Here is a 57005-nt window from a genome sequence, read left to right as displayed (position 1 = left end):
ATCGTGGTGCCGTTCAAGCAGCAGTAGTTCGGGCAGCCCCGCCGACGGAGCCGGCGCGGACCACCGCGCCGGCTCCGCGCGGTCAGTAGACCCGGGACCCGATGAAGTCGTCGTGCCCGTAGCCGACGGGGTTGGCGAACGACCGGGACTCGAAGGACCACTGCTGCCGGCTGCTGGTGGAGCAGCCGGCCAGCCGCAGCCGCGGGGTGCCCAGCCACGGGTTGTCGAACGCCACGCAGAGGTTGGTCGCGCCGGCCGGCTTGAGCTGGTTGGCGGCGAAGACGAACTTCTGGTTGGCACCGCCGTGGCAGTCATGGATGTTGACCGCGGTGCCGGCGGTCAGCGAGCCGCCCGCCACGTCCAGGCAGCGGTCGTGCGACAGCTCCGAGTGCAGCGACCGGCGGCCCGGGTCGTACCAGAAGCCCTGGTTACGGCCACCGTGGCAGCCGTACGACTGCTGGACGGTGCCATTGCGCGAGTCGTACCCCCGGCCGTCCACACAGGTGCCGGTGGCGGCGTTGCGCAGTTGCTTGAACTCCAGCAGCCCGGGCTGGAGCAGGCCGTTGCCGGTGCTGGCCGGGTCGACGCAGGTCGCCCGCTGGAGGCCTGCGTTCCAGAACTGGGTGATGCACTGGGCGAACATGCCGTGCCCGCGGATGTTGGGGTGGAACGACTGCCGGGCGGCGTTCTCGTCCCAGATCCCCACCTCGATGTAGAGGCCGCGGACCGAGGTGTTGTCGGTGCAGACCTCGTGGCCGTGGAAGAGCCGGCTGGCGTCGAGGTAGCGGGTGCCGGTGTTGGTGGCGGCCGCCCGCAGCGCCGACTCGAACAGCGGCACCGCCTTGTTCCGTGCGAACGCGGCGTCGGCCAGGTAGAGCAGGCAGCCGCCCGCGTACCAGCCGGGGAAGTTCGGGTTGTCCTCCACGTCCGGGCTGCCCGGGCTCGGGTACGACATCAGCACCAGCTCGTAGTCCGACCCCAGGTAGCCGGCGTCGGTCATGGTCCGCCGGATGTCGGTGAGCGCGTCCTCGACGGCCCGCCGGCTGCCGTCGGTGCGGATGGTCCACTGGTCGGTGTAGGTCGGGTAGCAGGGGCCCTGGAAGAAGACCCGGCGGATGGTGCAGTCGGTGGCCACCGGACCGAACTGGATGGTGCCGTCGCCGTTCGCGCCGACCACCACCCAGATCAACCTGATGTGCGTGTTGCGCGCCTTGATGGCCAGGTAGTCACCCTGGTTGAGCTCGTTGTGCTGGGTGGGCCCGCCCCGGATCAGGTTCCACGGGGTGGCGCCGGAGCAGGCGATGTTGTACTTCTCGTCGGCGGCTATGCCGGTGCGGAACACCGCCTGGTCGTACGAGCGGTCGCACCAGTTGCCGTTCTGGTGGGTGCCGGGCACGTAGTTGCCCACACCCTCGCCGGAGATCTCGCTGTCGCCCATGGTGACCAGGGCGGTGCGGCGCTGCTCGAGCGGGCGGATCGCCGGTGCGCCGTAGAGCGCGGTGGCCTCGGCGGCGCGGATCGCTTCGAGGTTCGTCGGGAGTGGCTGGACGGTCGGGCGGTCGGCGGCGGCTGCGGGGGAGGCCGGCCCGAGGAGCAGGGGCAGGACGAGCGCGGCGGCGGAGACGACGGTCAGTGCCCGTCGGATCCCCGGTGCGCGCCTGGTGGGGGTGCCAAGCATCGACGCACTCCTTTCGGCTCGATCGTGGGATGTCGATCGAGTTACCGGACGGTAACGCGGGCGATGCACGGATGTGAATATGTCTCGGAAAGGTTTCCGCCATCTGCGCGGCGCGGGCAGGGCGCGGTGGTGGGGCGGTCAGCGGCCGGGCGGCAGGGCGTAGCCGACGTAGTCGCGGAACTCCAGGGTCCAGCCCGCCGGCACCAGCTTGGCGCACGCAGTACGGCTGCCGGTGCAGACGATCGCGTCCACCGAGGCCGGGTCGGCCGGCGGCCGCTCCGGCAGCACCGACTGCAACGCCACCAGCTCCGGCGAGCGACCCTCCCCGTCGTGCAGCAGCAGCCACCAGGGGTACTCCCAGTTGTCGTTCTGCTGCACCAGGCCGATCCGGCGGGCGTCGCTCACCCGTACCGCCGCCGCGGCCCAGCGGAACTCCTCGGCCCACTGCGGCCGGCGCAGGAAGCGCGTGTCCCACTCGGAGGTGGTGAAGACCGAGCCGGCGCCGACCAACCGGCGCGGGAAGCCGTACGACAGGGCCAGCACGCCGGCGAGCGCGGAGGCGGCCAGCATGCTCACCACCAGCCCGACCGCCACCGACCGCCGCCCGGGCCCGAGCCGGCGCCGCAGCAGCGCGTCCAGCCAGAGCCCGGCCAGCGGCACGGCGGCCACCAGCGCGTAGAGCAGCAGCCGGTTCCCCCAGGGCTGCCACTTGATCGTCGCGGTGTGCAGCCCGACGGCCACCACCACCGCGACCGCGTACGCCCGCAGGGCCGCCGGCCCGGTCAGGCTGATCCGGGCCGGCCGGGCCAGCGCGAACACCGCCCCCAGCAGCGCCAGCGTGCCGGCCAGCGGAAACGCCACCCGGTCCTCGTCCGGGTACCAGGCCGGCACCGGGAACACCTCCCGGCCGAAGGTGATCGCGCGGTCCTGCGGATCGACGCCGATCGCCCGCGAGCCACCCGTGATCGCCCCGGCCATGCCGGCGCGCAGCGGTGCGAGCGGGGTATCGAACGCGGTGTTGCCGATCCGCAGCGCGTTGACCAGGATCGACGCCGGGTCGTGCCGTTCCATCGGGATGGACTCGCGGAGCCGGGGCGGGCCGAGCGGGTGACCGAACTCGACGGTCACCCGGGCCAGGAACGGGCCCACCACCGCCGCGGCCACCAGCAGCACCAGCAGCGATCCGGCGACCGTCCGCGCCACCCCGGCGGCGCCACGACCCTCCCCGGCAGACGCCGCACCGGCCGACGCCGAGCCCGTCGGCGTCACGCCCGCCGGCGTCGAGCCCACCAAGCCCGAGCCCGCCGGCACCGAGCTGGCCGACCCGGAGTCCGCCAACTCCGAGCCCGCCAAGCCCGCCGGCATCGGGCTGGTCGATGTCGAGCCCGCGCCGCCCGATGTCGAGCCCGGGTCCGCCGACTCCCGGCGGAACGCCAGCCGGAGCTGGGCGACTCCCCAGAGCACCAGCAGCGGTCCGACCGCGAGCAGGCCGCTGGTCTTGGTCAGCGCGGTCAGGCCGGTGGCCGTGCCGAGCGCCAGCAGGCTCCCGACGTCCGCGCGCCGGCGCAGCCCGTCCAGCGCCAGCGTCCCGGCGCACCCGGCCCAGGCGGCGGCCACCAGGTCGGTCTGGGTGCTGGTCGCCTGAAGCGCCACCATCGGCGTGGTGGCCAGCAGGAACGCGGTGAGCAGCTGGGCCCGCCGCCCACCGCCGAGCTGCGCGACGACCCGGGTCGCCACCACCAGGCAGCCCAGCGCGGCGGCCCACTGCACCAGGTTGTGCAGCGCGTCACCACCGGTCAGCAGGCGCAGGTGCAGCAGCAGGTACTCCGCGCCCGGCGGGATGGTCACCTGCCGGTGGATCGCGGTGGGCCAGAAGTCCAGGCTGCCCTGGGCGACCCAGTGCTCCACCTTGGGCAGGTGGTAGGTCTGCGAGTCGAAGTTGTTGGGCTCGGCGAGCAGCGCGACGAGCAGCTCCACCAGCACCAGCCCGGCGACCGTGCCGGCCAGCAGCCGCTCGCCCCGGCTCGCCGTACCCCGGAAGTGGGCCAGCCGGGTCCGGACGCCGGCCAGGGCCGACGCGAGGCCGTCCGGCACGGACGCCGGGGGCGCCGCGACGCCGGGCGGGCCGGCGGGGGAGATCGGCGTGGCGGCCGGGCCGGTGCCGGACGCCGGGGCGCCGGTCGCCGCCCCGACGAGCGTCCCGGCCCGGGTGGCGGGCGCCACCGCGGCGGACGCCACGGCCGCTCGGCGCTGCCACGGGCGGGCGGCCGCCACGGTAACAGCGACGAAGAGCAGCCAGGCCGCGGCGACGGCCGGCAGGGTGAGCGCGCGCAGCGCGCCCAGCAGTTCCACGGTGAGTACGGCGAAGACGCCGGTCAGCAGCGCGGCGCGGACCACGGCCAGGCGCAGCGGGGCGACCGCGTCCGGGCGGCGGCTCCACAGCACCGAGGTGAGCACCACGAACGCGGCGACGGGCGCCACCACGACCATCCAGCCGGCTGCCGACATGGGCGGAAGTTAACACCATGTTCCTGAAGGGTGGGTGCCCCCTGGCCGTGGTGGCGGCCTCCCTGGCGCTGAGCAGCCAGGCTAGGCTAGGGCCGACTTACTGTCGCCACCGTGGAGATCCCCGTGAAGCTCTCGATCCTCATGCCGGTCTACAACGAGGAAGAACGCATCGCGGATGCCCTCAAGCAGGCATTGGCGGTCGATTACCCGTGCGAGATCGAGCTGGTCGTGGTCGACGACGGCAGCCGGGACGGCACCGGTGAGATCCTCGGCCGGGCCGACGACGCGCGACTGCGGGTCATCACCCACCAGCGCAACGCGGGCAAGGGCGCGGCCATCAAGACGGCGGTGGACAGCGCCGAGGGTGAGTACATGGTCATCCTCGACGCCGACCTGGAGTACGACCCGCAGGACATCCCGCGCCTGCTCGACCCGGTGCTCGACGGCCGTGCCACGGTGGTCTACGGCAATCGCACCTTCGGCAGCCACAGCGCCTACAGCTTCTGGTACGTGATGGGCAACAAGGGCGTCACGATGGCCGCCAACGTGCTGTTCAACTCCTACATCGGCGACCTGGAGACCTGCTTCAAGCTGATGCCGGTCGAGCTCTACCGCTCCCTCGACGTCCGGTCCCGCGGCTTCGGCATGGAGGCGGAGGTGACCGGCAAGCTGCTGCGCCGCCGCATCCGCCCGTACGAGGTGCCGATCAGCTACCGGGCGCGCGGTCGCGAGGAGGGCAAGAAGATCACCTGGAAGGACGGCGTCGAGGCGCTCTGGATCCTCGGCCGGGAGCGCACCCGCCGCCGTCCCGCCGGCTCAGCCCCGCGCTGACACCGTCCGGAGGAAACTGTCGACCGAGCGGCGCAGGCCGTCGGCGTCCAGCCCGTGCCAGCGGCTGTGGTCCTCCGCCGTGCCGTAGCGCCGCAGCTCCGACCGGGCCACGCCGAGGCTGAGCAGCCGGTGCGGGCGGTCGGCCAGTGCCTCCGACACCACCCGGGCCGAGGTGCCGGCCAGGTAGGGCTCGACCAGGATCACCTCCGTGCCGGCCAGCTCCCGCAGGCCGGCGGTGTCGAATGGCCGCGGCCGGTGGGTGTAGGCCACCGTCACCGGCAGGTCGGCCACCGCCGCGAGCGCCGCGTCCAGCACCGGCCCGACGGCCACCAGCAGAGCCGCGCCGGGTCCGGCGTCGCGGAGCACCCGCAGCGCGCCGTCCCCGCCGTACGGGCGGGTGTTGCGCTGCGTCGACAGCCGCAGGTACGCCGAGTCCTGCCCGCACACCACGTCGCGCAGCAGCCCCGGCACCTCGTCCGGGTGGCCGGGCACGTGCACGGTCCAGCCGTGCAGCGTGTCGAGCAGGCTGACGTCCGCCGGGCTGAGGTGCGTCCGGCCCGCCGCCGCCCGGTCGTACGACGCCCCGACGCTGACCAGCACCGCCCCCACCCCCTGGTGGTCGAGGTCCAGTTTGATCTGCTCGTACGCCCGCTCGACGAGGAACGGGGCGTAGCTGTGCACGATCGGGCGTTGCCCGGTCAGCGCCAGTCCGCCGGCCACCCCCACCATCAACTGCTCCCGGATGCCGACGTTGAGCACCCGGTCGGGGTACCGGCGGGCGGCCGGGGCGAACGCCGCGGCCGAGATGTCCGCCAGCACGACGGTGGTACGCGGATCCGCCAGCAGTTCGGTCGCGCTGGCGACGAAGGTCTCCCGCATGCTCTCACTCCCCGTTCTCGACGACCGCGACGACGACGTGCGGCCGGTGCTTCTGGTGCCCGGTGAGGGCGGCGTGCAGGGCGTCGTGGTCGCGTCCGTCGACGGTGGCGGCGGTCCAGCCGTTGACGGTGAACCGGCTGGCCACCCCGCCCGGCCAGCCGTGGCTGGCGGAGCGGTTGTCCAGCACGATCGCGGTCAGGTTGGCCAGCCCGGTCGCCCCGGCGTAGGCGATCGCCTCGTGGTTGGAGCCCTCGTCCAGTTCGGCGTCGCCGAGCAGGACGTACACCCGGGAATCGGTGCGACCCTGGGCGCGCAGTCCCAGCGCGGTGCCCACGCCCAGCCCGAGGCCGTGGCCGAGCGAGCCGGAGCCGATCTCCACGCCGGGCACCAACAGCCGGTCCGGGTGGTCGCCGAGGCGGCTGTCCGGGCCGCCCTGGTCGTCGAGCCAGGCGGCCGGGACGAAGCCCTTCGCGGCGAGCACCGCGTAGTAGCCGGCGACGGCGTGCCCCTTGGAGAGCAGGAAGCGGTCCCGTTCCGGGTCGTCCACGATCTGCGGGGCGATCCGGAGGATCCGGTCGTACAGCACCCAGAGCACGTCGACGGTCGAGTACACGTTGGGGCCGAACTCGCGGCCGGCGCGCAGCCGCTCCAGCGGTGCGGTGACCGGACCCGGTACGGGTCGGGCGGTGGCGGTCGTGGTGGTCATGCGGCTAGCCTGCAAGTTGAAGTCAACTTCAACTCAAGGCGACTGATGCACGAATCACTCACCATCGGGCAACTCTCCACCCGCAGCGGCGTGGCCCCGTCCGCGCTGCGCTACTACGAACGGCTCGGCCTGATCCGCGCCGAACGCACCGGCGGCAACCAGCGCCGGTACCCGCGCACCGAGCTGCGCCGGGTGGCGTTCGTCCGGATCGCCCAGCAGGTCGGCATCTCGCTGGAGGAGATCCGCGAGGCGCTCGACTCGCTGCCCGCCTCCCGTAACCCCACCCCCGACGACTGGGCCGCCCTGTCCCGGGTCTGGCGGGAGCGGCTCGACGAGAAGATCCGGCTGCTCGGCAAGCTCCGCGACGACCTGGACGGCTGCATCGGCTGCGGCTGCCTGTCGTTGCAGCGCTGCAGCCTCTACAACCCGGGCGACTCGCTCGCCGGCGAGGGGCCCGGCGCCCGGCTGGTGCTGCCCCGACCGGGAAACGGTGCCGTCACGGCGTCGTGAGCAGCACCTTGCCCACGTGCTCGTTCGACTCGACCAGCCGGTGCGCCTGCGCCGCCTCGGTCATCGGCAGCCGCCGGTCCACGATCGGCCGGATCGTGCCGGCCTCCACCAGCGGCCAGACCTGCTCCCGGACGCCCCGTACGATCTCCGCCTTGTCGTCCAGTGGGCGGGAGCGCAGCGCGGTCGCGGCCACCGAGGCCCGCTTGGCCAGCAGCGCACCCAGGTCCAGCTCGGCCTTGCGGCCGCCCTGCATGCCGATCACCACCAGCCGACCGCCGTCGGCCAGCGCCGCCACGTTCCGGCCCAGGTAGGAGGCGCCCATGATGTCGAGGATGACGTCCGCGCCGCGACCGTCGGTGACCCGGCGGACCTCCGCCACGAAGTCCTGCTCCCGATAGTCGATCGTGTGCGCGGCGCCCAGCTCCCGCAGCCGGTCGTGCTTGGCCGCACGGGCGGTCACCGCCACGGTCGCGCCGAGCGCCACCCCGAGCTGGACGGCGAAGGTGCCGATCCCGCTGCCACCGCCGTGCACCAGCAGCGTCTCGCCCCTGCCGAGTCGGGCCAGCCGCACCACGTTCGACCAGACCGTGCAGGCCACCTCCGGCAGCGCCGCCGCGTCGACCAGGTCCACACCGGCCGGCACCGGCAGCAGCTGCCCGGCCGGCACGGCCACCCGCTCCGCGTACCCGCCGCCGGCCAGCAGCGCGCAGACCTCCTGGCCGACCTCCCACCCGGTCACGCCCGGGCCGACCGCGGCGACCACCCCCGAGCACTCCAAACCGGGGTACGCGGGCGCGCCCGGCGGCGGCGGGTAGTGCCCCTGCCGTTGCAGCAGGTCGGCCCGGTTCACCGCGCTGGCCCGCACGTCGACCACCACCTCACCCGGGCCGGGCTCCGGGTCGGGCACCTCCGCCCAGACGAGTGCCTCGGGTCCGCCGGGTTCCGGAATCGTGATCGCGTGCATGGCCCAGTCTTACCCGATCCGCCCCTCGCCGGACGCCCGGGCCCGGATCTCGTCCACCGTCCGCGCCGAGCGGGACGGTTGTCGGGCCAGCTCCAGCCACTGTGGACGCCGCCGGCTGCCGCGATCGCGCTGATCAGGACGATCGTCGGTGTCTCTCACATCGGGGCATCCTCGCAATAGGGGTGGGAGGCCCGTTCCTGCTTGCGGCGTCCGTGGCAGACTAGGCACCGGCCGTACACCCGAGGGTGACGGTCCGGGAGGGTTCGCCTAGTGGCCGATGGCGCTGGTCTTGAAAACCGGTAGGGCGGCAACGTCCTCGTGGGTTCGAATCCCACACCCTCCGCCCCTCGGAACAGCAGAAGCGCCCCCTGAACAGCGCAAAGGCCGGTCAGGGGGCTGCGGGCGTGGCTGCTCGGCCCGATCCAGCATGATGGTCGCCGTGCGCTATTTGATCTCTCACCCCGACGCGTTGGCCGAGCTCGGCGACCTGGACGTCGCGCTCTACGACGGCACTCAACCCGTGCCCGAAAATCTGGACGATGTCGAGTTCTATGCGGTTCCGTACGGGATCATTGATCCGCGCTTCTGCGAGCCGATCGCCCGGATGCCCCGGCTCACAGTGGTGCAGACCGTGACCGCCGGCTACGACCATGTCCTGCCGTACCTGCGGCCCGGCCTGACGCTGGCCAACGGCCGGGGCGTGCACGACGCGGCCACCGCCGAGCTGGCCGTGGCGCTCACCCTTGCCGCCCGGCGCCGGCTGCCGGACTTCGTCCGGGCGGGGGGCGAGGGCCGCTGGGCCTCGGGTTGGTCGACCGGGCTGGCTGACGCCCGGGTGCTGATCGTCGGCTACGGCTCGATCGGGGCCGCGATCGAGCGCCGGCTGGCCGGGTTCGAGGTGGAGATCAGCCGGGTGGCCCGGAGCGCCCGCCCCGGCGTCCGGCCGGTTTCCGAACTTCCGGAGCTGTTGCCACGAGCGGATGTCGTCATCGTGGCCACGCCGTTGACCCCGGAGACCGAGGGCCTGGTGAACAAGGACTTCCTCGCCAGAATGGTCGACGGCGCCCTGCTGGTGAACGTGTCACGGGGGCGGGTGGTGGACACCGAGGCGCTGCTCGCCGAGCTCGGCGCGGGCCGGCTGCACGCGGCCCTGGACGTCACCGAACCCGAGCCGCTGCCCGCCGACCACCCGCTGTGGTCCGCACCGAACGTCCTGATCAGCCCGCACGTCGGCGGCCTGACCGCCGCGTTGGCGCCCCGGGCCCGCCGGCTGCTGGTCGACCAGGTCCGGCGGTACGCGGCGGGCGAGCCGCTCGCGAACGTGGTTGTCGGGCCGTAACACTTTGCCTCGGGTCTCGTCGCCGCTCACCCCGGGCTGCCGAGCCAGGCGACCGCGTCATGCGCTACGGCGCTTCAGCAGGCTCTGCTCGGCCTGCCGCAGGCGTTCCTCCCGCTCGGCGGCCTCGTGGGTGGCGCGGATGAGCTGGTCGATCTCGCCCGAGTAGGTCGCGTAGTAGCGCAGTGCCGTCGCGATCTGCTCCCGGCCGAGCCCGGTGACCTCCGTCAGCTCCGCCGCCAACTCCTCGCCCTCGAGCTCGGGTGACTCCGCCCGCACCGCGTGCAGGGCGCCGATCACCTCCCAGACGTCCGGGCCTCCGTTCAGCGCCGCCCGCCGGCCCGCCGGGCCGGACCGGAAGATCACTCCGGGATGTTCGTACGTGCGGAGCGACTCGTCGACGAACATGTTGGCCACCGAGGAGGACGAGGAGCCGGGGTGTTCCCGGACGTACCGGTCCAGGCGGGCCAGCACCGCCTCGTCGAAGCGCACCGAGCGGGGACTACTCATGACTACAGTGTAGTCGCAGGTCGAGGTGCTCGGAGGGATCCGGACGTGGCGTCGCTTTCGGTTCGTTCGGGCGCGGCGGCGGGGTAAGAAGGGCGGAGGACATCACGCGCACCGGAAGGACCCCCGATGACCCTGGAACGACCGATCGCCCCGGACCCGTACGAGCTGCTGCCGACCGTTTCGTCGTTCAACCTGACCAGTGCCGACGTGCACAACGGCGAGCCGATGGATGCGCGGTACGCGCACGGCAGCACCGGCGGCGAGAACGTCTCCCCGCACCTGGCCTGGTCGGACTTCCCGGCCGAGACGAAGAGCTTCGTGGTGACCTGCTTCGACCCGGACGCCCCGACCGGCAGCGGCTTCTGGCACTGGGTGCTGGTGAACCTGCCGGCGTCGGTGACCGAGCTGCCCACCGGGGCGAAGGAGGCCGACCTCGGCGGCGCGTTCAGCGTCCGCAACGACTACGGCGACACCGGCTACGGCGGCGCCGCCCCGCCGCCCGGGGACCGCCCGCACCGGTACGTCTTCGCGGTGCACGCGCTGGACGTCGAGCGCCTCGACGTCGGCCCCACCGCCAGCCCCGCCTACGTCGGCTTCAACCTGGCCTTCCACACCCTGGCCCGGGCGGTCATCCGCCCGACGTACCAGATCAAGGAGTGACCCGGGCCCGCACGATGCCGTGGGTGGCCTCCCCCGATCGGCGGGAGGCCACCACGGATTGCAGGATTGCCGGCCCCCGACCAGGTCGGGCCGGCGGCCGGGGTCAGTCCGGGACGCGGGCGACGGCGAAGACGGACTGGCCGAACGGGGGGCGGATCCGCTGCTCGGCGGCCTTGGTCGCCGGCAGCACCAGGGTGTCGTAGACCTTGACCATCGGGCCCTCCTTCGGCATCAGCCGGAAGACCTTGGTCGCCATGAAGTACCCGATCAGGCCGAGCGCGTTGGCGTAGTGCATGGTCTCGACCGTCAGCCCCGCCTCGGTCATGGCCGCCGTCAGGGTCTTCTTCGTGTAGCGGCGCACGTGCCCGGTGGCGATGTCGGCCGGGCTCATCGCGAACTGGAAGGCCGGCACGATGATGATCACCGCGCCGCCGGGCCGGACCAGGTCGCGCATGCTGCGCAGCGCGCCGACGTGGTCCTCGATGTGCTCCAGCACGTTGTACGAGACGGCCGCGCTGTAGTCGCCGCGCTCGGGGTGCGGCAGCAGCATCTGCCGTACCTCGATGGCGGGCTCGTCGGCCAGCCGCTCCTTGAGCTGGACCAGCCGGTCCGGGTCGGCCTCGGTGGCGGTGAAGCGGGGGACGTGCCGCGACCACTCGAGCGCGTAGTCGCCGAGCCCGCTGCCGATCTCGATGGGGTTGTCACCGAGGTGGGGCACGGCCAGCTCGACGAACCAGCTCCGGTGGTTGACCGCCGTCGCGAGGCCCTCCAGGACCTCGGACTGGACGCGCTGATCCCCAGTGATTTCTGCCATGCGTCGATTCCTCACGATATGACTCGACCCGCGCCTGGACCGACAGAGTGAATCATCCGCGTCAGCGGCGGAGGAAACGGGGGACCGTGGTGGCCGAAATGCGGTCGGGTTTGGGCACGTGATCGGGGGTCGGCGAACCCGGCACATAGTACGCAGTCCTCCGAAACATGTCACGTCACCGCCATAAGCCAACTACGCTCCGAATTGTCATGACTACTCCCGAATCGGGCCCCGAGGTCGAGCGACCCGGCGTCGGGGACGCCGAGGTCGGCGACGACCACGGCGTACGGTGGCGGGAGGGTTGGCGGCGGGACGTCGCCGCGATGCTCGGCTTCGTGCTGCTGGCACTCTGGGTGACTCTGCGACTCTGGTCGCGCCCCGGCGGCGGGCTGCGGGACAACCGGTCCGACCAGTCGCAGTTCGAGTGGATGATGGCCCACGGCGCCCGGGTCGTGACCGAATTCGCCTACCCGTTCGCGTCCGACCGGATGAACGTGCCCGACGGTGTGAACCTGATGGCCAATACCTCCGTATTGTCCATTTCGATACCAATGACGCCGGTCACCGTTCTCTTCGGGCCGCAGTGGTCTTTTCTGCTCTTTCTCACCCTGGGAATGGCCGCCACCGGGACCGCCTGGTACTTCTTCCTCTCCCGGGTGGTGACCCGGTCCCGGGGCCCGGCGTGGCTGGGCGCCGCGTTCTGCGCGTTCGCCCCGGCGATGGTGTCGCACGCCAACGCCCACCCGAACATCGTGTCGCAGTTCGTCGTCCCGCTGATCGCCTGGCGGGCCCTGCGGCTCGCCGAGCCCGGCCGGTGGCTGCGCAACGGCCTCCTGCTCGGCCTGCTGATCGTCTGGCAGGCCTTCATCAACCTCGAGATCCTGCTGATGACCGCGATCGCGCTGGGCGTGGTGGTGGCCGCGCTCGCCATCGGCCGGCCCGAGCTGCGCCGCGGCACGCGCACTTTTCTGGCCGGGCTCGGGGTCGCCGCCGTCCTCTCCGCCGTGCTGCTGGCGTACCCGCTCTACGTGCAGCTCTTCGGGCCCGGCTCGTACCACGGGCTGTCCCGGCTGATCCGGGGCTACCGCACCGACCTGGCCGCCTTCGTGGCGTACTCGCGCGAGTCGCTGGCCGGTGACGTCCGCTCCGCCAGGCCGCTGGCCAAGAACGCGACCGAGGAGAACGCCTTCTTCGGCTGGCCGCTGGTGGTCCTCACCGTCGCCCTGGTCTGGTGGTTGCGGCGCAGCGCGCTGGTGCTCGGCCTGGCGGTCCTCGCCGTGCTCTTCGCGGTGCTCTCGCTCGGCCGGGAGATCCAGCTCAACGGCCGGGACACCGGCGTGCCCGCCCCGTGGGCGCTGCTGGAGGACCTGCCGCTGCTGCACTCCGTGGTGCCCACCCGCTGGTCGCTGGCGGTCACGCCGGTCGTCGGGGTGCTGCTCGCGCTCGGTGCGGAACACGCCCGCCAACTGGTCCGCCGGTACCCGGGCACCCGGACGCAGATCCGGTTCGCCACCGTCACCGTCCTGGTCATGGCCCTGCTGCCGAACGTGCCCACCCCGCTGCCCGTCACCCGGCTCGACCCGACCCCGGCGTTCGTCACCTCCGGCGCGTGGCGCCAGTACGTCGCCGGCGGACGCAGCATCGTCACCCTGCCGTTGCCCGACAACACCTACGCGGACCCGCTGCGCTGGTCGTCCCGGACCCGGCTGGAGATGCCGATCGCCCGCGGCTACTTCCTCGCGCCGGACACCCGGCCGTCGGCGCCCGAGCCGGACGTCGCCCTCTTCACCGCGCCGTTCCGCCGGACTAGCAACTTCTTCGGTCACCTCGCCCGGACCGGGGTGATCCCGCCGATCACCCGCCAGGACCGGGCCGCGGCGGTGGACGACCTGCGCTACTGGCGGGCCGGGGCGGTGGTCCTCGGCCCGCACCGCAACGCCGACGCGCTGCGCTGGGCGATGACCGAGCTGACCGGGCTCACCCCCACCTTCACCGGTGGGGTGTGGCTCTGGGACGTCCGGCCGCTGACGGGGTAGGCGCGGTCAGGACGGGCGGACGCAGCAGCCCTGGCAGATCTTGGGCTTCGGCAGGGTGAAGGCCAGGCAGCAGGTCCGGCGCTGCACCGTCGGCTCGCCGGTCGGACCGGGCACCAGCTCCACCAGGTCGGCCAGGTCGAGCGCCTCGAGCAGGGTGGAGATGCTGCGGACCGAGGAGCCGGGGAGGGTGTCCGCCGCGCGCAGGATGCCGTGGGCGATGCCGGAGGCGACCGAGCCGAGCAGCGTGCGGGCGCCGACCCGGACCTCCGTCTGGATCGCGGCGATCATCGGGGCGAGGTGGGCGTCGAGCAGCGAGGCGCGGAGCACGCGGAGCAGCTCCGCCTCGTCGGCGACCACCCGCACCTCGGGGTGGCCGGCGAGCGCCAGCGGGTCGTTCGGCAGCACGGCGACCGCGGTCGAGCCGCGCAGCCCCATGGTGAGCAGCTGGTGGTGGTCCTCGAAGTGGATCAGCACGTCGGCCGGGTCGAGCAGCGGCACCCGGCGGGCCGAGGCCCAGCCGAGCACCACCGGCAGGGCCGTCCAGTAGCTGTAGGACTTCCAGGCCAGCGCGGCGCAGGCGTGCGGGGTGCCACCCCAGCGGCGGGACGCCGCGGCGAGGAACTCGGGGAGGCGGGTGCCGTCGATCAGACCGGTCGCCGGGCTCCAGCCGGCCTCGTCGACGACCAGCAGGCCCGGCGCGAGGCCGGGCAGGTTGTCGGTGCCGAACATGGCTCGGAGGGTGGTGGTCACCGGGGCGAGCGGCGGGGCGAGCTCGCACCCTGGCATCACCGCTGTCACCTGGTCCGTCCCCTTGTCCGTAGTGCCGTCCGTCCAGCTAAGGCTAGCCTAACCACAGCCTTCTGTATAAGGAAGCCTCACCAAAGGCGGACTGAGAGGCCCGGGTCACTCCGTCGACGGCGCTGGCGACGGACCGCCCGGGCTCCGCGTACTACCCGGTGCGTGGAGGTGGAAACGCGCGTGGTGTCAAGCCAAATGTCGGCAAAGTGCCAGTTACGGTGCGGCCGGGGTGGTCGAACGTGAAGACTTGTCGTCCCGGCCGTGAGGAAGCTGATGACGACCTCCCCCCTGGAGCGGGCCGCCGAGTCCTTCGCCGCGGAACTCGCCCGGCACCGGACGGGGCGAGGACTCTCCAAGAAGCAACTCGCCACGCTCATGGGCTTCGACCCGTCCTACGTCAGCCACGTCGAGGGGCGCCGGCACCGGCCCACCGAGGACTTCGCCCGCCGCGCCGAGGCCGTCCTCGACGCCAGCGGCGCGATCTGGCAACGCTTCCGGGAGTACGACCAGCTCCGCCAGGCGCGCCCCGTTCCGGCGCACCGCGAGCTGCCACCGCCCGGGCAGTGGCTGCCCCCCGGCACCGGCCTGGTCGTCGAGCGCGAGACCGCCACCCTCACCCACACCGACGAGAGCTACCACTGCGTGGTGCGCCGCCAGCTGCACAACGTCGGCACCGAGCCGGTGACCCGCCACCTCGTCCGGGTCGCCGTCGACCGCTACCCCGACGACCCGGGCCGCTCCAACCGGCACCACCGGGAGCACCCGCTCACCTTCGCCGAGCTGCGGCTGCGGGCGTACCGGGACGACGGTGGCAGCCGTGAGCCGATGCACTGGCGGGCCAAGCACGACCGGGACGCGTACAAGGAGATCTGGCTGCTCCTCGAGAACGGCGACGGGCCGTTCCCGCTGCACCCGGGCGAACGGGTCGAGATCGAGTACGCGTACCACGTCGGCCGGGAGAAGTGGGGCCCCTGGTTCCAGCGCGCCGTCCGCCTGCCCACCCGGCACCTGGCCGTCCGGCTGGACCTGCCGGTGGCGCTCGACCCCCGGGTCTGGGGGGTGGAGACCTCCCTCTCCGCCGACGAGGGCCCGCTGCGTACCCCGATCCGCCGGCACGACCGCGGTGACCGCGCGATCTTCGACTGGGCGACCGACGACCCGCCGCTCAACTCCCGCTACCGCCTCCAGTGGCGGTTCCGGGGCGAACCGGCCGACGCGGAACGGGCCACGGCGGCCGGTCGGGCCGGCGACCGGCTGCGCGCCCTCGGTGTGCTGCCCCACGACGCCGACCTGCTGCGCCGGCCCGCCCGACCGTTCGACCTGCCCGGCGACGAGACCGCCGCCCGGGAAGTGGTCGACCGGCTCACCGCGCTGCTGACCCGGGTCGACGAGCTGCACCCGTTCAGCGCCGGCATGGGTCTGGCCGCCCCGCAGGTCGGGGTGGGCGCGGCGGCGGCCGTGGTCCGCCCCGCCGACCGGTCCGCCGCGCCGGTGGTGCTGCTCAACCCCCGGGTGGTCGACGCCAGCCCCGACACCGACGAGCAGTACGAGGCCTGCCTCTCCTTCGCCGACCACCGCGGTCTGGTGCCCCGGCCGCTGCGCATCGACGTGGAGCACGCCCGCTGGGACGGCAGCCGGGTCATCACCTCGTTCGCGTACGGGATGGCCCGGCTGGTGGCGCACGAGGTCGACCACCTCCAGGGGCGGCTCTACACCGATCGGATGGCGCCGGGCGTGCCGCTGGTGCCGGTCGAGGAATACCGGGAGACCGGCCCCTGACACAGCGTCCTGGGCCACGCGCCAAACGCCGTCAGGCGGCCGGTTACCGGGTCGCGTGCCCCAGGGGGCGGGGGCACGCGACCCGGCTTTTCGGGGGGAGGAAAGTCGTTACAGGTTGCCGAAGGTGTCGTACCGGATGTTCGGCGGCGGCACCTCGTCCTCGGCGAGCGCCCGCAGGGTGGCCCGGACCATCGGGGCCGAGCCGGAGACGTAGCAGTCGTGCGTCGTCCACGGGCCGTACCGGGTGACCACCTCGGAGATCTCCCCGTGCTCGCCGTCGAAGTCCGGGTCGTCACTGCACGCCGGCGTCACCGACAGCCACGGGTGCGCGGCCACCATCTCCTCCAGGCCCGCCAGGCCGTACAGGTCGTCGGGGTGCCGGGCGCCGTAGAACACGTGCACCCAGCGGGTCCGGTTCCAGCGCGTCAGCTCCTCCACCAGCGCCTTCACCGGGGCCAGGCCGACCCCACCGGCCACGCAGAGGATGTCCCGGGTCGACTCGCGGTCCAGCGTCATCGAGCCCATCGGCGCGGCCAGCCGGAGCAGCTCGCCCGGTCTGGTCCGGCGGACCAGCGCGCCGGAGAGCCAGCCCGCCCCGGCCGGCGTACGGATGTGGAACTCCAGCACGTTGTCGTCGTTCGGGGCGTTCGCCACCGAGTACGTCCGCCACACCCGCGGGAGGTGCCGGGGCGCCTCGATGCTGACGTACTGCCCGGCCTTCCAGCGCAGCGGATGCTGGAGGGCGCGGACGGTCAGCACCGCCGTGTCCGGCCCGTGCCGCTCGTGGGTCAGCACTTCGCCGTGCCAGAACGGCGGATCGTCGTCCGCCGCCGCGCCGGCCTGCATCTTCTCGCTGATCGCCGCGTACGCGTCCCGCCAGGCCTGGTCGTACTCCAGGTTCCAGCCGTCGCCGGCGGTGCTGCGCAGCGCGTCCAGCAGCGCGACGCCCATCGTCTCGTAGTGCGTGGCGGCCGCGTGGTACTTGCGATGGTCGCGGCCGAGTGAACGCAGGTACTCGTCGAAGCTCTCCGGGTCGTCCACCACCTGGGCTGCGGCGACGATGGCTTCCACCAGCCGGTCGCGCTGGGCGGCCATCTGCACCGGGAAGAGCTTGCGCAGGTCCGGGTCGAGGAGGAACAGCCGGGCGTAGAAGTGACCTGTCAGCCGGTCCCGGTCCTCCTCGACCAGGGTCCAGCTCTCCTTCAGCAGCCGTGCGAAGTTGTCCACGGGACGCGCTCCTCCTCCTGACGGCGGATCGGGCCCGCATAGAATGTCCACGGAGTGTGCGCAGCGGTCGCACAGGCTGTGCGACCGCTCCCGCCGACCCCGACCGTGCGGCAGAGTGGTGCGGTGACCGTCGACGAGCTCACCCGCCCGGTGACCCGCCGGGTTCTCGGCACCGAGACCCTGCTGGTGCTCGGTCTCTCCCTCGGCAGCTCGGCCGTGTACGCGCTGGTATTGATCATCGAGAAGCTGACCGCCGACGGACCGCTGTCGAAGCAGACCGCCGCGCTCAACACCTCGCAGTCGCCCCGGCCGTGGCTGGACCTCACGTACCAGCTCCTCGGCATCGTCTTCGCGCTGCTGCCGGTGCTGCTCGCCGTACACCTGCTGGCGCGGGACCCCGGCGACCCGGCGCGGACGCTCGGGATGGACCTGCGCCGACCCGGATCCGACCTGGCCCGGGGCGCCGGCCTCGCGGCGCTGATCGGCCTGCCCGGCCTGGCGCTGTTCTGGGCGGCCGCGCAGCTCGGGATCAACGCCACCCTGGTCCCCGCCGGCCTGCCCGACCTGTGGTGGGCGGTGCCGGTGCTGATCCTCGCCGCCGTCCAGAACGCCGTGCTGGAGGAGGTGATCGTGGTCGGCTACCTGGTGACCAGGCTGCGCCAGCTCCAGTGGCGGCTCGCCGCCATCATCGCGGCGAGCGCGCTGCTGCGCGGCTCCTACCACCTCTACCAGGGCTTCGGCGCGTTCGTCGGCAACGCGGTGATGGGCGTCGTGTTCAGCCTCTTCTACCTGCGCACCCGGCGGGTGATGCCGCTGATAGTGGCGCACACCCTGCTCGACGTGGTCGCCTTCGTCGGCTACGCGTCGCTGCCCAAGGAGTGGTTCAGCTGGCTCTGACCGGCCGGTAGGCGGCCACCGCACGCGCCGCCAGTCGCTCGGCGGCGGCCGCGTCACCCGCCGCGGCGGCGAGCACCGCCGCCCCAGGCAGCAGCCGGGACGCCAGCCGCAGCACCGCCCAACCGCCCGCCTGCGCGGCCAACGGCGCCGCCAACCGCCAGGCGGCCTCCGCCGCGCGCGGCCACGGCCGGTCCCCCGGCCCGTCCGCCGCCCGCGCCGCCGCCAGCGCGGTACGCGCGCTCGCCGCGTCCGGGTGCACCTGGGTCAGCACCAGCAGTTCCACCGCCCGCTCCACGTCCAGCGGGTCCCGGCCGTACGCCGCCGCCACGTGCAGCACCAGGCCGGCCTGACTCCACAGCACCGCCGCCAACTCCGCCACCGGCGCGAACAGCCCGGCCACCGCCGCCGCCGCGCCACCGGCCCCGGCCACCCGCACGAACCGCCGGCTGGCCAGCCGGGCCAGCCCGTCCGGTCCGGCGTCCGGGTACGTCGCCCGCAACCGCTGCGCCCAGTCGTGGGCGCGCGGCCCGATCCCCGCCACGGCGGCCAGGGCGAGCAGTTCCGGTGCGAAGCCGGGATGCTCCAGCAGCCGGCTCCGGATCTCCGCCAGGTCCAGTTCCCGGGTACGCACCGGAGCCGCCGGCTGCTGCTCGCTCCTGATCGCGAGGTCAGGTGCCGGCCGGGCCGTGCCCGGTCCGGGTGCGGTGACGCCGGTGTCGGCGTTCGGCGCGGGGGCGTCCGGGGTGGTTTTGATCTGCTCGGCCGTCGTCGGGGCTGGCCCGGGCGTCGCCTTCTTCGGTGTCGCCTTCTTCGGTGGGGTCGCCTTCCTGGGCGTGGCCGTCTTTCTCGGCGCGGCGGTGCGGCTCCCGCCCGAGTCGGTCGTCCGGCTCCGGGGCCGCGCGGCGGCGCGGCTCTGTTCGGGGACGGGCGTCTGGCTGTCGTTCTCCGCCGCCATCGAGCTCTCGCCCGGGGTGCTGGTGTCGCTCTCGCCGGGCGCGCTCGGCTGGCTCGCGTCCGGCACGGTCGGGTGGCTCTCGCCTGAGGTGCTGGTGGCGCTCTCGCCTCCGGTGCCCGTGCGGCTCTCGCCCGGTGTGCCCGTGCGGGAGGTGGTTTCCTTGCGCGGGGTGGCCTTCCTCGGGGTCGTCCGCCTCGTCGGCGAGGCGGGGGTCTCCGGCTGCGCGGCGTGGGGCTCTGCCACCGAGATTGGGGGCGTCGTGCCGGAACTCACCGGACCGGTCGGCTCGGCCGCGCCCCGGGTGACCGGGGCAACAGTCGTCTGTCGCCCCGGGGGTGCCTGTCCGGCAGTCGAGGTGCTCCGCTTCCGGGCGCGCTCCGCCGCTGATGTGTCGGCGGTCACCTGCCCGGTGATCTCCTGCTCACCCGCCCCGTCGCCCGCCGTGCCGCCGCTGGCGCTCGCACCGGCTCCCTCTCGACCGGTAGGTACGTCGGCCGGGCCGGTCCCAGGGGGCTCGGCCGGGGTGCCGGCGCTACCCGATGCCTTCCTCGCGGGCCGGGGCTGGCGGGGCAGCGGCTGATCGGGAGTGGGTGGCTGGAACAGGACCGCGGGCGCGGCCTTCGCCGGGCGGCGCTTCCCCGGCGCGGCGTCCGTACCCTCGTCCTGGCCCGGCCCGGCCGCCTTCGGTGGGGCCGGGGGCGGGGTGAAGGTGGCCTTCGGAGAGCGCCGGCGGGCCCCCTCGGCGGGCTCGCGGCGGGGCGGATCGCTCGGCGTCTGCTCCTGCATGTCGATGGAGCGTAGTCGCGAACGTGACGGCGCACACGGTGAAAACACGTCGCTGCGGTAGTCGCTTTGCCCCCGGTGGGGGCGGACCTGTATCCTCGGGCGCGGTGGTCTGCAGGGGCCACCAGGGAGACTTCGCCTAGTCTGGTCTATGGCGCCGCACTGCTAATGCGGTTGGGGTTTTAAAGCCCCTCCCGGGTTCGAATCCCGGAGTCTCCGCGCGGAAGCCGGGTGTGTAGACTGGCCAAGCACCGAGCGCCCGTAGCTCAACGGATAGAGCATCTGACTACGGATCAGAAGGTTAGGGGTTCGAGTCCCTTCGGGCGCACAGCAGGTCAAGGGCCGATTTCCCGTCACGGGAGACCGGCCCTTGATCCTTTTGATTCCCACGGCTGACCCCTACGCCTACGCGTCGAAGAGGAAGCCGAGCCGGTCGACCGAGTCCTGCTGCACCCGGCGGGTCGCCTCTACATAGATCGACTTGGTGACGGTGGGCGAGCTGTGCCCAAGCACGTCCTGAATCCGTTCGAGCGGCACGCCCTGGTCGTAAAGCAGCGTCGCGCACGAATGGCGCAGGTCATGCACCCGAATACGCCGAACCCCCGCCCGCTCGCACAACTGGTCGAAGTGCCGATTGATGTTGCGGGGCTCGATCGGAGTGCCGATCTTCGTGGTGAACAGCAAGCCGTGCTCTTGCCAGCGATCACCCGCCGCGTCCCGCTCCGTCCGTTGCAACGCCCGTTGACCGCGCAGCACGTCGACCAGACTGAGCGGCAGAGCCACGGCCCGCTCCGATCCGTCCGTCTTCACCGGCCCGAACCGCAGCTCCCCGCCGGTGCGTTGCAACGACTGCCGAACACGGAGCACGTTGTCGACCAGGTCCACGTCGACCCATCGCAGCGCCAACGCCTCACCGCGGCGAAGACCGAGGGTCAAGGCAACCGAGTAGAGCGCATACCAGCGGTCATCCCGCGCCGCCTTCAAGAACCGCTTCGCCTCATCAACCGTCCATGGCGTGAACTTCGGTCGGTACCGGTGCGAGATCCGCAGCGCCTTCGCCGGGTTGCTCGCCAGCAGCTCCTCCGTTACCGCGTCTTGAAGCGCCGCCCGCAGCAGCCGATGGGCATAACGGATCAAGGCGGCCCGCAAGCGGGCCGCGCCGGCCCGGCCCCGGCCTGCTGGCGACCTCCGGCCGGCATCGGCCGGGCCGGCCGGCCACGCTAAGGCACGACGAGACCATGAAGACCTCGGGGCTCCGCCCCGAACCCCGACCCTCCTCAAAGATGCCGCCGCGGATCCCCTCGCCGTGCACCACAAGGGCTACCGGCCTCCCCGAACGGGGACCAGGTCGTTCGTCCGGTAGGGCGCTCCACCTGGTCCCCGTTCGGGGAGGCCGGACGGTCTGGCGACTGCCCGACGAGGAGATCCGCTCTAGGTTCCGGACCCTGCCGTCAACCTGGTCACCAGTCGTCCGTGTCCGCGAGCACCTGATCGATCGTGCGACGGCCGATTTGGCTGACGTCTGAGCCGTGCCTTGTATTTGCGGCGCACATCAGGCCGAAGTCGAGTGCCCGGCCGCGCGCCCGAGCCCACGTCGCCTCGTCAACCCCCAAAGCGTTGCGGAAGTGGTCCCGGGAGGTTGAAGACAGGACTGTCCATGCCGCGAGGACATCAATGGCCGGATCGCCGACGCCAAGCAGGCCGAAGTCGATAACAGCGCTCAGCCGACCGTCGATGACCAGCAGGTTCGCCGGGTGTAGGTCCCCGTGAGTCCATACCGCCGGAGCCACCCATGATGGAACGGCCAATGCCGACTCCCATGCCGCCGTTAGCGCCTCCGGATCCCAGTCGCCGTGAACAACCCCGATCGCCGCGCGGACCCCGGGGTCTCGTTGAACCAGTGGCACACCGCGAAGCTCGCTGGCCGGTCCGTCGGCCGGGTCGACCCTGTGGAGCACAGTGATGAACTGAGCGAGTTCGTCAGCCATCTGGGCCTCATCCAGGCCGGGCTCAAGCGCGGCGACATCGCCAGGCAGCCATCGGGTCACCATCCAACACCACGGATACCCGTCCGATGGCACGCCTCGGCCTAGCGGCACGGGTACCGGCAGCGGCAGGTGCGGCGCCAATACCGGCAGCCACCGATACTCGTTAGCGAGGTGGCGAGCGCCGAGCTCGCGGCGGGGGAGTCGAACGGATAGCTCGGTGCCGAGCCGAAAAATTGCGTTGTCCCGACCTGCTGCCTCGACCGGCTGGATCGGCAGCTCGGCCCACTGAGGAAATTGGGCGGCCAGGAGCCGGCGTGCGAGCGGCACATCGATGTGGACCGCATTGCCAGCCGGGACCTGTTGAGCCACATGCACCTCGCTTCATTGACGTCGCACATGCCCGCCCGGCGGCAGCGTAGCGTGGCCGGCCAACGGCGATCTTCGTCCAACCAACGCCCTCATGGGCCATTCACGGGCCAGTAGCCCTGGTGCGCAGCGGTCGCGAGCGGGCACGAGTTGCAACCGGACCGGCCCGCCGCGAGCAGGCGTTTCGGGCATCATGACCGGTTGAGCGCGCTCTTCCAGACTCGTAAATCGGTGAGCGAGTGGGCAGGCGGCAGCGCCCGGCGTAGCGCAGCGGAGCCGGGCTGTGGGTTTGTTGCGGTCAGGCCGCGTTGGGTAGATCGGGTTGGGGCTGGAGGGCGACCTTTTGACCGGTGAGGTGTTCTAGCTGGCGGATGAGGTCGCGTTGGCGGCGGTGCTTGTCCATCCGCGATTCGTAGAAGCCGGGGCCGAGGTCCTGGTAGCGGGCTTCGGGGTTGGTCAGCAGGTGCCAGACGATGGTCAGCACCGAGTTGCCGACCGCGACGATCGCGCGTTTCTTGCCCCGCCGGCGGGCCAGCCGCCGGTAGCGCTCACCGAGAAAGGTATTGGTTCGGGCGAGTCCGGCGACCACCTCGCCAACGGCGCCGGCCAGCCATGGGTTGCCCTTGCCGGTGGAGTTGCCCTTTTTGCGGCCGGCCGATTGCGCGTCGATCGCCGGAGGGCATTTGTCGCGCGACCATGGACGCGCGCCCGCCCTGACATGCGGACGGCGGCGGGCGGCGGTGCTCTGCTCGGCTTGCCCCGGGTCGGCGGGCGGAATGGCCGCGCAACGACCAACGGACCGCGACTCGCCGACGGATCTTGGCCATCCCGGCGCCGGAGGCCCCGCCGGAGGCAGCGTCGCCCGCAAGCGATCACCCCGCACCACGTCGAGACACCGGCGGTTAGCGTGGCGGGGTGGCAGCACCCCGCATGGCACCGCCGTCGGAGATGAGCCGCCGGCTGACGTTCCTGTTCGCAATGGCGGCGGGAGTGGCCATCGGCAACCTGTACTGGGCGCAGCCGTTACTCGGCTTCATTGCAGGCGACCTGCGCGTCGCGACCGCGACGGCCGGCTGGCTCGTCACCGCTGCGCAGGTCGGGTACGCCGTCGGCGTGCTGCTGCTCGTGCCGCTCGGTGACGTCCTCGACCGCCGCCGGTTCGTCCCGGTGATGCTGCTGGCCTCGGCCGCCGCACTGCTGCTGTGCGCGCTGGCGCCGTCGATCGGCGTACTCCTTCTCGCACTCGGCGTGCTCGGTGTGACGACGATTTCCGGGCAGGTCCTCACACCGCTCGCCGGGGATCTTGCCGGCGTTGCCCAACGCGGTCGGATCGTCGGCGTTGTCGGGTCCGGGACCCTCACCGGTATCCTGGCCTCACGCACGATCAGCGGGTTCGTCGCCGGCGCCGCCGGGTGGCGTACGGTTTTCGTCCTCGCCGCGGTCGTCGCCGTCCTGCTCGCGGTTCTGCTCTATCGCGCGATTCCACCGCTGGCACCGCGGACGCGCATGCCGTACCCGCAGCTCATCGCCTCGGTCGGCGCGGTGGTCATGCGTGAGCGGGCGGCCCGATGGACGCTGGTCCTGGCCGCCACCGGGTTCGCCGCGTTCTCGCTGTTCTGGACGGCGCTGACGTTCCTGCTCAGCGGCCCACCGTTCCGGTACCCGGCACCGGTGATCGGGTTGTTCGGGTTGGCTGGCCTCGCTGGTGTCCTTTCCGGCCTGCACGGCGGTCGTCTGCACGACCGCGGTTGGTCGCTGCCGGCCACCGGCGCGGCCTGGGTACTGGCCCTCGGCGCCTTCGTCGTCGCGGCGTTCGCCGGCCGGTCCGTCGTACTTATCATCATCGTGATCATCGTGGTCGATGTTGCCCTCCAGACGCAGGCCCTCCTCAACCGGGCGCGGCTGTTCGCCCTCTCCCACGAGGCCCGCAGCCGGCTCAACACGGCGCTGGCCACCGGCAACTTCATCGGCGCTGCTTTCGGCTCCGCCGCCGCGACCACGCTCTGGTCCGCGGCCGGCTGGACAGCGGTCACGATCACGGGAACGGCGCTCTGCTGCTTCGCGCTCACCGTGTGGGCGCTGGGACGTCGTGGTCCACTCGTGATCCGCTTCGCCGTGACGGACGGCGCTGTAACGGACCGCAGTGAAACCTCCCTCAACCGCGTGACATTCGCACGTAGTGCTCGTATTGCTCGTAGTGCTCCGGAGTCGAACCCGCCATGACGCCCTCGTGCGCAGTGCGGCCCCGACCTGCTGGCGACCTTCGGCCGGCATCAGCTCCGGGCCACCCCGCCACGCCGACGGGGGCGTGAGGTACAGCGTTCGCCGGGAGCGTGCGTCCTGAGCTCGCTGACCACCAGGCACGTACGCCGCCGAACGAGGAGATCCGCAACAAGTGGGTCGCGCTCGGCCCGTCCCGGAAGGCCATGCGGGATTGCTTGTATGGCTCCGGACACGGGGAAAGACGTCCTACGCTCTGGACAGATGGGGCCGCGTGCCCCTGCTGGCCTGGCAGAAGTTCGGGCGGCCCTTCACCGAAGATCCCCTCGGGAGGCAGGAGCCGGGTCATGCCATTTGTCTGCGGTAGGCGGTCGGAGACCACCGCTCGACCTCAAAGGCGTTCAAAGCAGAAGGGAGGCCTGCGTGGCCGTCAAGACGGAAGCGCGAACGGGCGCCGCAGAAGTGCGGCCATTCAATATCGAGGTTCCCGAGGTGGACCTTGAGGATCTGCGCGCGCGTATCAGGGCTACGCGCTGGCCCGAGAAGGAGACTGTTGAGGATGACTCGCAGGGTGTGCCGCTCGCGCTCATGCAGGACCTCGCTCGCTATTGGGCGAACGACTACGACTGGCGTAAGTGCGAGGCGCGGCTGAAGGCTCTTCCCAACTTCGTCACCGAGATCGACGGCCTGGACATCCACTTCATCCACGTTCGCTCGAAGCACGAGGACGCGCTCCCGCTGGTCGTCTGCCACGGTTGGCCTGGATCGGCCATCGAGCAGCTGAAGATCATCGGCCCGCTGACGGATCCGACGGCGCACGGCGCGAGCGCGTCGGATGCCTTCCACCTCGTGATCCCGTCGATGCCCGGATATGGGTTCTCCGGCCAGCCGAACACGACCGGCTGGGATCCCGTGCACATCGGGAAAGCCTACGTCGAGCTGATGAAGCGTCTCGGGTACACCCGGTTCGTCGCGCAGGGCGGCGACTGGGGCGCGATCGTCGTCGACGCGATGGCCGGCGGCCGCGCCGACCCGGCGGCCGCCGAGCCGGCGCCACCGGAGCTGATCGGCATCCACACCAACATGCCCGGCGCGGTTCCGCCGGAGCTCTTCCTCGCGGCCTTTGCCGGCAGCCCGGCACCGGACGGCCTCTCCGACGAGGAGCGGGGCACCTACGAGCAGCTGCTCGGGTTCTTCGGGACGCACGTGGCGTACGGGCTGATCATGGGAACGCGCCCGCAGACGCTCTACGGACTGGCGGACTCACCCATCGATCTCGCCGCGTTCATCCTTGACCACGGCGACGGGAGCGGTCAGCCCGGCCTGGTCCAGCAGGTCCTCGAGGGACGTCTGCAGAAGCCGAGCGACCTCACGCGCGACGACATCCTGGACAACATCACGCACTACTGGCTGACCAACAGCGGGGTCTCCTCGGCGCGGCTGTACTGGGAGAACAAGCTCCCCTTCTTCGCTACCAAGGGCGTGACGGTCCCGGTCGGCGTGAGCATCTTCCCCGACGAGATCTACCGGGTTCCGCGCAGCTGGGCGGAGCGGGCGTACCCCAACCTCGTTTACTACAACCAGCACGACAGGGGCGGGCACTTCGCAGCCTGGGAGCAACCGCAGCTGCTCTCGGAAGACGTCCGCGTGACGTTCCGATCGCTGCGCTAGCTAATGATCGAAAGAGGACGGATGAGCGACGTACGGCCATACGGCCCTTTCGCAATGTCCGGGCTCAGGCGGTCTGGCTTGGGAGCCACGCGTGGGAGCCACCGGGGCCGAACGGAGCCGGACGAGTCCGGACCGATCCAGTCGCCAGAGCGCGGCGACCAGGGCGACGCGGACGTTGCCGATCGACTGGAGGGGCGTCTCTTCGTGCGCCCACGGGCGCGCGACCGCCGCTGACGCTGGTTGATAGTCACGGAGAGTCGCCAAAGGCTGCCTCTGGTGATGGAAGCCCGCCGACGGCAAAGACCACGCAGCTACGGGTGTTTGCCGAGGTGAAGCGCGTTACGCCAACGGCCCTCATCGGCGGTGTCCGGCAAGCCACAGTTGTCGTATCAGCCGGTCCACAGATGACCGGAGCAGGCGCTCGGGTCCCCGGCAGGGGGGCTCGTCGAGGGTCATGAATCGAACCCGGCATCCGTCACGGGAGGCAGGAGGTCAAGGAGCGGCAACCCGGACGGTGACGAGTCCGCACGACCGGGGAGGTGTCGACCGATGGACGCTGAAGATCTTGCCCAGCTCTCTGACCCAGCCTGACCCCAGCACGACGCCAACAGCCGTCACCGGATGGGCCCAGATCATCGAGGGAAATCGACCCTGAGGGGATTTTCGTGCCATTGGGTGGCATGCCCATCCCCGGGAGTCAGGCTCGCGCCGCCAGCCGGCCGGCCGCCGACAACCGCCGGATCACGGCTCGGTGCGGAACAGCGTGACTGGTATGACCGCCCACGCCGGTGGTGGTGACGGCGGTGAAGAGCGAGTTGAGTAGCGCTTCCTCCACCGCGTCCAGGACGGCGGCGAAGACGGGGTTGATCTCTCCGTCGGGGATCGGTGACTGGTCCGGTTGTGCGGTGCTGAACGCGATCGCGTAGTCGCCGCTGGCGTTGCTGTAGGACGCCCCGACCCGGCCCATCGCGAAGACCGCCCGTCGGGCGAGCCGCCCGAGCTGTCGCGCGTCCAGGGGTACGTCGGTGGCCACCACGATCATGCACGAGTTGCCGGGTGGTTCGATTCGGTCGGCGTCCGGGATCAGCTCGTCGGCCGGCAGCGGGACGCCGAGGGCGGTCAGCACTCCGCCGAAGTTTGACTGGACGAGGGCGCCGATCGTCACCGCACGGTCGGCCACCCGCACCGTCCTGGACGAGGTGCCGATGCCGGCCTTGAAGCCCAGGGCCGTGGTGCCGGTGCCGGCTCCGACGCAGCCCTCCGCCGGCGATTCGTCGGACGCCTGGGCGATGGCGGCCAGCACGTGTTCCCGGGTGATCGGGCGGCGGCGGATGTCCGAAAGGTGGCCGTCGTTGGTTTCGCCTACCAGCGGGTTGAACGACAGGCCGTCCGGCCGGCGGTCCATCAGGTAACCCAGCAGCGCGTCCGCGGCCCGGAAGACGGACAGCGTGGCGGTCAGGACGATCGGTGACTCCAGTACGCCGAGTTCGTCCACCTGGGTTGAGCCGACGAGTTTCCCGTGGCCGTTGCCGGAGTACACGGCGGCCGGCAGAGTCCACCGCCCGGGGCTGAGTTGGCTCGGTACGACGGCGGTGACACCGGTGTGCAGGTCGGCGCCGTCGTCGATGGTGGTGTGCCCGACCAGGATCCCGGGGACGTCGGTGATCGCGTTGTGCCGCCCGGTGGGCAGCGGCCCAACGACGATCCCGAGGTCGCGGGCGCGGCGGCTGACCTGGTTCATGATGCTCCTGTCGTCGTTGTTACGGTGCCCGAGATGCAAGCATCGTTACGGAACCTGGCCGGCCGGGTGTGGTGGTATCCCCACGACGAGGACCACGACAACATCCAGGGTGGGGTCGCGGTCATCGCGGACGAGTCGGGCAGCGTGCTGGTCGACGCCGGCAACAGCCCGGCGGCCGCCCGGCGGATCCGTGCGGCGATCGAGGCGGCCGGGCTGCCGGCACCACGTCGGCTGGTCTACACCCATCACCACTGGGACCACGTCTGGGGGGCGTGCGCCTGGCCGGACGTGGAGGTCATCGGCCACCGGACCGGGGCCCGCATCCTCGAGGCGGAGGCCCGACGCCCGTGGGGGCACCGGTATCTGCGCGAGGAGGTGGCCGCCAATCCCCTGCTCGGACCGAGCTTCCGGGCCCGGGGCTGGGCGATGGTCTCCTGGGAGGGTTTCGCCGTCGTGCCGCCGCACACCGAGTTCGACGACGTGCTGGCCCTGCCGGGCGGGATCGAGGTGCGCCACGTCGGTGGCCGGCACGCCGAGGACTCGACCGTGGTGGCGGTGCCGGACTCCGGCGTGCTGTTGCTCGGCGACTGCTTCTATCCGCCGCCGTACCACCTGCGGCAGCCGGGTGACACGTACGACGGGGAGCTGGTCCGGTCGCTGCTCGACGAGAAGGCGTTCGGGACCTTCGACTGGTATGTCGACAGCCACAGTCATCCGCGCACCGGTCAGGAGGTCCGGGAACTGCTCGCCTCCTTCTCCGGCTGACCTGAGGAGGAGGAAAGGTCCCGCCGGACGGCGGTCGAACTTCCCCGTCACCGCCAGGGCGTCCACAGCTCACCCGCCACAGCCGACCTCGATACAGGGCTAGGGAAGGTCGCCGTTACCACCCAGGTTGGCGATCATGCGGCGCAGGACGTTGAGAGCCGCGACGTACTCGGCGGTTTCGATGCCTTCGTGCATCTGCTCGTGAGCCCGTGCGTTTCGTGCCTTGGCGCGGAGCCGCCCCGCCTCGCCCGTTTCGGTGACCGTCAAGGTTCCCCCGTTCTCCTTCATCCAGCCACGACCGATCAGGTCGTTGAACACCTCGTCGAAATCGATACCGAGGTCATCGAACGGAGCGAGCCGTTCGGCGAGGTCGGCGCGGCTCCAGGTGCCGGGGGAGCCAGCGACATGGTTGAGCGTCCACCAGTGCGGCTGAGCGAGGTCTTCCACGGCGAGCTCTGCCCGGATGCGTCCGACCACTCTGCGGTATGCCTCGCCGCTCCAGTAGCCGATGGGCTGGGAGGCAAGCTTGTCTTGGGAGTACTCCTTCAAAACCACGCTCATAGCTCCTTTGACCAGTTCCATAGACCTCGCCACGGTAGAAGTTCAAGGCAGCTTGAGGTCAAGCCGGACTTGTTGAGGAGCCCCCTCTTGTGGGCGCCGGCAGACCTCGGTCACCCTTTCGACCCCGATGCGGCGTCGCACCCAGCGTGGATGGCGGCCCGATCAAAGTCAGTGCGACCAGGAACAGCGCCACAGGTTCGGCGCCGCCGCTGGCGCCTACGGCTCTCAATGCCCGCCACGCCAAGGGCACCGCCCCCACTCAATGGTCATGGTGAACCGGGTGGCCGGCGGGGAGCGCAGCTGCCGGCTCCCACAGATTCCGGGTGAGTTCCGTCAACTTCGATCGTTGGGAGTCGGTTGACCACGACGCCGGACCTTCCGTCCGCGAGTCGTCGCCGGCGACTCCATCGGCCGGGGGCGAAGTGACAAGGAGTCGTACGTTGATTTACAGCCGTGAGTTCTGCTGGCGCGACTACGACGATGTCGCCGCGCTGTGGGCCGCGACGGGGCGGGACGTGCTGCCTCGTGGCGAACTGACCGCCAAGCTCACCCGAGACCCGCAGCTGTTCCTGGTCGCCGAGGTGGACGGTGTCATTGCGGGCGTGGTGCTGGGCACCTACGACGGGCGCCGCGGCTGGATCCTGCGCCTGGCCGTGGACCCTGCCCACCGCCGGCAGGGAATCGCGACCGTGTTGGTCGGTGAGCTCGAAGCACGGTTCACCACGATGGGATGTCCGCGGGTGAACCTTCTCGTCATGCCGGACAGCACGGCGGCGCTCAGGTTCTGGCAGACACTCGGGTATCTGCCCATGCCCGACGTGCTGTGTACCAAGCCCATGGGCGATACGTCGAGACAACCGCTCGGGTAGCCACACGTCTCGGACCAGGGACAGCGAATGGGGGTCCGGCCGTCCGGCCGGACCCCCATTCCCTCAGGCTCCACCAACAGTCATCCGACGGCCTAGGAACGGATTCCCTGAGCGGTGACGAAGTAGGGGTCGACGCTCACCTGGATCTGCAGATCGACCTGGAACCGCCGTTCCCAGGCGACCGCCGCCCGTCCCTCATGGGTCACCGCGACTGTCGGATCGACACCGATCCCCACGATCACCTCCGTGGTGCCGAAGGTGCCCGACCGGGTCACGCGACGTGCCTCCACGCTGCCGACCGAGTTGTTGAGGCCCTTCCCCTGCCAGACCACGATGCCGTCACCGTCGTCATCGAGGCGGACCGAGTGCAGACGGCCCCAGGTCGACAGCAGCACCGGCTGCCCCACCGTCTGCGCCGGACTGATGGCCACGGCGTACAGGTGCCCGGTGGAGAACAGGTCCCAGGTCAGCAGCATGTCGCCGTCGAGGTCGCCGGCGACCGAGTGGTTCACCACGTCCGTGTGCAGTGCGGGGGTGAGCTGACGGACTTTGCCGACGGTCCCGTCGCGGGCCACCCAGCGACCCCAGACCGACGTGCTCTGGCCCTGGTCGCTCCAGTGGCGCCAGGTCACGAGTGCGTCGCCGTCCCGGTCCACCGTCACCTTGGCAGTGAAGTGGCGGTCGATCGGCGAGAGGGGCGCGGACACGGTCTTGAGCTCACTGATGGTCCCATCAGCGCCGAGGGTGCGGGCCTGCACGACGTTGTCGTTGGCCCAGGCGAGGACGGCGTCACCGTCGCGGTCGTACGCCACCGCCGGCGTTTCCGCATCTGACGGAGTCGACGCCAGCACGACGGCGGGCGACAGCGACCCGCTCCTGCTGTACCGGCGCATCATCGGGAAGACCCTGCCGTCGTCGTGCCACTCGGCCCAGGTCACCACGGCGTCGCCGTCGGAGTCGATGGCCACGTTGGTGCCGTGGGCCTGCACCCCGCCGGCCGAGACCGTGATGAGCGGTCCGAGGATGCCACCCTTGGAGATTCTCCGTGCATAGATGCTGTTGTCGACGCCGTTGTACGCGCGCCACGCCACGATCGCGTCGCCGTCGTCATCGACCGCGACCTGTGGGCTGTGCGGGGCCTGGCCGGCCGGGGACAGGGTGGTCGTGGTGCCCCATCGGCCGTTGTAGCTGCGGGATTTGAACTCGACGTACCGCGGGTGCGGATAGGTGTGGGATGCACGCACCCAGACGAAGAGCGCGTCGCCCTGCCGGTCGTAGGTCTGTTGCTGGTCGTAGGAGTCGTACCCCGCCGGCGATATGGAAAGGGGTTGGCTGAACGCGGCCGAGGCGGGGGCCGGTATCGAGACGACGCCGGCGAGTGAGAGCGCGAGCGCGATGATCGCGACGGATCGTCGCGTCCTTGGGCGGGCCATCGTTGAGGCCTCCGAACGTTCCGAGGTTACGCGGTGACTTCCGGTTGGGTGATTGGTCGACGCCGGCCATGAATCGCGCGGGTCAATTCCCCGCCGCCGCCGGGCGCGACCTGTCGGAGCATAGTGGATGCTGCGGAGACGCGATGTCCCCACGTTATTGCGGAGCGGAGACCGGGCACCTCGAGCGTGCGCAACACCAATTCCTGCCGTCGCCACAGCCGCCGAAAGTCCAGCGCCGATGACATTCGGCAAACCGGCATCACCCACCCGGAGCCGGCCCGGGTCAGGCCACGCTGGTCCGTACGCCAGGGACCTGTTGGCGCTCCTGCTTGGCCGTGTACATCGCGGCGTCCGCCCGCTGGATCAACTGCTCACCGTTCTCGGTGCGGTCGTTGCAGACCATGCCGATGCTCGCTCCGATCACGACCGGTTCACCGTCGACCGCGAACGGCTTGCGGAAGGCGGTCTCGATGCGCAGGCACAGTTCCGTCGCGTCGTAGCGCTCCATGTCGACGCAGAGGACGACGAACTCGTCGCCGCCGAATCGGCTCACCGTGTCGCCCGGGCGCAGGCAACGACCCAGTCGCTCGGCCACCTGGATCAGTAGTTGATCGCCGCTGGTGTGGCCGTACCGGTCGTTCACGGCCTTGAATCCGTCCAGATCACAGAAGAGCACGACCACCGGGCGGCCGCCCGCGAGCGCGGCGTCCAACCGGTTGGCGAACTCGTGACGGTTCGGCAGGTTGGTGACGGGGTCGAAGCTCGCCTGGTACCGGAGGACCCGCATCCGCTCCGACCACACGCCCCAGATCCGGAGCATGACCAGCGGGGTCACCGCGGCCGTGCTGACGGCCAGCAGGGCCGTGTCGACGTCCCGGCCGGACAGCTCACTGGCAGCGCCCACGGCGGGCATGGCGCAGAGCGCGAGCCCGAGGAAGACCAGCCGTCCCTTGCTCAGGTCGTCCTTCGGCGCCGGACCGGGCTGGAGCAGGCGTACCACCGACCGGGCGAGCCCGCACAACCCCACCGCCGTGTAGCCGGCGAGGTAGATCATGTCCGTGTAGGCGGGCCGAGAACCGGATCCCGGTACGACCACCAGCGCGACGGTGATCACCCCGGCCAGCGAGAAGCCCATCGCCGCGACCAGGAACCACAGCGCCGAAATGAACTCCCTGGCCGTGAGCAGCAGCCGGGTCAGGCAACCGAAGACGCCGGTCAGCATGAAGACCGTCACGCACGCCGCGATCTGCGACACCTGCGCGGCGGCGACCTCCCGCAGCTGCGGCAGCAGCAGGAAACTCCAGATCACGCCGCCGGCCGCCATCGCCATGATGGTGCTGTCGATCAACCCGCCGACGTCGTCACGACCGCGGCGCGCGACGATCGTGATCGCCCCGGAGAACATGAAGACCTGGGCGAGCGCCGCGAAGATCCCGGCGATCGTGCCGTCGCCGCTCGGCAGGCCCATCGCGAAGACGTACCAGTACCAGGCCACGTTGCCGGCGTTGAAGCTGACCAGCGCGGCGAGCAGGAACCAGAAGGGCTTGCGGCTGTCGGCGGGTGTCCGGTTCAGCCCGACCACCACGGCGGGGACCGTCGCGAACGACAGAACGAGGTAGTCGACCATCCGCTGCGCGTCGGACAGGTACGGATAGACCGCGATGCCGGTCAGGCAGAGCGTCAGGTAGGCGAGGCTCAGGCCGAGACCGCCCGGCACCGAGTGCAGGCCGCGATACCGGCCCAGCGGGCGGGCTTCCCAGTCGACCCCGTCGAACACGCTCACGGCCAACACGGTAAGGCGGTGATCGACGGCAGCCAACCACCGGTATCGCTACACCGACGCGAGCCCACCGTTCGCCGAATGACCCGTCCACCGCCACCGTCCCGGCGGGCGGGACTGACGGATGGCGGCCCCGCATCCGGCGGGATACGGTGCGCGGGACGGACGGTGCGAGCGGATCGCCGTCGATGCGCCGGCCGCTCCCGGCCCGTACGGTGAGGACGAGGTGACGGGTTCCACCGATGACAGCCGCCCCGGGTGGGACGCGCCGCCCGACCGGGACGACGCCCTGAACCCCGCCGGTCTGTGCCCGCGCTGTGGCCGGTCGACGGCCGACTACGTCTGCCTGCACTGCGCGGCCGAACACGACTTCCGCAGTGCCTCGCTGGTCCGCCGGTTCGTCGACGTTCCCGACCGGTACTCCGAGGAGCCGGCGCCGTCCCCCGCTCCCGAGCCGTACGACGAGCCGACGCCGGTCGTGCACCAGCCCGATTCGGCGCCGACCTGGACGCGGGCGGCGGAGGCCGGGCCGACCCCGGCCGGAGCAGGCGGTGCGCGGCGAGGGGCGCCGGCCGTCCGTACCTGTCACCCGCTCGATCCCAACGGACGGGGACCACGGGGCATGCTCGCGGCCGTGGCGATCGCCGTCGGGGCGATCCTGCTCGCCACGGTGGTCGGGATCGTGGGCGCCGTGGTGACCGGCCCGGGTGACGGGGGCAGCCCGGGCGGGAAGGCGACTCCGAGCCGTTAGGCCGGGCCCGGGGTCGACCCACGGGAAATCGACCTGCGACGGTGCGCGGGCCGGGGCAGAATCGCGGCGCATGAGAGACAGACCGGCCGGCCTGACCGAAGCGGAGTTGATCGCCGCCCTGGCCGGAGGCTGGGGCGTCGAGGTCGACTCGGCCGGGTACCTCCCCGTGGGCGCGGGCAGCTACCACTGGTCGATGGTCGACCGGCGCGGGACAGCGTGGTTCGTGAAGGTCGACGACCTCGGGTTCGACGCCGCCGGGCGGGACGAGATGTTCGACCGGCTCGGTCGGTCGTACGGCAGCGCGTTGGCCCTGCGCCGGGACGCCGGGCTCGACTTCGTCCTCGCGCCGGTCCCGGCCCGCACCGGCCCGAGGACCGGGCGGAGCTGGTCGACCTGCTGGCGGAGCTGCACCGGGCCACCCCGGCCGTGGCGGGCCTGGCACCCCGGGCCGACCTGGTGCTGCCCGGTCGGGACGAGCTCCGGGAGGCGCTGCGGAACCTCGACCGGGAGTGGACCGGCGGGCCGTACGGCGAATCCGCCCGCCAGCTGCTGTCCGCTCACGCCGGGCACGTCGAAGGGTTGCTCGCCGAGTTCGACCGGCGCGTCGACCGGGTACGCGCCACCGCGGCGGACTGGGTGCTCACGCACGGCGAACTCCATCCCGGCAACGTCATGCGGACACCCGACGGACTGCGGCTCATCGACTGGGACACCGTGCTGATCGCCCCGGCCGAACGGGATCTGTGGATGCTCACCAGTGCCCTCGCCCGGATGGTCGGCGAGGACCCGGTCGGCGACGACGAGGAGATCCTCGCGCGCTACGCACGGGCCACCGGCCGGACCGTCAGGCCGGCTGTTCTCGACCTCTACCCGCTGTGGTGGAAGCTCGCCGACATCGCCGTCTACGTCGGCGAGTTGCGCCGACCGCACGGCACCGGCGAGGACATCACCGCGTCCCTGACGTACCTGACCGGTCATCTCGAACCGAGCCCGCACTGACCCGCGGTCCGGCGACGGTCGCGTGCGCCCGCGTGCCAGGACCGTGTGGGGCAGGCAGCGCCGATGCCCACGGCGGGAAACCGTCGAGCCGTCGGTGGCAGGATGGGGCGCCATGCAGCGCTTTCGATCCTCGGACGGCACGGAACTGGCCTACCGGCGCGTCGGTTCCGGTCCACCGCTGGTCTGCGTCCCCGGCGGGCCCGGCCAGGCGGTCGAATACCTGGCCGAGCTGGGGGGCTTGAGCGCGACCAGGACGTTGGTCCTGCTCGACAACCGGGGGACGGGCGCGTCGGAGGTCCCCGCCGATCCGGCGAGCTACCGCGTCGATCGGCTGGTGGACGACGTCGAGGCGCTGCGCCGCCACCTGGCACTCGACCGGATGGACCTGCTCGGGCACTCCGCCAGCTGGGGCATCTGCCTGCTCTACGCCGACCGGCACCCGCAGCGGCTGGACCGCCTCGTCCTGTGGCGCCGTCACTGCGGGTGGTGGACATCCAGTCGGACCTCGCGGTGGCCGACGTCCTGGCCAAGCGGGCGCACGAACCCTGGTACGCCGAGGCGGTGGCCGCGCTGCACGCCGACGCCAGCACCGAGGAGGAGCAGCAGCAATACCGCTGGCTCGCCGCCCCCCTGCTGTACGGCCGGTGGGACGCGGCGGCCCGGGCGCAGGCGTCCGCCGAGCCGGCCCAGTTCTCCGCGCCCGCCACCGACGGCTTCTACGCCGGCTTCACCCCGGACCCGGCGCTGCCCGCCCGGCTGGCCGCCGTGCCGGCACCGACCTTGCTGGTGGCCGGGGAGTACGACATCTGGCCGACGGTCACGGCGGTGCGGGAGTTGGCCCGCCTGTTCGCCCGGGCCGAGGTGCTGGTGCAGCCGAGCGCGGGGCACTTTCCCTGGGTCGACGACCCGGCCGCCTTCGCGTCGGCGGTCGAGAGATTCCTGGGAGACGCTCGGTGATCAGATGACGTGCCCGGCCGGCCCGCGTGCCACGTGCCGGCCGAAGCACCGATGGGATCAGCTCGCCGACGCGGGCGCGAGGTCCCGGCGGATCTGCAGGGTCATGTCGAGCACCTGCCACAGCACCTGGGGCGCCTCCACGCCGTCCTCAGTGGACACCGTCTTCGTGATTCCGTTGCGGTAGGTCACGCTGACGGTGTAGCGGAACTGGTCGGCACCCGCGCCCGCCGTATACGACGGCGAAAGGCGACGGAATTCGCAAGAGCCGGCCGTCGCCATCAGATCAGCGGTGGAGATGTGGACCGTGCCGGCGGAAACGGTGTACTGCTCGTTCACCCCGGCGAATCCACCGGTGCGGGTGAGGGTCACCTGGTAGGCGTCGCTCCAACCGGCCTGGGCCGGTGCGGCGGAGGCGAGCGTCGCGGCTCCGACCCCGGTGAGCAGCGCGAACGCCGTGATGATCCGGCCGATGGCGCGCAGCATGGCAGACATGGCTGAACCCCTTTCCTCGTGGGAATGGTGAAACCCGGCGGATCCCTGTCGGCGGTCACCGACGCCGGGACCGGCCCCCCGACTGTTGTCGTGGAGCCTGTCGCCCGTTCCTTGTCGACCCCATTTCTAGCACCGATCGGGACAACCGAACCAGGTCTGTCGGTCCCGGGAGGACGGTTCGGTCGGTGCAATTTGTTGCGATTGTTTCAAGGCATTCAAACAATTCATTCGGCGTCGGTTCGACCCGTTCAGGCCGTGCCCGCGGCGCTTCCCAGGTCGACCGCCCGGACCGGAGACGGCGGTGCCGCCTCGGCCCCGGAAACATCGTTGGTGGGTTCACCCGATCACGTCGCGGTACGCCGCGGCGAGCTCGGCCAGGCCCTGGCCGAGCTCGGCCCCGCGTACCCCGGCGTAGCCGACGACCAGTGCCGGTGGCCGGTCGTCGTCCCGCAGGGCGTAGAACCGGCCGCCCCGGACCAGCACCGACCGCCGCCGGGCGGCCTGCACCATCTCTTCCTCGGCGCACCGCCGCGGCAGCACCAGGTACGCCTGCAGTCCGCTGTCCCCGCCGAGCAGCGTGACGCCGGGCAGATGGCGGCTGATGTGCTGGCGTACCGTCTGGCGGCGCTTCTGGAACTCGGCGCGCAGCCGGCGCAGGTGCCGGTCGAAGGCGCCGGTGTCGACCAGCCGGGCGAACGCGAGCTGTTCGAGACCGGAGCAGCCGAGGTCCCAGCCGGCCCGGAGTCGCTCGACCGGCGCGGTCAGCTCGGTGGGCGTGGCGAGCCAGCCGAGCCGCAGTGCCGGGGCGAGCACCTTGCTGGCGCTGCCCGCGTAGATCACCCGGTCGGGGGCGAGGCTCTGGAGGGCCGGCATGCGCTGCGACGGCCCGGCGAACGCCGCGTCGAAGTCGTCCTCGACGATGTACCCGTCCACCGAGCGGGCCCAGTCGACCAGTTCCGCCCGGCGTTCCGGGTCGAGTGCGACCCCGGTCGGGAACTGGCTGGTCGGGGTGGTGAGCACCGCCCGGACGCCGCTGCGGGCCAGCTCGTCGACCCGGATGCCGCGTCGGTCGACTGGGATACCCACCGGGCGTAGGCCGGCGTCCGCGATGAACTTCCACTCGCCCGGGTGCCCCGGGTCCTCCACGCCCAGCGTGTCGTGGCCCCGGTCCCGCAGCACCCGGCAGAGCAGCGCGAGCCCCTGGGCGAACCCCGAGGTGATCATGAGGTGTTCGGGTCGGGTCCGGACTCCGCGTACCCGACCCAGGTAGCCGGCGAGCGTGTGCCGGGCCACCGGCAGCCCGGACGGCGGCGCGTAGCCCAGCTCCCGCGGGCCGGCGGCGCTGACCACAGAGCTGATGCAGCGGATCCACTCCTGGCGCGGGAAGCCGGACACGTCGGAGCCGCCGGTGCGCAGGTCCCGGAGGGCCCTGGCGGGGGCCCGGTCCTCCGGGGTGAGCGCCGAGCCGACCTCGGTGCGGGCCGTCGCCGCGACGGAGGTGCCGGAGCCCCGCTGGGAGACCAGATAGCCCTCGGCGCCGAGCTGCTCGTACGCCTCGACCACCACACTCCGGGACACGCCGAGGTCGACGGCGAGCTGCCGGCTCGACGGGACGCGGGTGCCGGGGAGCAGCGCCCCCTCCTCGATCTGCCGGCGTAACGCGTCCCGGAGCTGCACCGCCAATGTCACGCGGGAATCGCCATCTATTGACAAGCCTAGATGCAACACCAAGTGGTCCTCTCCGCAGTCCTTGAAGTGGTATGGACAACGCGACCTGCACTTGGCGAAAGTGTTTCCCGGACGCGCAACAACGCGACCGCCGGCGAATCGGGGCGCATGTTCCGAGGCCGTCCAATGCGGACGCCTCCGGATGCCCTGTCGCGTCGGCGTACGGGTGGGTGTGCGATTCGGACGGGGGGAGGTCCGACCTGCTGCTTCGGGCGGCGGGACCGTTGCCAATGGTGGCACGGGAGTCGGGCTGTTCAGAGGGGGTTCCACAGTGTCCTCATTGTCAACCGAGGTAGCCGCACGTCCCGGGTATTCCCATTCCCTGGCGGATCGGCACCCGCCCCTGGCGGGCACTATTCCGATTAGCGTGACATCTGTCACACTGCCATCGATCAATCCGTTGTCGCTCTACACGGCGCTCGCCGAAAACCGCGCCGCGGACGACATCTACCTCTTCGAGAGCCTGGACGGCCCGGCCCGGGACCGGCACGCCGCAGCGGTGGGCTGGGGACGGCTCGCCGAGTTGCGGATCATCGCCGACCGGTTCGAACTGACCGCCGCCGGTCCGCTCGGCGACGCCCTCGCCGTCGTGGTCACGGCCGTCCTGGGCGAGCCCGTCCGGCGCCGGGGCGACACCCACGGCTGGGCGGTGCCGGGGCCCGCGCAGGTGTGGGCCGCGCTGCGGGCGGTGCAGCGGTCGTTCGCCGTCGAGACCACGGTGTCCGCCGACAGCTTCGCCTTCGGCTTCCTCACCACCCTGGCGTACGAGGCCGCGCGGGACATGGACGAGCTTGCTGTCGACCGGGCGGTCGACGACGTCCCCCGCTGCACGCTCGCACTCTTCCGGCACACCGCCTGGTGGGACCTGCGCTCCGGCACCGTCCAGCAGCTCTCCGCCGCCGGCCCGCACCTGCCGACCGAGCCCGCGCTCGCGGTGGCCGACCTGGTGGCCGGGCTTCCCGAGGACCACCGGGACGTGCCGGTCGCCCCGCCGCCGACCCTCGTGCGGGACAACCTCGACGAGGAGACCTTCGCGGCCCGGGTGAAGCAGTGCCTGCGACACATCGAGGTCGGTGACAGCTACCAGATCCAGATCGGCCACCGGATCGACGTCGAGACCGACCTCACCCCGCTCCAGGTCTACCGGCGGCTGCGCCACCGCAACCCCTCGCCGTACATGTACCTGGTGCCGTGGGCGGGCCGTACCGTCATCGGGGCGAGCCCGGAGTTGTTCCTCCGGATCGACCACGGGCGGGTGTCGATGCGTCCGATCGCCGGCACCGCGGCCCGGGCGGCCGATCCGGAGACCGACCGCCGGCGGGTGGCGGAGCTGCTGGCCAGCGAGAAGGAACGGGCCGAGCACGTCATGCTCGTCGACCTGTGCCGCAACGACATCGGCCGGGTCTGCGAGCCGGGGACGCTCTCGGTCGACGCGATGCTCGACGTCGAACCGTTCGCGTACGTGCACCACCTGGTCTCCACCGTCTCCGGTCGACTCGCCGACGACGCCGACGTGTGGGCGGCCATCTGCGCCGCCTTTCCGGCCGGCACCATGACCGGGGCCCCGAAGCTGCGGGCAATGGAGATCATCGACGGCCTGGAGGACGAGCCCCGGGGCGTCTACGCGGGGGCGCTCGGCCTGGTCGACGTGCGCGGCTTCGCGGTGCTCGCGCTCTGCATCCGCACCGCCGTCCACGATGGTCGCCGATACCGCACGCAGGCCTCCGCCGGGGTGGTCGCCGACTCCACGCCCGCCGCCGAGTGGCGGGAGACGCTGGCCAAGATGAGCGCCACCTACTGGGCCCTGACCGGTGAGGAGCTGCTGCCGTGAAGGTCCTGCTCGTCGACGCGTACGACAGCTTCACCCACATCATCGACCAGTACCTGCGCACCCTCGGCGCCCGTACCGTGGTGGTCCGCTCCCGGTCCCGCACGGATGAGCAGCTCGCCTCGCTGCGGCCGGACGCGGTGGTGCTCGGCCCCGGCCCGGGACACCCCGCCGAGTCCGGGCACGTCGAGCTGGTGCACGCCTTCGCCGGCCGGGTTCCGCTGCTCGGCGTCTGCCTCGGCCACCAGGCGATCGGGTTGGCCTACGGCGGGACGATCGCGGTCGCCCGGCACCTGATGCACGGCAAGACCAGCCTGGTCGATCACGACGGCCGAGGGGTCTTCTCCGGGGCGGTCGCCCCGCTGACCGTCACCCGCTACCACTCGCTCATCGTCGACGACCCGGTGCCGCCCGCCCTGGAGGTCACCGCTCGGGCGTCCGACGACGGGTACGTGATGGGCGTGCGCCACCGCTCCCTCGCCGTGGAGGGGGTCCAGTTCCACCCGGAGAGCGTGATGACCGAGGACGGGCTGCGCCTGTTCGACAACTTCCTGCGCGGCGCCCCGACGGCGCTGCCCGTCGCCGGTTGAGCGGCACACGGGGGATCGGCATGCCTGAGCATTCAGCCCCGGTCGCCGTGGTGACCGGCGGCGCGGGCGGGATCGGCCGTGCCGTCACGGCCGCCCTCGCCGGCGCCGGGCACCGGGTGCTCAGCGTCGACGTCGAACAGTCCGCCGACCCGTCGGCCCACGCCGCGCTGGTCGCCGACGTGGCCGTGCCCGGCCAGGTGGAGGAGCTCTTCGGGCGGATCCACGAGCGGTACGGGCTGCCCGACGTGCTGGTGAACAACGCCGGCGTCTACCACGCCCGGGACTTCCTCGACTACGACCCGACCACGTACGCGCAGGTGCTCGACGTCAACCTGGGCGCCGCGTTCTTCTGCACCCAGGCGTACGCCCGCGCCCTGGTCGCCGCCGGGCGGCCCGGCAGCGTGGTCAACGTCGCCTCGATCAGCGGGCAGTCCGGCAGCCCGGACGCCGCGTACGGCGCCTCGAAGGGCGCGGTCATCGCGCTCACCCGCAGTCTCGGCCGGGCGCTGTCCGGGCGTGGCATCCGGGTCAACGCGGTCGCACCCGGGCTGGTCGACACCCCGATGGCCGCCCGGATCCCGGCCGGCCGGCGCGACGACTACCGGGCCCGGATCCCGCTGGGCCGGTTCGGCGAGCCGGCCGAGATTGCCGCAGCCGTCGCGTGGCTGGCCGGCCGGGACAGCAGCTACATCACCGCCACCGTGCTGGACGTCAACGGCGGCCTGCACTGACCTGCGCCACGGCCCGCCGCGACCGCACCGCGGCGGCCACCCCTGGAGAGGACCCTGACCATGTGGCTTCCGACCACCGGACCGGCGGCCGACTTCGCCGCCGAGTATCTGACCCTGCACCGCGCCTTCTACGCCCGCACCCTCGCCGCCGCCGACCTCGACGCCTGGCGGGAACGGCAGTTGCGGGTGGTGCTCGACCAGGTATCCGTGAACTCGCCGTTCTACGCCCGGCACCTGGCCGGCGTCGACCTGTCCGCGGTCACCCCGCAGACCCTGGACCGGTTGCCGTTCACCACGAAGACGCACCTGCGCGAGGAGATGCTCGACGTGTTGAGCCGGCCGCTGGCCGACGCGGTCTTCTTCTACGAGACGACCGGCACCACCGGCCGCGCCACCCCGTGCCCCCGGGACGGGCGCGAGGTGGTGGCGAGCAACGCCCACGTCACGGAGTCCTGGGCGTCGATCTTCCGGCACCACTTCGGCGACCACGCCCCCCGGATCGGGCTGATGGGGCCGACCGAGGTGCACTCGTTCGGGGACACCCTCGGTGACGTCGCCCGCAACGTCGGCTCGATGAACGCGAAGATCTGGCCGTACTCCCCGGTGATCGGGTTCGCCAAGGCGTTGCAGCTCATGAAGGACCTCGAACTGGAGGTCATCTGCTGCACCCCGGGTGTCGCGCTGATGCTGGCCAAGGCGGCCGAGCACCACGGCTACCGGCTGCGCGAGGACTTCGCCGTCAAGCTGCTCCTCGTCACCGGGGAGATGTGCACCCCGGCGCTGGCCCGCAACCTGGAGACCGTCTGGGGCGCCGACGTCTACAACATCCTGTACGGCTCGCAGGAGGCGTTCGTCATCGCCACCGCCTGCCGTAACAAGCGGATGCACCTCTCCCAGACCAACTACCTCATCGAGGTGGTCGACCCGGAGACGGGCGAGTCGCACGGCCCGCGCGGCAGCGGCGAGCTCACCGTCACCATGCTGATCGACGGGGTGAAGCCGCTGATCCGCTACCGGACCGGCGACGCGGTGATCGTGGACGCGCCCGACTGCGACTGCGAGATGGCCGGCGACCTGGTGCAGCTCGTCGGCCGGACCCTCGACCGGATCGAGCTGGGCGGCCGGCGCTTCACCGCCGGGCAGATCGAGTCCGCCGTGCTCACCGGGGTCACCGGCTCGGCCGGCTACCAGGTGGTCATCGACCACGAGCCGTCCGGCGGCGACCGGTTGACCGTACGCCTGGAACTGCTCAAGGACCTGGTCGACGATCCGGCCGGGGCGGCCGCCGGGGTCCGCGACCGGGCCACCGCGACGCTCGGCATACCGGTCGAGGTGGAGCTGAGCGACGGGCTGGACCCGATCGTGAGCACCGGCGCCTTCGTGAGCTGGAAGGCCGCCCGGATCGTGGACCGGCGGGCCGACGCCGACCACGAGACCCGGGTCGCGCAGCGGATGGCGGGCAACCGTGGCTACACGACCTGACAGCGTCGCCGAGCCCCCCGCCGCCCCGCTGCCCGGACCGCTCACCGAGGCGTACGGGCAGCGGTGGCGGCGGCTGGTGGACCGGTGGGCGGAACGGCCCGGCACGGTGCTGGCCACCCTCGGCCCGCCCGGTACGTCCAGCCACCTCGCCGCCACCTTCCTCGCCGGGCGGCACGGACTGCGGATCGAACTGTCCGACACCTTCGACGCGGTGCTCGCCGCGCTGGTGGAGCGGCGGGTGGACCAGGCCCTGGTGCCGAGCGCGTACCAGGGGCTCACCCGCTTCCACTGGCACCGTGACCTGCGGCTGGAGGCGTACTTCGCGCAGGCCACCCCGGAGTACGGCATCGCGGCCCGGGCGGACCGCGAGCCGTCCGGGCTTGTCGGCGAGGTGACCGTGGCCGCCCTCTGGGAGGTCCGGCGGATCTTCGCCGACCTCGCGCCCGCGCCGTTGGCCGACCGCCCGGTCCGCTGGGTCGACGCCGACTCGACCCAGCACGCCGCCGAGATTCTCGCCGCCGGGGGAGCCGACCTGGCGGTGACCAACGCCCCCGGGGTACGTCGACACGCGCTGCGCTGGGTGGCCAGCCGCCCGGGCGCCGAGATCGTGTGGACCCTCTTCGGCCACCGCTGAGCCCACCGTCGATTCGTCCCGCACCGACCCCGAGAGAACCGGAGCGACCCCCCCGTGTCCCGACGAACGCTGCTGCACCGCGCCACCGTCCAGGAAGGACTGGGCCTGGCCTCCCGCCCGCACCACAGCGTGCTGCTCGACGGCGAGCGCATCGTCGCGGTGCTGCCCGACGCGCAGGCTCCCGTGCACGACCCGGAGGTGGAGGTCCTCGACCTCGACGGCCGGACGGTGATGCCGGGCATGACGCTCGGCCACACCCACATCGCCTACCTGAACGTGCTCGACGGCCGGGAGACCCTGTTCAAGCACACCATCCCCGAGGTGGCCCTGGGCGCCGCCGCCAACGCGGCCGCCATGCTCAAGCTGGGCTACACCGCGTTCGTCGGCGCCGGCTCGGTGGCCGGCATCGACATGGCGCTGCGCCGGGCGATCGACGCCGGGCGGTTGCCCGGCCCGCGGATCACCCCGTGCAGCCGGGACCTGATGGTCTCCGGCCCGCCGGAGCGCCGCAACCCGGCGGTCAAGCAGCGGATCCCCAGCGACCTGATGCGTCTGGCCGACACGCCGGAGGAGCTGGTCGAGTACGTCGACACCGAGGTCGCCCAGGGCGCGGAGATCATCAAGGTCTTCTCCACGGGCGACGACACCTTCCCCAACGGGCGCTCGCACGAGCTGCTCTTCACGGCGGAGGAGCTGGTCGTCGCCGCGCGGGCGGCACACGAGCGGGGGGTCCGGATCCGGGCGCACTCGCGCGGGCTGGCCGGCATCCGCAACGCCATCGCCGCCGGCGTCGACGTCATCGACCACGCCACGTACGCCGACGACGCGGCGCTGGAGGCGATCGCCGAGCGGGGCATCTTCGTGGTGCCGAGCCTGCACCAGCCGCACCGGCTGCTCACCACCGGCACCCGGTACGGCAAGACCCCGGAGTACCTGGAGACGCTGGAGTTCACCGCCGAGGTCGAGAACACCCTGCGGATCCTGCCGCTGATGGTGGAGCTGGGCATCCCGATCGTCGCCGGTGACGACTTCGGCTTCGCCTGGACACCGCACGGCCGGTACGCGGAGGAGTTGGAGACGTACGTGACCATGGCCGGTATCCCCGCACCCGTGGTGCTGACCTGGGCCACCGCCAACGGCGCCCGGCTCGCCGGCCGCGGCGACGACGCCGGCACCGTCCAGCCGGGGCGCCTCGCCGACCTGGTGGTCACCGACGGCGACCCCGCCGAGGACATCACCGTGCTGGGCCGGCCCGAGGCGATCGAGCTGGTGCTGCTCGGCGGTCGGGTCGTCGCCGGAGACGCCGGCCGGTACCGCGCCCCGCAGCCCGTGGCGGTGGCGTGATGCGGCGGGTGGTACCGGTCGTCCCGCTGCTCGCGGTCGGTGCCTTCGCCATCGGCACCGACACCTTCGTGGTGGCCGGGGTGCTTCCCGAGGTGGCCCGGACGCTGCGGGTCAGCGTCGCCTCGGCCGGCTGGGTGAGCACCGTCTTCGCCCTCGCGTACGCCGTCGCCGCGCCGGTGCTCGGTGCGCTGACCGGCCGGCTCGAACGGCGCACCGTGCTGGCGATCTCGCTGGTCGGCTTCACCCTGGGCAACGTCGCCTCGGCGCTCGCCCCCGACCTGCCCCTGCTGCTGCTCGCCCGGGTCCTCACCGCGGTCAGCGCGGCGCTCTACGTTCCCGCCGCCTCCGCCTCGGCCGCCGCGCTCGCCCCGCCCGAGCGCCGGGGCCGGGCGATGGCGGTGGTGCTGGGCGGTCTGTCCGCGGCCACAGTGGTCGGCGTGCCGTTCGGCACCTGGGTCGCCGCGGACCTGCAGTGGCGGGTCACCTTCTGGCTGCTCGCCGCCGTCGGCGCGGCCTGCGCGGTGGCGGTGGCGGTCGGCCTGCCGGCGCTGCGGCTGCCGTCCGGGCCGGGGCTGGCCGTCCGGCTCGCCCCGGTACGCGAGACCCGGGTCGGGCTGGCCGTGCTCACCACCGCGCTCTTCATGACCGGCGGCTACCTGGCGCTGACCTATGTCGGGGCGCTGCTGGCCCCGGCGACCGACGGCGACGGCACGGTGCTGGCGGTGCTGCTGCTGGTCTTCGGCGTACCGGCGGTGGCCGGGACCGTGCTGGGCGGCCGGGCCACCGACCGGTGGGGCGCCCTGCCGGTGCTGCTGGTCGCGGTGGCCGGGTTGGCCGTGGTGCTGGCCACCCTGCCACTGACCCGGCAGGCCCTGGTGCCGGCCGGGCTGGCGATGGCCTTCTGGGGCGTCACCGCGATGGCCACCCAACCGGCCCAGCAGCACCGGCTCTTCGCGATCGCGCCGGGCTCCGGGCCGCTGCTGCTGTCGCTGAACTCGTCGGCCACCTTCGTCGGCATCGCCCTCGGCGGCTTCCTCGGCAACCGGCTGCTCCGGCACGGCGGCGTCGACGCGCTCGACCTGCTCGGACCGGTCGGCGCGGCGCTCTGCGCGCTGGCGCTGGGCACCGCGCTGCTCGGCGCCCGGACCGGAAACCGGCCGGACCGCCCGGTCGGTGCCGCCGGGGAACCGGCCCGACCGGCTCCCGACGGGGCCGCTACCGGCGCATCACCCCGCTGACCGGCCGGAATTGGCCTCACCGGATCCGCCGGGATTGGCCATAACCGGTCAGCCGCCCGCTGCATACGGTCGAGCTGACCGTCCGACGACCCATGAGGAACACGATGACCCAGCTCAGCGAGGGTGCCGACCGGCTCGCCGTCCGCGTCGACGACCGGGTGCTGACCGCCGTACCGGACTACATCCTCGGCCTGATCGCCGTACCGGCGGTGGAGGTCGTGCCGGAGCACCCGGTGGTGGCCGCCATGCTGACCGCCGCCGAGGACGCGCTGCACACCGCAGGCCTGGACAAGGCGGGCGTGGCGGAGCTGCCCGGCATCGCCGCGTGGCGGGAGGCGTACCGGGCGGTGGGGGTGAACCCCAACCGGTTCCCGTGCGCCGCCGAGTCGATCGCCCGACGGGTGGCCAAGGGTGACCGGCTGCCCCGGATCAACTCCCTGGTCGACCTCTGCAACAGCATCTCGCTCGGGTCGGCGCTGCCGGTGGCATCGTGCGCGGTCGCCGGCATCGCCGACCTCGTCGTCCGGCCAGCCGACGGCACCGAGACGTACCTGCCGCTCGGGGCGCCGGACGAGCCGGAGCGCCCCGAGCCGGGCGAGGTCGTCTACGCGGACGCGGACGGGCGGGCGCATTCGCGGCGGTGGAACTGGCGGCAGGGCCACCTGGTCCGTACCGACCTGGGCCGGCACCGGCTGCTGCTCACCGTCGAGGCGGCCCACCCGGGCGGTCGGGCGGACGTCGAGGCCGCGCTGGCCCGGCTCACCGCCGCGCTCGACGAGCTGACCGGTGCGGCGTCGCCGGCCACCGCCCGCCAGCAGTTGGTGCTCGACCGGGCGGCCGCCACGGGCGTCCTGTTCACCGCCCCGGTCGGCGACCCGTCCCCCGGCGAGCTGGGCGGCGTGTCGCTCAGCTCCGCCGGCAGCCCCGGAAGGACCCGTCCGTGAACCGCTCGATCCTGGTCGTCTATCGACCGGCGGCCGGCCGCTACGCCGCCCAGTTCCGCAGCGTGGTCGCCGCGGCGGCCGAGCTGGGCGTCACCGCCGTCGCGTTGATCCCCACCGGCCAGCCGGCCGCCGAGGTCGCCGGACTGCCCTGCTACCGGGCGGACCTCGACGACCCCGAGGCCGTCCGGTCGGTGGTGGCGGAGATCGTCGCCGCGCACCCGGTCGAACGGATCTTCCCGCTCTTCGAGGGGGACGTCCTGACCGCCGCGCGCTGCCGGCGGGACCACGGCATCCCGGGCCTCGACCCGGAGCAGGCGCTGACCTTCCGGGACAAGAACGTGATGCACCGCCGGGCCACCGAGCTGGGTGTGCCGGTCGCCCGCTCGTGCCGCCCCGACACCGTCGGCGCGGTGGCCGAGTTCGCCGCCGAGGTGGGGTACCCGGTGGTGGTCAAGCCGTACGCCGGCTGGGCCTGCGGGGACACCCACCGGGTCGACTCGGCCGAGGACCTGGAGCGGGTGTGGCCGCTGGTCGCCGACGCCCGGCACGACTACCGGGTGGAGGAGTACGTCCGGGGCGTCGAGTATCACGTCGACTCCCTGCTGCGCGACGGCGAGGTGGTCTTCGAGCAGCTCTCCCGGTACACGTACTCGATCCTGGAGTTCCGGGACGAGCCCGGCGGCACGGTCTCCCGCAAGCACGACCTCACCCCGGCCGAGCGCCGCATCCTGGCGGCCAACGGCACCGTGCTGCGCGGCTTCGGCATGCGGACCGGCGTCGCCCACGTGGAGTTCTTCCTCCGCGACGACGGCGAGGTGGTGTTCGGCGAGGCGGCGGCCCGGGCCGGTGGGGGCTCGATCGTCCCCGCCATCCAGGCCGGGCGGGGGATCAACCTGGCGGGCGAGTGGTGCCGCCTGGAACTTGACCCCGGGCACGTGCCGGCCGCCACGCTCGGCCCGGAGATCGGCACCGAGTACCTGGCCTCCGACCGGTACGGCCGGATCACCGCGATCACCACCGCCGAGGAGCTCCGGGCGCTCGACTCGGTGCTCGACGCCGACGTGTGGAAGGGCGTCGGCGACGTGCTCACCCCGCCGAGCGCTTCCAACGATGTCCTCGGCTGGTACGTCTGCGAGGGGCGGGACTTCGACGACGTGCGTGCCCGGTTCAAGACCGTCCGGGACTCCTTCCAGGTCCGCACCGCACCGGTGGACGTCGCGCCGGCCGGGGCCGCCGATCTGGCCGGGACCGACACCCCCGGGAGTGCCGGGCCGGCCTGACCCGGCCGGTCCCGCGTACGCCCCACCACCCTGGAAGGAGGCCGACGCCGTGTGGCTGAACCGCTTCAAGGCCCTGCCGCGTCCGCTGCGGATGCTGGTCCTGGCGTCCTTCATCAACCGCGCGGGGATGTTCGTCTTCCCCCTGCTCGCGGTCTACCTGGTGCAGAGCCGGCACCTGGGTGCCGGTGAGGCCGGGCTGCTCATCTCCGTCGGCAGCACCGGCCTGCTCGTCGGGAGCCTGCTCAGCGGCCCGGTCTGCGGACGGGCCGGCCGGCGGGCCGCGCTGGTGTCCAGCCTGCTGCTCAACGCGGCCGGCTACCTTGGCCTGGCCGTGCTCGACGGGCCACCGTGGACGTACGCGGCCATGCTCTTCGTCGCGCTGGTCGGGATGGGGATGTTCGCCCCGGCGGCGAACACGCTGATCGCCGACCTCGCCGAACCCGACCAGCGGCCGTTCGCGTACACGGTCAGCTACATGGCCAACAACCTCGGCATGGGGGTCGGCCCGCTGCTCGGCGGTCTGGCGGCCGCGTACTCCTACCAGCTGATGTTCGCCGGCGACATCCTGCTCGGCCTGATCGCGGCGGCCACCATCCGGATCTGCGTACCGGCGGACACCCGGCGCGGGGCGGCCGCGCCGACCGCGACCACCCGGCGGGCCGGACTGCTGCGGGACTTCGATGTGGCGGTGCTGGTGCTGGTCTCGTTCTGCTACGTCGCACCGCTGATCGGCCTGGAATACACGCTGCCCCTCGCGGTCACCACCGTGCTGCACTCCTCGGTCGCCGTGGTGGGCGCCGTCTACACGATCAACAGTCTGATCGTGGTGAGCGTCGGCATGCTGATCGAGAAGCGGATCAAGACGTACTCGACCCGGACCCTCCTGATCACGGCCGGTCTGCTCTGGTCGACCGGCATGGCGATCCTGGTGGTCGGCTTCTCCCTGCCCGCCGTGCTGCTCTCCACCGCGGTCTGGACCGTCGGGGAGATCATCGCCTCGGTGGTGGTGCCCACGTACATCGCCGACCACGTGGAGGAGCGGCGGGTCGGCGGCTTCATGGCCCTCAACGGTTTCGTGCTCAGCGCCGCCCGGCTCGTCGTACCGATGGGCCTCGGCTTCGTCTGGCAGGCCCACGGGCACCGTCCCGTCCTCCTGCTCCTCCTGCTGACACCGGTGGTCGGTGTCGTCGCCTTCGCAGCGCTGCGGGTGCGACCCACGGCCCGGCCGCTGCCGGCCGCGGCCGAACCGGCCACCGCCCGTCCCTGATCCGTCCACCCCTCACCGGAAGAGACCGATGACCGCGACGAAGTTCGTCCTGCCCGACAGCGACATCCCGACCACCTGGTACAACGTGGTTCCCGACCTGCCCAAGGGGCTGCCCCCGATGCTCCATCCGGGCACCCGGGAACCGATCACCGAAGCCGACCTCGAACCGCTCTTCGCGGCCGGGCTGATCGCCCAGGAGTTCTCCACCGAGCGGGACGTCGACATCCCCGGGCCGGTGCTCGACATTTACCGGCAGTGGCGGCCGAGCCCGCTGGTCCGGGCCCGCCGGCTGGAGCAGACCCTCGGTACCCCGGCCCGCATCTACTTCAAGTACGAGGGGGTCAGCCCCGCCGGGAGCCACAAGCCGAACACCGCCGTGCCGCAGGCGTACTACAGCAAGCAGGACGGCGTGACCCGGCTGACCACCGAGACCGGCGCCGGGCAGTGGGGCAGCTCGCTGTCGATGGCGTGCGCCTACTTCGACCTCGAGTGCGAGGTCTTCATGGTCCGGGTCAGCTACGACCAGAAGCCGTACCGGCGGGGCCTGATGGAGACGTTCGGCGCGTCGGTCACCGCGAGCCCGAGCACCCGTACCGAGGCCGGCCGGGCGGCGCTCGCCGCCGACCCGGACTCGACCGGCAGCCTGGGCCTGGCCATCTCCGAGGCGGTGGAGGCGGCGCTGCACAGCGGCGGCGCGGCCAAGTACGCCCTCGGCTCGGTGCTCAACCTGGTGCTGATGCACCAGACGATCATCGGCCAGGAGGCGCTGCTCCAGCTCGACATGGCCGACGACTACCCGGACATCGTGGTCGGTGCGGCCGGCGGCGGCTCCAACTTCGCCGGGCTGGCCCTGCCGATCCTGCGCCGGCAGTTCGACGGCGGCCCGACGGTTCGGTTCGTCGCCGTCGAGCCGGCCTCCTGCCCGTCCCTGACCGAGGGCAGCTACGACTACGACTTCGGCGACACCGCCGGCCTCACCCCGCTGACCAAGATGCACACCCTCGGCCACGACTTCCGCCCGCCCGCGATCCACGCCGGCGGGCTGCGCTACCACGGCATGGCGCCGATCGTCAGCGCGCTGCGGGATCTCGACCTGATCGAGGCGCGGGCGGTGCCGCAGACGGCCTGCTTCGACGCCGGCGTGCTCTTCGCCCGCAGCGAGGGCATCGTGCCGGCGCCGGAGTCCACCCACGCCGTCCGGGTGGCGGTGGACGAGGCGCTGCGCTGCCGGGAGACGGGCGAGTCGAAGGCGATCGTCTTCTCGCTCTCCGGGCACGGCCACTTCGACATGCAGGCGTACATCGACTACTTCGCCGGAAAGCTGACGGATTGATCTCGCGGAGGTGGGCGCGGTGCGGCGCCCACCTCCCGAGCACCGGGGGGTGCCATGCACAGCGAAGCAGTGACAATCCTCGCCATCAACGGCTCCGAGCGGGCGGGCGGCAACACCGACCTCGCCGTGGAGCACGCCGGTCGCCTGATCGCGGAGCGGGGCGCGACCCTGCGCACCATCCGCCTGCGCGACCACCGGATCTCGCCGTGCAGCCCGTGCGGCGACTGCAACAGCCGTACGACGCTCTGTCAGGTGGACGACGACGTCCCCGCCCTGGTGGAGCAGATGGTCCGGGCCGACGGGCTGATCTACGCCGCCCCGGTGCACGGGTTCGGCCTGGCCCATCTGATGCAGGTCTTCATCGAGCGGGTCGGCGTCGGTTACCTGCGTTTCACCCGCCCGCTGGCCGACAAGGTCGGCGGCATCATCGTCACCGGACGGCGGTACAGCGACTCCTCGGTGCACAACCAGATCGTGAACAACCTGCTGCTCAACCGGATGATCCTGGTCGGCAGCGGCTTTCCCGTCCTGTTGCGCAACACCACCGGCACGCCCGGTCTCACCGACACCGAGGGTGTCGACGCGCTGGAGCGGATGGTGCACCGGATGCTCGACATGGTGCAGCTGCTCAAGCGGCACCAGCGTGTCGCGGGCGGTCCGGTGCTGCCGGAGCGCGACCGCAACGAGCGCATTCCGCGACCTCGCCGCAGCGAATCCGTCCCGAACAGAGGAGATATCGAAATTGTCCACTGAACAGGTCGCCCCGCCGGTCGGCATCGACTTCCCCGGAGCCGAGTGGGAGAAGTGGAACAAGCCGGGCGCGGAGGGTCGCGTCAAGATCGCGTACGTCGGGGGCCGCCGGCTCCGCCTGCTGGAGCTGCCCCCCGGCTTCGACGAGCACGAGTGGTGCCTGCGCGGCCACACCGGCTACGTCCTGCAGGGCGAGTTCACCATCCACTTCAAGGACCGGTCGGTGCCCTGCCGCCCCGGCATGGGCTTCGTCATCCCCGACGACGAGGAGCACCGGTCGCAGGGCAGCCACGGCGAGCCCACCGTCGTCTTCGTGATCGACGAGGTTCCCCAGCCGTGAGCGACCAGCACCGGGTCGTGGCGCCGGCCGGCTCCGCGCCGGCCGGCGCCGCCACCGACACGGCCCGCTCCGCGCCGGCCGGCGCCGCCACCGACACGGCCCGCTCCGCGCCGGCCGGCGCCGCCACCGACACGGCCCGCTCCGCGCCGGCCGGCGCCGCCGCCGACACGGCCCGGATCGGCGAGCTTCGGGGCAGGATCGACGGGCTCGACCAGCGCATCGTGGAGCTGCTGGCGGAGCGCACCCGGGTGGTCCGGGAGCTGACCGGCCACAAGACGGACGAGGCCGCCGTACGGTCGCCGGACCGGGTCCGCCAGGTCCTCGACCGGGTCCACGACCTGGCCGAACGGCATGGCATGCCGCCGAGGGTCGCGGTCGCCACGTACCGTGCCCTGATCGAGGAGCTCACCCGGATGCAGCTCGACATGATGGACGCCCGGCGTGCCGAGCCGGCGGCGGGGGAGCGATGACCGCCCGCCCGCCGGTCGACCTGCGGCACGCCCTGGCCACCCTCGACCCGCTGCCGGGCGAGCTGGTCCGGGTCAGCGCGGAACTACCCGCCCGGTACGGCGTTTCCGCCCACTACGCCCGCTGGGCCGGGGCGCCCGCGGCGCCGCCCACCGGCCCCGGCCCGGCGGTGCTCTTCGACCGGGTACGGCCCGACCACGGCCCGACCCGGGCCGTGCTGATGGGCCTCTACGGCACCCGTCGGCGGGCCGCCGGCCTGCTCGGCTGCACCCCGGCCGAGCTGCCGCGGCGGCTCCTCGCGGCGGTGGCTGCGCCTCGCCCGCCGGTGCCCGCCACCGATCCGGCCCGCTGGCCGCGCGGCACGCTCCCGCTCGACCTGACCGCGCTGCCGGTGCCGGTCCTCACCGAGGAGGACGCGGGGCCCTACCTGACCCTGGGGGCGGTGCTCGCCACCGACCCGGAAACCGGGGTCCGCAACCTGTCCGTGCACCGGATGTGCGTCCAGGGCCCCGACACGCTGACCATCTGGATGGTCCCCGGACGCGACCTCGAACTCGCCCACCAGGCCGCCCTGCGCCAGGGCCGTCCGCTGCCGGTGGCGATCCACCTCGGGCTCGGCCCGGCGGTGCTGTTGTCGTCCTGCTGCCCGACGTCGCTGGTGCCGCCCAGCGTCGACGAGCTGGCGGTGGCCGGCGCGCTCGCCGGGCAACCGGTGGAGCTGCTGCCGTGCCGGACGGTCGACGCCGAGTTCATCGCGCACGCCGAGTACGTGCTGGAGGGTGAGCTGCTCGCCGAGCGGGCGCCGGAGAGCCGGCACGGCGAGGTGGCCACCCCGGAGTTCCTCGGCTACCAGGGCCGGGCGCACCCGTCGCTGCCGCTGGTCCGGGTCACCGCCGTCACCGCCCGGGAGAGCCCGATCCTCCAGGCGGTCTCCGGCCCCGGGCACGAACAGTCGGTGCTGCTCGGCTTCGGCATGGAGGCCGCGGTGCTGGACCTGCTGAACCGCCGGGGCACCCCGGTACGGGCGGTGAACTGCCACACCGCCGGCGGCGGCCAGCTGATGGTGGTGCTCCAGTGGCCGGCGAAGCGCGATCCCGAGGACGACGCGGCGGTACGCGCGTCCGCCGAGGCGGTGCTGGAGGAGTTCCGGATGGCGAAGCTGGTGCTCTGCGTCGACGAGGACGTCGACGTGGAGTCGGACCAGGACCTGTGGTGGGCGATGGTGACCCGGTTCCAGGCCGACCAGGACCTGCGCGTGCTGCCGGACCGGGAGGGTTTCCCGCTCGATCCGAGCCAGCACACCGGCTACTCCCGGGCGATCTCCGCCGACGGGCGGACCGCGAAGGCCGTCTTCGACTGCACCGTGCCGTACGCGCAGCGGAGTCGGTTCCACCGGCCCCGGTTCACCGAGCCGTCGCTTCCCGTACCGCGGCGGCCAGGAGCGCCACTCCCTCGCTGATCCGGGCGGTGGGCAGCGCCGCGTACCCGATGAGGAAGGTCGGTTCGGTCGGCGGCCCGGTCACGAAGTAGCCCGAGGCCGGGTAGACCCGGACGCCCCGGGCGGCCGCCGCGCGCACTATCTCCGCCTCGTCGGTGTCGGGCGCGCCGCCGAGGGTGACCAGCACGTGCAGCCCGGCCGCCGCGCCGGAGATCCGCACCCCGGCGCCGAAGTGCTCGTAGAGCGCCTCCAACAGTCGGGCGCGGCGTTGCCGGTAGAGGCGGTCCATCCGGCCGATGTGCCGGGCGTACGCGCCGGAGGCGATGAACTCGGCCAGCGCCTCCTGGGGCACTGTCGGGGTCAGCCGGTCGGTGATCCACTTGATCCCGAGGAAGGGCCGGACCAGGTGCGGCGGCAGCACCGTGTACCCGATCCGCAGCGACGGGAAGAGGGTCTTGCTGAAGCTGCCGACGTACGCCACGTCAGCGTCCTGCGGGTCGGCGGCCAGCGCCGGCAGCCGCTCGGCGGCGAAGGTGAACTCGTTGTGGTAGTCGTCCTCCAGCACCGTCGCCCGCTGCTCCCGGGCCCAGCGCAGCAGCGCCCGCCGCCGCCGTTCGGACATGATGAACCCGGTCGGGAACTGGTGCGACGGGGTGACGTAGATCAGGCGTACCCGGGCCGGGTCGTGACCGTGGGCGCGGACCAAGCGCTCGATGTCGTCGACCCGCAACCCCTCCGCGTCGACCGGCACCGGCACCACCGCGGCCCGGGAGTAGCCGAAGATCTGCCGCAGCACGGTGTGGCTCGGATCCTCGATCACCACCACGTCGTCCGGGCCGACCAGCAGCCGGACCAGGATGTCCATCGCCTGGGTGGCGCCGCTGGTGACCAGCGTGTGCTGCCGGGCGGCGTCGAACGCCCGGCTGCGCCGCAGCAGCGCGGTGATCTGGGCGCGCAGCGCCGGGGAACCCTCGGCCGGGCCGTACCCCAGTGCGGCGACGTCGGCCCGGCCGAGCGCCTCGGCCAGCGACTGTCGCCATCGGGTGACCGGGAAGCTGGCCAGCGCCGGGGTGCCGTGCCGGAAGTCGTACGCCCCGCCCGGCTGCTGCATCGGGGCCGGCTCCCACGGCTTCCACAGCGGACTGCCGTCGTCGGTGGGCAACGGCGGCTCGGGGCGTATCGGGGCCCGGGCGGGCCGCCCGGCGGGCGACGCCGGCTCGGGCAGGGTGCCGCCGACCCGCGTGCCGGATCCCCGCCGGGACGTCAGCACCCCGTTGGCCCGCAGCAGCTCGTACGCCCGGGTGACCACCGTGCGGGAGACGCCGAGCTGGTGCGCCAGCTCACGGCTGGGCGGCACCGGGTCGCCGGGGCGCAGCCGACCGGCCCGGACGGACCCGCTGATCTGCTCGCAGAGCTGCTGCTGCAACGGAATCGTGCTGTCGCGGTCAAGCACGATCAGAAGCTGGGACGAACCCACCCGCGCACGCTCCCCCGATCGACGCCGCTCCGAGTCTAGTGCGGTGTCCACTAACGTTCACCGGGTTTCCGATGCACCGTTGTGGATCCTCGCCGTGGGGGCGAGCGACTCCCCACCTGGTGGTGGGGCGGACCTCCGCGGGCCAACTGATCCTCGCGCCGTCATCGCGGGGCGGCGGGGATCACGCCGGGACCGACCGGCACCGGGCAGGTGCCGGCCGGCTCGACGGTGCGTGACCACCTCGGGCAGCGCAACGGCTGCTGGGGTGGTGGGTCCGCCGCCCGGGCTGCGGGTGGCGATGCTGGCGGCCGCGACCAGGTCGCGGTGCCCGGAGAACTGGCAGTGCGGGCAGGACAGGCTCCGCCCGCGCGGTTTCGGCACCCGGCGGTGACAGACAGGGCAGTTGGACGAGGTTCCCCGCTCGTCAACCAACCGGACGGTGATGCCGGCCAGGGTGGCCTTGTCGGTGAGGATCTGCAGGAGCCGGCCGATCTGCCACTGCCGCAGCCGCAGGTTGTGCCGCCGCCCCGCCGCGATGTCCAACACCCCGCGCGGGTCGCCGACATGCAGCACACCCACCCGCCGCCGCACCGCCCAGGACACGACCGTGGCGGCGGCTTCGTGCTGGGCCTGACGGACCCTACGCCGGTGCCGGCCCTCCACCAGGCGGGCGCGGCGTCGGTGCTGGCGCCACCGCCGCGACCCCCGCTGGCCCGGCTTCGGTGCCCTGCGGGCCACGGCGCGGCGGCGGGCCTTGCTGTCGGCGAGGTGCATGCGGTGCTCCGCGCGGATCGCCCGCCCCGACACCAACAGCCCCTCACCAGCGGGGCCGGCCACCGCATACGGGTGAATGATCCCCACATCCACCCCCGCCACCCGGTCCGGGTCCGGCCCTTCACCCGCCGGGTAGGTCGCCACCGGCACCTCGGCGCTCACGTCCAGGAACAGCCGGCCGCCCTCGCACAGCAGGGTGACCGAGCGGACCTGCTCGACCGGGTACGGCACCGCCCGCGCCAGCCTGACCCACAACGGCGACGTGCCCCTGGCCGTGGGAAGGCGGACCCGACGGCCCTGGAGGGTGAAGGTGCCGTGATACCAGCGCACCGGCATCAACGCCCGCCGACGACGCGGAAACCGCACCGACAGGTCCCCGTCCTGGCGGGCTTTCGCCGCCGCGAACCACGCATCGGAGAACCGCCGCAACACCGACCTGGCACCTGTGCTGTCCAACTCGCCGAACGTGCCCGGCCCCGGCCCGGACAACTCCCGATACAACTGCTGATAACCAGCCAGCGGCGCATCCTGACGACGCCGTCGCCACGCGTTGACCTCCAGGACACACGCCCACACGTCACCGGCCGAGCGCAGCAATCCGAAACACCGCCGCCGCTGCCCAGCCGTCACCCGCAGAGCTACACGAGCCGTGCGATACACCACCCGAGGCCCGTTGGGATCCCGACGACGAGGCACAACCACACCCAACCCAACGGGTACGACAAATTCCGGCAGCAGCCAACCCGGCGAACGTTAGTGGACACCGCACTAGTAGTACTTTGTCACGTTTTGGCCAACCGTAGGTGTTGTCTTCGCCGTGACTCGTTGATTCCTGTGTGGACAGCTTTGAGGTGGCACGCCTTCGTGGTGACCTGGCCGATTTCGCTGAGGACGT

General features: G+C 72.2%; 52 protein-coding genes, 3 tRNA genes and 1 pseudogene (1 of these 56 running past the window's edge). 34 read left to right on the top strand and 22 right to left on the bottom strand.

Translation table 11 applies throughout. The features are described 5' to 3' along the window. Nucleotides 1-27: the 3' portion of a hypothetical protein gene (locus KBX37_RS01485; RefSeq protein WP_210773808.1), read on the top strand. 576 nt of this gene lie to the left of the window's left edge; the window shows 27 of its 603 coding nt (coding positions 577-603); the start codon falls outside the window, past its left edge; the stop codon is at nt 25-27. A gap of 55 nt (nt 28-82) precedes the next feature. Here KBX37_RS01485 and KBX37_RS01480 read toward each other — a convergent pair whose 3' ends face one another. Beyond that, on the bottom strand, nt 83-1678 hold the full coding sequence (locus KBX37_RS01480) for a ricin-type beta-trefoil lectin domain protein (protein ID WP_210773807.1): 1596 nt from the start codon (nt 1676-1678) through the stop codon (nt 83-85). 138 nt (nt 1679-1816) lie between these two features. Beyond that, on the bottom strand, nt 1817-4186 hold the full coding sequence (locus KBX37_RS01475) for a hypothetical protein (RefSeq protein WP_210773806.1): 2370 nt from the start codon (nt 4184-4186) through the stop codon (nt 1817-1819). 123 nt (nt 4187-4309) lie between these two features. On the opposite strand from KBX37_RS01475, the gene KBX37_RS01470 reads away from it, so the two are divergent. After that, nucleotides 4310-5017 (top strand): glycosyltransferase family 2 protein, encoded by a 708-nt coding sequence (locus tag KBX37_RS01470; protein WP_154942013.1) that lies wholly within the window; start codon nt 4310-4312, stop codon nt 5015-5017. Here the strand turns inward: KBX37_RS01470 and KBX37_RS01465 are convergent. Continuing rightward, on the bottom strand, nt 5003-5896 hold the full coding sequence (locus tag KBX37_RS01465; RefSeq protein ID WP_210773805.1) for a transketolase family protein: 894 nt from the start codon (nt 5894-5896) through the stop codon (nt 5003-5005). The two genes, KBX37_RS01470 and KBX37_RS01465, sit on opposite strands and share 15 nt — an antisense overlap. 4 nt (nt 5897-5900) lie before the next feature. Further along, nucleotides 5901-6602: a transketolase gene (locus KBX37_RS01460; protein ID WP_210773804.1), complete on the bottom strand. Its 702-nt coding sequence runs from the start codon at nt 6600-6602 to the stop codon at nt 5901-5903. 45 nt (nt 6603-6647) lie between these two features. On the opposite strand from KBX37_RS01460, the gene soxR reads away from it, so the two are divergent. Next, the gene (soxR, locus tag KBX37_RS01455) at nt 6648-7112 is read left to right on the top strand and encodes a redox-sensitive transcriptional activator SoxR (RefSeq protein WP_210773803.1); all 465 of its coding nucleotides are present in this window, start codon (nt 6648-6650) and stop codon (nt 7110-7112) included. On the opposite strand, the gene KBX37_RS01450 is transcribed toward soxR, so the two are convergent. After that, the gene (locus tag KBX37_RS01450) at nt 7099-8076 is read right to left on the bottom strand and encodes an NAD(P)H-quinone oxidoreductase (protein ID WP_210773802.1); all 978 of its coding nucleotides are present in this window, start codon (nt 8074-8076) and stop codon (nt 7099-7101) included. The genes soxR and KBX37_RS01450 overlap by 14 nt on opposite strands. A gap of 256 nt (nt 8077-8332) precedes the next feature. Here KBX37_RS01450 and KBX37_RS01445 point away from each other — a divergent pair. Then, nucleotides 8333-8419 (top strand) — tRNA-Ser (locus KBX37_RS01445). A 96-nt stretch (nt 8420-8515) separates the two neighbouring features. Beyond that, the gene (locus KBX37_RS01440) at nt 8516-9415 is read left to right on the top strand and encodes a 2-hydroxyacid dehydrogenase (RefSeq protein ID WP_374103621.1); all 900 of its coding nucleotides are present in this window, start codon (nt 8516-8518) and stop codon (nt 9413-9415) included. 57 nt (nt 9416-9472) lie between these two features. On the opposite strand, the gene KBX37_RS01435 is transcribed toward KBX37_RS01440, so the two are convergent. Continuing rightward, complete coding sequence (locus KBX37_RS01435) at nt 9473-9922, bottom strand: hypothetical protein (protein WP_210773800.1); 450 nt, start codon at nt 9920-9922, stop codon at nt 9473-9475. A 126-nt stretch (nt 9923-10048) separates the two neighbouring features. Here KBX37_RS01435 and KBX37_RS01430 point away from each other — a divergent pair, with 126 nt between their 5' ends. Continuing rightward, nucleotides 10049-10582, top strand: coding sequence for a YbhB/YbcL family Raf kinase inhibitor-like protein (locus KBX37_RS01430; protein WP_210773799.1), 534 nt, complete (start codon nt 10049-10051; stop codon nt 10580-10582). Between the two features lie 103 nt (nt 10583-10685). On the opposite strand, the gene KBX37_RS01425 is transcribed toward KBX37_RS01430, so the two are convergent. Beyond that, the gene (locus KBX37_RS01425) at nt 10686-11396 is read right to left on the bottom strand and encodes a class I SAM-dependent methyltransferase (protein WP_210773798.1); all 711 of its coding nucleotides are present in this window, start codon (nt 11394-11396) and stop codon (nt 10686-10688) included. Nucleotides 11397-11719: 323 nt separating this feature from the next. On the opposite strand from KBX37_RS01425, the gene KBX37_RS01420 reads away from it, so the two are divergent. Further along, nucleotides 11720-13432, top strand: coding sequence for a hypothetical protein (locus KBX37_RS01420; protein ID WP_210774080.1), 1713 nt, complete (start codon nt 11720-11722; stop codon nt 13430-13432). Nucleotides 13433-13438: 6 nt separating this feature from the next. Here KBX37_RS01420 and KBX37_RS01415 read toward each other — a convergent pair whose 3' ends face one another. After that, complete coding sequence (locus KBX37_RS01415) at nt 13439-14218, bottom strand: ferric iron reductase (protein ID WP_210773797.1); 780 nt, start codon at nt 14216-14218, stop codon at nt 13439-13441. A 285-nt stretch (nt 14219-14503) separates the two neighbouring features. Between KBX37_RS01415 and KBX37_RS01410 the strand changes: the two genes are divergently transcribed. After that, complete coding sequence (locus KBX37_RS01410; protein ID WP_210773796.1) at nt 14504-16009, top strand: peptide deformylase; 1506 nt, start codon at nt 14504-14506, stop codon at nt 16007-16009. 108 nt (nt 16010-16117) lie between these two features. Here KBX37_RS01410 and KBX37_RS01405 read toward each other — a convergent pair whose 3' ends face one another. After that, complete coding sequence (locus KBX37_RS01405; RefSeq protein WP_210773795.1) at nt 16118-17236, bottom strand: globin domain-containing protein; 1119 nt, start codon at nt 17234-17236, stop codon at nt 16118-16120. A 123-nt stretch (nt 17237-17359) separates the two neighbouring features. On the opposite strand from KBX37_RS01405, the gene KBX37_RS01400 reads away from it, so the two are divergent. Then, complete coding sequence (locus KBX37_RS01400; RefSeq protein WP_210773794.1) at nt 17360-18133, top strand: CPBP family intramembrane glutamic endopeptidase; 774 nt, start codon at nt 17360-17362, stop codon at nt 18131-18133. On the opposite strand, the gene KBX37_RS01395 is transcribed toward KBX37_RS01400, so the two are convergent. Continuing rightward, complete coding sequence (locus KBX37_RS01395) at nt 18120-18764, bottom strand: hypothetical protein (protein WP_247656844.1); 645 nt, start codon at nt 18762-18764, stop codon at nt 18120-18122. The two genes, KBX37_RS01400 and KBX37_RS01395, sit on opposite strands and share 14 nt — an antisense overlap. Before the next feature lie 55 nt (nt 18765-18819). On the opposite strand from KBX37_RS01395, the gene KBX37_RS01390 reads away from it, so the two are divergent. The 3 genes from KBX37_RS01390 (at nt 18820) to KBX37_RS01380 (ending at nt 20199) form a co-directional block, all read left to right on the top strand. Next, the gene (locus KBX37_RS01390) at nt 18820-19668 is read left to right on the top strand and encodes a hypothetical protein (protein WP_210773793.1); all 849 of its coding nucleotides are present in this window, start codon (nt 18820-18822) and stop codon (nt 19666-19668) included. Nucleotides 19669-19999: 331 nt separating this feature from the next. Then, nucleotides 20000-20090 (top strand) — tRNA-Ser (locus tag KBX37_RS01385). Nucleotides 20091-20126: 36 nt separating this feature from the next. Then, nucleotides 20127-20199 (top strand) — tRNA-Arg (locus KBX37_RS01380). A gap of 77 nt (nt 20200-20276) precedes the next feature. On the opposite strand, the gene KBX37_RS01375 is transcribed toward KBX37_RS01380, so the two are convergent. The 3 genes from KBX37_RS01375 to KBX37_RS01365 form a co-directional block, all read right to left on the bottom strand. After that, on the bottom strand, nt 20277-21008 hold the full coding sequence (locus tag KBX37_RS01375; RefSeq protein ID WP_210773792.1) for a site-specific integrase: 732 nt from the start codon (nt 21006-21008) through the stop codon (nt 20277-20279). Nucleotides 21009-21331: 323 nt separating this feature from the next. After that, nucleotides 21332-22228, bottom strand: coding sequence for an aminoglycoside phosphotransferase family protein (locus KBX37_RS01370; RefSeq protein WP_210773791.1), 897 nt, complete (start codon nt 22226-22228; stop codon nt 21332-21334). Nucleotides 22229-22523: 295 nt separating this feature from the next. Beyond that, nucleotides 22524-23093, bottom strand: coding sequence for a hypothetical protein (locus KBX37_RS01365; protein ID WP_210773790.1), 570 nt, complete (start codon nt 23091-23093; stop codon nt 22524-22526). A 47-nt stretch (nt 23094-23140) separates the two neighbouring features. Here KBX37_RS01365 and KBX37_RS01360 point away from each other — a divergent pair, with 47 nt between their 5' ends. Both KBX37_RS01360 and KBX37_RS01355 read left to right on the top strand, forming a co-directional pair. After that, the gene (locus KBX37_RS01360) at nt 23141-24448 is read left to right on the top strand and encodes an MFS transporter (protein WP_307848912.1); all 1308 of its coding nucleotides are present in this window, start codon (nt 23141-23143) and stop codon (nt 24446-24448) included. A 420-nt stretch (nt 24449-24868) separates the two neighbouring features. Beyond that, a complete protein-coding gene (locus KBX37_RS01355; protein ID WP_210773789.1) occupies nt 24869-26116 on the top strand; it encodes an epoxide hydrolase family protein in 1248 nt (415 codons plus the stop codon). 697 nt (nt 26117-26813) lie between these two features. Here KBX37_RS01355 and KBX37_RS01350 read toward each other — a convergent pair. Next, on the bottom strand, nt 26814-27857 hold the full coding sequence (locus KBX37_RS01350; RefSeq protein ID WP_210773788.1) for a P1 family peptidase: 1044 nt from the start codon (nt 27855-27857) through the stop codon (nt 26814-26816). Nucleotides 27858-27890: 33 nt separating this feature from the next. On the opposite strand from KBX37_RS01350, the gene KBX37_RS01345 reads away from it, so the two are divergent. Continuing rightward, nucleotides 27891-28622 carry an MBL fold metallo-hydrolase gene (locus KBX37_RS01345; protein WP_210773787.1) on the top strand — a complete coding sequence of 244 codons (732 nt, stop codon included), beginning with the start codon at nt 27891-27893 and terminating at the stop codon, nt 28620-28622. A gap of 99 nt (nt 28623-28721) precedes the next feature. Here KBX37_RS01345 and KBX37_RS01340 read toward each other — a convergent pair whose 3' ends face one another. Continuing rightward, entirely contained in the window at nt 28722-29204 is a 483-nt protein-coding gene (locus KBX37_RS01340) for a MarR family transcriptional regulator (RefSeq protein WP_210773786.1), read from the bottom strand. 419 nt (nt 29205-29623) lie between these two features. Between KBX37_RS01340 and KBX37_RS01335 the strand changes: the two genes are divergently transcribed. After that, entirely contained in the window at nt 29624-30052 is a 429-nt protein-coding gene (locus KBX37_RS01335; protein ID WP_210773785.1) for a GNAT family N-acetyltransferase, read from the top strand. Between the two features lie 92 nt (nt 30053-30144). Here the strand turns inward: KBX37_RS01335 and KBX37_RS01330 are convergent, their stop codons facing one another. Further along, nucleotides 30145-31737 (bottom strand): hypothetical protein, encoded by a 1593-nt coding sequence (locus KBX37_RS01330; protein ID WP_210773784.1) that lies wholly within the window; start codon nt 31735-31737, stop codon nt 30145-30147. A gap of 31 nt (nt 31738-31768) precedes the next feature. Further along, nucleotides 31769-33268 carry a GGDEF domain-containing protein gene (locus KBX37_RS35510; protein WP_210773783.1) on the bottom strand — a complete coding sequence of 500 codons (1500 nt, stop codon included), beginning with the start codon at nt 33266-33268 and terminating at the stop codon, nt 31769-31771. Between the two features lie 223 nt (nt 33269-33491). Between KBX37_RS35510 and KBX37_RS01320 the strand changes: the two genes are divergently transcribed. Then, nucleotides 33492-34016: a hypothetical protein gene (locus KBX37_RS01320; protein ID WP_210773782.1), complete on the top strand. Its 525-nt coding sequence runs from the start codon at nt 33492-33494 to the stop codon at nt 34014-34016. 180 nt (nt 34017-34196) lie between these two features. On the opposite strand, the gene KBX37_RS35845 is transcribed toward KBX37_RS01320, so the two are convergent. Continuing rightward, complete coding sequence (locus tag KBX37_RS35845; RefSeq protein WP_374103635.1) at nt 34197-34427, bottom strand: hypothetical protein; 231 nt, start codon at nt 34425-34427, stop codon at nt 34197-34199. On the opposite strand from KBX37_RS35845, the gene KBX37_RS01315 reads away from it, so the two are divergent. Beyond that, a complete protein-coding gene (locus KBX37_RS01315) occupies nt 34401-35015 on the top strand; it encodes a phosphotransferase (protein WP_374103632.1) in 615 nt (204 codons plus the stop codon). The genes KBX37_RS35845 and KBX37_RS01315 overlap by 27 nt on opposite strands. A gap of 112 nt (nt 35016-35127) precedes the next feature. Further along, nucleotides 35128-35972: pseudogene (locus tag KBX37_RS01310) on the top strand (alpha/beta fold hydrolase). A gap of 57 nt (nt 35973-36029) precedes the next feature. Here the strand turns inward: KBX37_RS01310 and KBX37_RS01305 are convergent. Both KBX37_RS01305 and KBX37_RS01300 read right to left on the bottom strand, forming a co-directional pair. Beyond that, nucleotides 36030-36464, bottom strand: coding sequence for a protealysin inhibitor emfourin (locus KBX37_RS01305; RefSeq protein ID WP_210773780.1), 435 nt, complete (start codon nt 36462-36464; stop codon nt 36030-36032). Nucleotides 36465-36800: 336 nt separating this feature from the next. After that, nucleotides 36801-38153, bottom strand: a complete 1353-nt coding sequence (locus tag KBX37_RS01300) for a PLP-dependent aminotransferase family protein (RefSeq protein ID WP_307848911.1) — start codon at nt 38151-38153, stop codon at nt 36801-36803. Nucleotides 38154-38592: 439 nt separating this feature from the next. Here KBX37_RS01300 and KBX37_RS01295 point away from each other — a divergent pair, with 439 nt between their 5' ends. The 15 genes from KBX37_RS01295 to KBX37_RS01225 all read left to right on the top strand — a co-directional run bounded on the left by KBX37_RS01295 (nt 38593) and on the right by KBX37_RS01225 (nt 53880). Beyond that, entirely contained in the window at nt 38593-40023 is a 1431-nt protein-coding gene (locus KBX37_RS01295) for an anthranilate synthase component I family protein (protein ID WP_247656843.1), read from the top strand. Next, nucleotides 40020-40610, top strand: coding sequence for an aminodeoxychorismate/anthranilate synthase component II (locus KBX37_RS01290; protein WP_210773777.1), 591 nt, complete (start codon nt 40020-40022; stop codon nt 40608-40610). The genes KBX37_RS01295 and KBX37_RS01290 overlap by 4 nt, the downstream gene beginning before the upstream one ends. A gap of 20 nt (nt 40611-40630) precedes the next feature. After that, on the top strand, nt 40631-41341 hold the full coding sequence (locus KBX37_RS01285) for an SDR family NAD(P)-dependent oxidoreductase (protein ID WP_210773776.1): 711 nt from the start codon (nt 40631-40633) through the stop codon (nt 41339-41341). Nucleotides 41342-41401: 60 nt separating this feature from the next. Then, nucleotides 41402-42823: a phenylacetate--CoA ligase family protein gene (locus tag KBX37_RS01280; RefSeq protein WP_210773775.1), complete on the top strand. Its 1422-nt coding sequence runs from the start codon at nt 41402-41404 to the stop codon at nt 42821-42823. Beyond that, complete coding sequence (locus KBX37_RS01275) at nt 42807-43457, top strand: prephenate dehydratase (RefSeq protein ID WP_210773774.1); 651 nt, start codon at nt 42807-42809, stop codon at nt 43455-43457. The genes KBX37_RS01280 and KBX37_RS01275 overlap by 17 nt, the downstream gene beginning before the upstream one ends. 54 nt (nt 43458-43511) lie before the next feature. Beyond that, on the top strand, nt 43512-44801 hold the full coding sequence (locus tag KBX37_RS01270; RefSeq protein ID WP_210773773.1) for an amidohydrolase family protein: 1290 nt from the start codon (nt 43512-43514) through the stop codon (nt 44799-44801). After that, nucleotides 44801-46039, top strand: a complete 1239-nt coding sequence (locus KBX37_RS01265) for an MFS transporter (RefSeq protein ID WP_210773772.1) — start codon at nt 44801-44803, stop codon at nt 46037-46039. Before KBX37_RS01270 ends, KBX37_RS01265 begins: the two co-directional genes overlap by 1 nt. 92 nt (nt 46040-46131) lie before the next feature. Continuing rightward, a complete protein-coding gene (locus KBX37_RS01260) occupies nt 46132-46983 on the top strand; it encodes a B3/4 domain-containing protein (RefSeq protein ID WP_247656842.1) in 852 nt (283 codons plus the stop codon). After that, on the top strand, nt 46980-48263 hold the full coding sequence (locus KBX37_RS01255) for an ATP-grasp domain-containing protein (protein ID WP_307848910.1): 1284 nt from the start codon (nt 46980-46982) through the stop codon (nt 48261-48263). Before KBX37_RS01260 ends, KBX37_RS01255 begins: the two co-directional genes overlap by 4 nt. A gap of 49 nt (nt 48264-48312) precedes the next feature. Next, nucleotides 48313-49530, top strand: coding sequence for an MFS transporter (locus KBX37_RS01250; RefSeq protein WP_210773771.1), 1218 nt, complete (start codon nt 48313-48315; stop codon nt 49528-49530). Between the two features lie 28 nt (nt 49531-49558). Further along, a complete protein-coding gene (locus KBX37_RS01245) occupies nt 49559-50863 on the top strand; it encodes a TrpB-like pyridoxal phosphate-dependent enzyme (RefSeq protein ID WP_210773770.1) in 1305 nt (434 codons plus the stop codon). A gap of 54 nt (nt 50864-50917) precedes the next feature. Continuing rightward, a complete protein-coding gene (locus KBX37_RS01240) occupies nt 50918-51616 on the top strand; it encodes a flavodoxin family protein (RefSeq protein WP_088959820.1) in 699 nt (232 codons plus the stop codon). Next, nucleotides 51606-51953: a cupin domain-containing protein gene (locus KBX37_RS01235; RefSeq protein ID WP_179802298.1), complete on the top strand. Its 348-nt coding sequence runs from the start codon at nt 51606-51608 to the stop codon at nt 51951-51953. Before KBX37_RS01240 ends, KBX37_RS01235 begins: the two co-directional genes overlap by 11 nt. Next, nucleotides 51950-52423: a chorismate mutase gene (locus KBX37_RS35165; RefSeq protein WP_307848909.1), complete on the top strand. Its 474-nt coding sequence runs from the start codon at nt 51950-51952 to the stop codon at nt 52421-52423. The genes KBX37_RS01235 and KBX37_RS35165 overlap by 4 nt, the downstream gene beginning before the upstream one ends. Continuing rightward, nucleotides 52420-53880: a UbiD family decarboxylase gene (locus KBX37_RS01225; protein WP_210773769.1), complete on the top strand. Its 1461-nt coding sequence runs from the start codon at nt 52420-52422 to the stop codon at nt 53878-53880. Before KBX37_RS35165 ends, KBX37_RS01225 begins: the two co-directional genes overlap by 4 nt. On the opposite strand, the gene KBX37_RS01220 is transcribed toward KBX37_RS01225, so the two are convergent. Beyond that, on the bottom strand, nt 53825-55312 hold the full coding sequence (locus tag KBX37_RS01220) for a PLP-dependent aminotransferase family protein (RefSeq protein ID WP_307848908.1): 1488 nt from the start codon (nt 55310-55312) through the stop codon (nt 53825-53827). The two genes, KBX37_RS01225 and KBX37_RS01220, sit on opposite strands and share 56 nt — an antisense overlap. A gap of 81 nt (nt 55313-55393) precedes the next feature. Beyond that, nucleotides 55394-56740, bottom strand: a complete 1347-nt coding sequence (locus KBX37_RS01215; RefSeq protein WP_307848907.1) for a transposase — start codon at nt 56738-56740, stop codon at nt 55394-55396. Nucleotides 56741-57005 lie beyond the last annotated feature (265 nt).

The organism is Micromonospora sp. U56 (genome assembly GCF_018070095.1).
GTDB lineage: Bacteria > Actinomycetota > Actinomycetes > Mycobacteriales > Micromonosporaceae > Micromonospora > Micromonospora purpureochromogenes.
The sequence above is the reverse complement of the archived record's forward strand: the minus strand, read 5'-3'. Positions and strand labels throughout refer to the sequence as shown.

Bases quoted from the DNA above. Each gene is read 5' to 3' on its own strand.
- KBX37_RS01480 (WP_210773807.1), bottom strand. From the start codon at position 1,678: ATGCTTGGCACCCCCACCAGGCGCGCACCGGGGATCCGACGGGCACTG.
- KBX37_RS01475 (WP_210773806.1), bottom strand. From the start codon at position 4,186: ATGTCGGCAGCCGGCTGGATGGTCGTGGTGGCGCCCGTCGCCGCGTTC.
- KBX37_RS01465 (WP_210773805.1), bottom strand. From the start codon at position 5,896: ATGCGGGAGACCTTCGTCGCCAGCGCGACCGAACTGCTGGCGGATCCG.
- KBX37_RS01460 (WP_210773804.1), bottom strand. From the start codon at position 6,602: ATGACCACCACGACCGCCACCGCCCGACCCGTACCGGGTCCGGTCACC.
- soxR (WP_210773803.1), top strand. From the start codon at position 6,648: ATGCACGAATCACTCACCATCGGGCAACTCTCCACCCGCAGCGGCGTG.
- KBX37_RS01450 (WP_210773802.1), bottom strand. From the start codon at position 8,076: ATGCACGCGATCACGATTCCGGAACCCGGCGGACCCGAGGCACTCGTC.
- KBX37_RS01435 (WP_210773800.1), bottom strand. From the start codon at position 9,922: ATGAGTAGTCCCCGCTCGGTGCGCTTCGACGAGGCGGTGCTGGCCCGC.
- KBX37_RS01430 (WP_210773799.1), top strand. From the start codon at position 10,049: ATGACCCTGGAACGACCGATCGCCCCGGACCCGTACGAGCTGCTGCCG.
- KBX37_RS01425 (WP_210773798.1), bottom strand. From the start codon at position 11,396: ATGGCAGAAATCACTGGGGATCAGCGCGTCCAGTCCGAGGTCCTGGAG.
- KBX37_RS01420 (WP_210774080.1), top strand. From the start codon at position 11,720: ATGCTCGGCTTCGTGCTGCTGGCACTCTGGGTGACTCTGCGACTCTGG.
- KBX37_RS01415 (WP_210773797.1), bottom strand. From the start codon at position 14,218: ATGCCAGGGTGCGAGCTCGCCCCGCCGCTCGCCCCGGTGACCACCACC.
- KBX37_RS01410 (WP_210773796.1), top strand. From the start codon at position 14,504: ATGACGACCTCCCCCCTGGAGCGGGCCGCCGAGTCCTTCGCCGCGGAA.
- KBX37_RS01350 (WP_210773788.1), bottom strand. From the start codon at position 27,857: ATGAACCAGGTCAGCCGCCGCGCCCGCGACCTCGGGATCGTCGTTGGG.
- KBX37_RS01345 (WP_210773787.1), top strand. From the start codon at position 27,891: ATGCAAGCATCGTTACGGAACCTGGCCGGCCGGGTGTGGTGGTATCCC.
- KBX37_RS01340 (WP_210773786.1), bottom strand. From the start codon at position 29,204: ATGGAACTGGTCAAAGGAGCTATGAGCGTGGTTTTGAAGGAGTACTCC.
- KBX37_RS01305 (WP_210773780.1), bottom strand. From the start codon at position 36,464: ATGTCTGCCATGCTGCGCGCCATCGGCCGGATCATCACGGCGTTCGCG.
- KBX37_RS01285 (WP_210773776.1), top strand. From the start codon at position 40,631: ATGCCTGAGCATTCAGCCCCGGTCGCCGTGGTGACCGGCGGCGCGGGC.
- KBX37_RS01280 (WP_210773775.1), top strand. From the start codon at position 41,402: ATGTGGCTTCCGACCACCGGACCGGCGGCCGACTTCGCCGCCGAGTAT.
- KBX37_RS01265 (WP_210773772.1), top strand. From the start codon at position 44,801: ATGCGGCGGGTGGTACCGGTCGTCCCGCTGCTCGCGGTCGGTGCCTTC.
- KBX37_RS01260 (WP_247656842.1), top strand. From the start codon at position 46,132: ATGAGGAACACGATGACCCAGCTCAGCGAGGGTGCCGACCGGCTCGCC.
- KBX37_RS01245 (WP_210773770.1), top strand. From the start codon at position 49,559: ATGACCGCGACGAAGTTCGTCCTGCCCGACAGCGACATCCCGACCACC.
- KBX37_RS01240 (WP_088959820.1), top strand. From the start codon at position 50,918: ATGCACAGCGAAGCAGTGACAATCCTCGCCATCAACGGCTCCGAGCGG.
- KBX37_RS01225 (WP_210773769.1), top strand. From the start codon at position 52,420: ATGACCGCCCGCCCGCCGGTCGACCTGCGGCACGCCCTGGCCACCCTC.